Origin of the sequence: Roseibium sp. HPY-6 (assembly GCF_040530035.1) — a bacterium.
In the GTDB taxonomy this organism is placed as follows: Bacteria; Pseudomonadota; Alphaproteobacteria; order Rhizobiales; family Stappiaceae; genus Roseibium.
Genome location: NZ_JBEWCD010000003.1, coordinates 831,359 through 889,029, shown reverse-complemented (window position 1 = coordinate 889,029; position 57,671 = coordinate 831,359). Strand labels below are relative to the sequence as shown.

The 57,671-nt window shown below is 58.2% G+C and carries 52 protein-coding genes (2 of these 52 running past the window's edge); 13 read left to right on the top strand and 39 right to left on the bottom strand.

The annotated features are described in order from the left end of the window. Positions 1-753 carry the 3' portion of a substrate-binding periplasmic protein gene (locus ABVF61_RS30145; RefSeq protein ID WP_353997302.1) on the top strand. Its footprint begins 165 nt before the window's first position, so only the last 753 of its 918 coding nucleotides appear in the window; its start codon lies beyond the left edge, outside the window; its stop codon occupies positions 751-753. 24 nt (positions 754-777) lie between these two features. On the opposite strand, the gene ABVF61_RS30140 is transcribed toward ABVF61_RS30145, so the two are convergent. Further along, complete coding sequence (locus tag ABVF61_RS30140) at positions 778-1,704, bottom strand: FAD:protein FMN transferase (protein ID WP_353997301.1); 927 nt, start codon at positions 1,702-1,704, stop codon at positions 778-780. Next, entirely contained in the window at positions 1,701-3,794 is a 2,094-nt protein-coding gene (locus ABVF61_RS30135) for a 4Fe-4S binding protein (RefSeq protein ID WP_353997300.1), read from the bottom strand. The genes ABVF61_RS30140 and ABVF61_RS30135 overlap by 4 nt, the downstream gene beginning before the upstream one ends. Before the next feature lie 172 nt (positions 3,795-3,966). Between ABVF61_RS30135 and ABVF61_RS30130 the strand changes: the two genes are divergently transcribed. Further along, a complete protein-coding gene (locus tag ABVF61_RS30130) occupies positions 3,967-4,368 on the top strand; it encodes a c-type cytochrome (RefSeq protein ID WP_353997299.1) in 402 nt (133 codons plus the stop codon). Positions 4,369-4,407: 39 nt separating this feature from the next. Here the strand turns inward: ABVF61_RS30130 and doeB are convergent, their stop codons facing one another. From doeB to ABVF61_RS30095, 7 genes are all read right to left on the bottom strand, one after another. Beyond that, positions 4,408-5,397, bottom strand: a complete 990-nt coding sequence (gene doeB / locus ABVF61_RS30125; RefSeq protein WP_502950030.1) for a N(2)-acetyl-L-2,4-diaminobutanoate deacetylase DoeB — start codon at positions 5,395-5,397, stop codon at positions 4,408-4,410. Positions 5,398-5,399: 2 nt separating this feature from the next. Next, positions 5,400-6,587: an ectoine hydrolase DoeA gene (doeA, locus tag ABVF61_RS30120; protein WP_353997298.1), complete on the bottom strand. Its 1,188-nt coding sequence runs from the start codon at positions 6,585-6,587 to the stop codon at positions 5,400-5,402. Positions 6,588-6,606: 19 nt separating this feature from the next. Further along, on the bottom strand, positions 6,607-7,599 hold the full coding sequence (locus ABVF61_RS30115) for a cyclodeaminase (protein ID WP_353997297.1): 993 nt from the start codon (positions 7,597-7,599) through the stop codon (positions 6,607-6,609). A gap of 3 nt (positions 7,600-7,602) precedes the next feature. Continuing rightward, positions 7,603-8,610, bottom strand: a complete 1,008-nt coding sequence (gene eutB, locus ABVF61_RS30110; protein WP_353997296.1) for a hydroxyectoine utilization dehydratase EutB — start codon at positions 8,608-8,610, stop codon at positions 7,603-7,605. Between the two features lie 120 nt (positions 8,611-8,730). After that, positions 8,731-10,044: a TRAP transporter large permease gene (locus tag ABVF61_RS30105; RefSeq protein WP_353997295.1), complete on the bottom strand. Its 1,314-nt coding sequence runs from the start codon at positions 10,042-10,044 to the stop codon at positions 8,731-8,733. Continuing rightward, positions 10,037-10,534 (bottom strand): TRAP transporter small permease, encoded by a 498-nt coding sequence (locus ABVF61_RS30100; protein ID WP_353997294.1) that lies wholly within the window; start codon positions 10,532-10,534, stop codon positions 10,037-10,039. Before ABVF61_RS30100 ends, ABVF61_RS30105 begins: the two co-directional genes overlap by 8 nt. Positions 10,535-10,588: 54 nt before the next feature. Continuing rightward, on the bottom strand, positions 10,589-11,605 hold the full coding sequence (locus ABVF61_RS30095; RefSeq protein ID WP_353997293.1) for a TRAP transporter substrate-binding protein: 1,017 nt from the start codon (positions 11,603-11,605) through the stop codon (positions 10,589-10,591). A 400-nt stretch (positions 11,606-12,005) separates the two neighbouring features. Between ABVF61_RS30095 and ABVF61_RS30090 the strand changes: the two genes are divergently transcribed. Then, on the top strand, positions 12,006-12,434 hold the full coding sequence (locus ABVF61_RS30090) for an acyl-CoA thioesterase (RefSeq protein ID WP_353997292.1): 429 nt from the start codon (positions 12,006-12,008) through the stop codon (positions 12,432-12,434). Between the two features lie 9 nt (positions 12,435-12,443). On the opposite strand, the gene ABVF61_RS30085 is transcribed toward ABVF61_RS30090, so the two are convergent. From ABVF61_RS30085 to ABVF61_RS30050, 8 genes are read right to left on the bottom strand one after another with little or no spacing between them, the layout of a single operon-like run. Then, positions 12,444-13,169, bottom strand: a complete 726-nt coding sequence (locus ABVF61_RS30085) for an SDR family NAD(P)-dependent oxidoreductase (RefSeq protein WP_353997291.1) — start codon at positions 13,167-13,169, stop codon at positions 12,444-12,446. Then, positions 13,166-13,939, bottom strand: a complete 774-nt coding sequence (locus tag ABVF61_RS30080) for a cyclase family protein (RefSeq protein WP_353997290.1) — start codon at positions 13,937-13,939, stop codon at positions 13,166-13,168. Before ABVF61_RS30080 ends, ABVF61_RS30085 begins: the two co-directional genes overlap by 4 nt. Continuing rightward, on the bottom strand, positions 13,936-15,192 hold the full coding sequence (locus ABVF61_RS30075) for an SDR family NAD(P)-dependent oxidoreductase (RefSeq protein ID WP_353997289.1): 1,257 nt from the start codon (positions 15,190-15,192) through the stop codon (positions 13,936-13,938). The genes ABVF61_RS30080 and ABVF61_RS30075 overlap by 4 nt, the downstream gene beginning before the upstream one ends. After that, positions 15,192-16,364, bottom strand: a complete 1,173-nt coding sequence (locus tag ABVF61_RS30070; protein WP_353997288.1) for a thiolase family protein — start codon at positions 16,362-16,364, stop codon at positions 15,192-15,194. Before ABVF61_RS30070 ends, ABVF61_RS30075 begins: the two co-directional genes overlap by 1 nt. Next, the gene (locus ABVF61_RS30065; RefSeq protein WP_353997287.1) at positions 16,364-17,977 is read right to left on the bottom strand and encodes an AMP-binding protein; all 1,614 of its coding nucleotides are present in this window, start codon (positions 17,975-17,977) and stop codon (positions 16,364-16,366) included. Before ABVF61_RS30065 ends, ABVF61_RS30070 begins: the two co-directional genes overlap by 1 nt. After that, on the bottom strand, positions 17,974-18,447 hold the full coding sequence (locus ABVF61_RS30060) for an aromatic-ring-hydroxylating dioxygenase subunit beta (protein WP_353997286.1): 474 nt from the start codon (positions 18,445-18,447) through the stop codon (positions 17,974-17,976). The genes ABVF61_RS30065 and ABVF61_RS30060 overlap by 4 nt, the downstream gene beginning before the upstream one ends. Further along, a complete protein-coding gene (locus ABVF61_RS30055; RefSeq protein ID WP_353997285.1) occupies positions 18,447-19,757 on the bottom strand; it encodes an aromatic ring-hydroxylating dioxygenase subunit alpha in 1,311 nt (436 codons plus the stop codon). Before ABVF61_RS30055 ends, ABVF61_RS30060 begins: the two co-directional genes overlap by 1 nt. A 43-nt stretch (positions 19,758-19,800) precedes the next feature. Continuing rightward, the gene (locus ABVF61_RS30050; RefSeq protein ID WP_353997284.1) at positions 19,801-20,733 is read right to left on the bottom strand and encodes a PDR/VanB family oxidoreductase; all 933 of its coding nucleotides are present in this window, start codon (positions 20,731-20,733) and stop codon (positions 19,801-19,803) included. Positions 20,734-20,975: 242 nt separating this feature from the next. On the opposite strand from ABVF61_RS30050, the gene ABVF61_RS30045 reads away from it, so the two are divergent. After that, positions 20,976-21,530 carry a MarR family winged helix-turn-helix transcriptional regulator gene (locus tag ABVF61_RS30045; protein ID WP_353997283.1) on the top strand — a complete coding sequence of 185 codons (555 nt, stop codon included), beginning with the start codon at positions 20,976-20,978 and terminating at the stop codon, positions 21,528-21,530. A gap of 48 nt (positions 21,531-21,578) precedes the next feature. Here the strand turns inward: ABVF61_RS30045 and ABVF61_RS30040 are convergent, their stop codons facing one another. The 4 genes from ABVF61_RS30040 to ABVF61_RS30025 all read right to left on the bottom strand — a co-directional run bounded on the left by ABVF61_RS30040 (position 21,579) and on the right by ABVF61_RS30025 (position 24,511). After that, on the bottom strand, positions 21,579-22,382 hold the full coding sequence (locus ABVF61_RS30040; RefSeq protein ID WP_353997282.1) for a hypothetical protein: 804 nt from the start codon (positions 22,380-22,382) through the stop codon (positions 21,579-21,581). Positions 22,383-22,561: 179 nt separating this feature from the next. Further along, a complete protein-coding gene (locus ABVF61_RS30035) occupies positions 22,562-23,044 on the bottom strand; it encodes a DUF3592 domain-containing protein (protein ID WP_353997281.1) in 483 nt (160 codons plus the stop codon). Positions 23,045-23,264: 220 nt separating this feature from the next. Then, positions 23,265-24,005: a VOC family protein gene (locus tag ABVF61_RS30030; RefSeq protein ID WP_353997280.1), complete on the bottom strand. Its 741-nt coding sequence runs from the start codon at positions 24,003-24,005 to the stop codon at positions 23,265-23,267. Between the two features lie 41 nt (positions 24,006-24,046). Further along, positions 24,047-24,511, bottom strand: coding sequence for a nuclear transport factor 2 family protein (locus tag ABVF61_RS30025; RefSeq protein WP_353997279.1), 465 nt, complete (start codon positions 24,509-24,511; stop codon positions 24,047-24,049). Positions 24,512-24,660: 149 nt separating this feature from the next. Between ABVF61_RS30025 and ABVF61_RS30020 the strand changes: the two genes are divergently transcribed. Continuing rightward, positions 24,661-25,602 (top strand): LysR family transcriptional regulator, encoded by a 942-nt coding sequence (locus ABVF61_RS30020; protein ID WP_353997278.1) that lies wholly within the window; start codon positions 24,661-24,663, stop codon positions 25,600-25,602. 18 nt (positions 25,603-25,620) lie between these two features. On the opposite strand, the gene ABVF61_RS30015 is transcribed toward ABVF61_RS30020, so the two are convergent. Together ABVF61_RS30015 and ABVF61_RS30010 are read right to left on the bottom strand one after the other, a co-directional pair. Then, positions 25,621-26,235: a GNAT family N-acetyltransferase gene (locus ABVF61_RS30015; RefSeq protein WP_353997277.1), complete on the bottom strand. Its 615-nt coding sequence runs from the start codon at positions 26,233-26,235 to the stop codon at positions 25,621-25,623. A 211-nt stretch (positions 26,236-26,446) separates the two neighbouring features. After that, complete coding sequence (locus ABVF61_RS30010) at positions 26,447-27,145, bottom strand: exonuclease/endonuclease/phosphatase family protein (protein WP_353997276.1); 699 nt, start codon at positions 27,143-27,145, stop codon at positions 26,447-26,449. A gap of 708 nt (positions 27,146-27,853) precedes the next feature. On the opposite strand from ABVF61_RS30010, the gene ABVF61_RS30005 reads away from it, so the two are divergent. Continuing rightward, a complete protein-coding gene (locus ABVF61_RS30005) occupies positions 27,854-29,848 on the top strand; it encodes a HAMP domain-containing methyl-accepting chemotaxis protein (protein WP_353997275.1) in 1,995 nt (664 codons plus the stop codon). Between the two features lie 58 nt (positions 29,849-29,906). Here ABVF61_RS30005 and ABVF61_RS30000 read toward each other — a convergent pair whose 3' ends face one another. The 7 genes from ABVF61_RS30000 to ABVF61_RS29970 form a co-directional block, all read right to left on the bottom strand. Next, complete coding sequence (locus tag ABVF61_RS30000) at positions 29,907-30,857, bottom strand: branched-chain amino acid ABC transporter permease (RefSeq protein WP_353997274.1); 951 nt, start codon at positions 30,855-30,857, stop codon at positions 29,907-29,909. Next, entirely contained in the window at positions 30,857-31,747 is an 891-nt protein-coding gene (locus ABVF61_RS29995) for a branched-chain amino acid ABC transporter permease (RefSeq protein ID WP_353997273.1), read from the bottom strand. Before ABVF61_RS29995 ends, ABVF61_RS30000 begins: the two co-directional genes overlap by 1 nt. Then, a complete protein-coding gene (locus ABVF61_RS29990; RefSeq protein WP_353997272.1) occupies positions 31,744-32,463 on the bottom strand; it encodes an ABC transporter ATP-binding protein in 720 nt (239 codons plus the stop codon). The genes ABVF61_RS29995 and ABVF61_RS29990 overlap by 4 nt, the downstream gene beginning before the upstream one ends. After that, the gene (locus ABVF61_RS29985) at positions 32,460-33,233 is read right to left on the bottom strand and encodes an ABC transporter ATP-binding protein (RefSeq protein WP_353997271.1); all 774 of its coding nucleotides are present in this window, start codon (positions 33,231-33,233) and stop codon (positions 32,460-32,462) included. Before ABVF61_RS29985 ends, ABVF61_RS29990 begins: the two co-directional genes overlap by 4 nt. An 11-nt stretch (positions 33,234-33,244) precedes the next feature. Further along, a complete protein-coding gene (locus ABVF61_RS29980; protein ID WP_353997270.1) occupies positions 33,245-34,444 on the bottom strand; it encodes an ABC transporter substrate-binding protein in 1,200 nt (399 codons plus the stop codon). A gap of 310 nt (positions 34,445-34,754) precedes the next feature. Further along, positions 34,755-35,849, bottom strand: coding sequence for a cupin domain-containing protein (locus ABVF61_RS29975; protein WP_353997269.1), 1,095 nt, complete (start codon positions 35,847-35,849; stop codon positions 34,755-34,757). Positions 35,850-35,888: 39 nt separating this feature from the next. Next, entirely contained in the window at positions 35,889-36,575 is a 687-nt protein-coding gene (locus ABVF61_RS29970) for a GntR family transcriptional regulator (protein ID WP_353997268.1), read from the bottom strand. Between the two features lie 209 nt (positions 36,576-36,784). Here ABVF61_RS29970 and ABVF61_RS29965 point away from each other — a divergent pair, with 209 nt between their 5' ends. After that, complete coding sequence (locus ABVF61_RS29965) at positions 36,785-37,921, top strand: aminotransferase class V-fold PLP-dependent enzyme (protein WP_353997267.1); 1,137 nt, start codon at positions 36,785-36,787, stop codon at positions 37,919-37,921. Positions 37,922-37,924: 3 nt separating this feature from the next. Here the strand turns inward: ABVF61_RS29965 and ABVF61_RS29960 are convergent, their stop codons facing one another. Genes ABVF61_RS29960 through ABVF61_RS29940 form a run of 5 tightly spaced genes read right to left on the bottom strand, consistent with a single transcriptional unit; the run spans position 37,925 to position 44,506 of the window. Beyond that, positions 37,925-39,478, bottom strand: coding sequence for an indolepyruvate oxidoreductase subunit beta family protein (locus ABVF61_RS29960; protein ID WP_353997266.1), 1,554 nt, complete (start codon positions 39,476-39,478; stop codon positions 37,925-37,927). Beyond that, positions 39,478-41,628, bottom strand: a complete 2,151-nt coding sequence (locus ABVF61_RS29955) for a thiamine pyrophosphate-dependent enzyme (RefSeq protein WP_353997265.1) — start codon at positions 41,626-41,628, stop codon at positions 39,478-39,480. Before ABVF61_RS29955 ends, ABVF61_RS29960 begins: the two co-directional genes overlap by 1 nt. 29 nt (positions 41,629-41,657) lie before the next feature. Beyond that, the gene (locus tag ABVF61_RS29950; protein ID WP_299483709.1) at positions 41,658-42,152 is read right to left on the bottom strand and encodes a MarR family winged helix-turn-helix transcriptional regulator; all 495 of its coding nucleotides are present in this window, start codon (positions 42,150-42,152) and stop codon (positions 41,658-41,660) included. Beyond that, positions 42,149-43,705, bottom strand: coding sequence for a phytoene desaturase family protein (locus ABVF61_RS29945; RefSeq protein ID WP_353997264.1), 1,557 nt, complete (start codon positions 43,703-43,705; stop codon positions 42,149-42,151). The genes ABVF61_RS29950 and ABVF61_RS29945 overlap by 4 nt, the downstream gene beginning before the upstream one ends. A gap of 9 nt (positions 43,706-43,714) precedes the next feature. Then, a complete protein-coding gene (locus ABVF61_RS29940) occupies positions 43,715-44,506 on the bottom strand; it encodes a cyclase family protein (RefSeq protein ID WP_353997263.1) in 792 nt (263 codons plus the stop codon). Positions 44,507-44,618: 112 nt separating this feature from the next. Between ABVF61_RS29940 and ABVF61_RS29935 the strand changes: the two genes are divergently transcribed. The 6 genes from ABVF61_RS29935 to ABVF61_RS29910 all read left to right on the top strand — a co-directional run bounded on the left by ABVF61_RS29935 (position 44,619) and on the right by ABVF61_RS29910 (position 51,394). Next, complete coding sequence (locus ABVF61_RS29935; protein ID WP_353997262.1) at positions 44,619-46,187, top strand: phytoene desaturase family protein; 1,569 nt, start codon at positions 44,619-44,621, stop codon at positions 46,185-46,187. 49 nt (positions 46,188-46,236) lie between these two features. Beyond that, positions 46,237-47,763 carry an ABC transporter substrate-binding protein gene (locus tag ABVF61_RS29930; RefSeq protein ID WP_353997261.1) on the top strand — a complete coding sequence of 509 codons (1,527 nt, stop codon included), beginning with the start codon at positions 46,237-46,239 and terminating at the stop codon, positions 47,761-47,763. Positions 47,764-47,864: 101 nt separating this feature from the next. Next, positions 47,865-48,875, top strand: coding sequence for an ABC transporter permease (locus tag ABVF61_RS29925; RefSeq protein WP_353997260.1), 1,011 nt, complete (start codon positions 47,865-47,867; stop codon positions 48,873-48,875). Next, entirely contained in the window at positions 48,868-49,719 is an 852-nt protein-coding gene (locus ABVF61_RS29920) for an ABC transporter permease (RefSeq protein WP_353997259.1), read from the top strand. The genes ABVF61_RS29925 and ABVF61_RS29920 overlap by 8 nt, the downstream gene beginning before the upstream one ends. After that, complete coding sequence (locus ABVF61_RS29915) at positions 49,716-50,582, top strand: ABC transporter ATP-binding protein (RefSeq protein ID WP_353997258.1); 867 nt, start codon at positions 49,716-49,718, stop codon at positions 50,580-50,582. The genes ABVF61_RS29920 and ABVF61_RS29915 overlap by 4 nt, the downstream gene beginning before the upstream one ends. A gap of 8 nt (positions 50,583-50,590) precedes the next feature. Then, positions 50,591-51,394: an ATP-binding cassette domain-containing protein gene (locus ABVF61_RS29910; RefSeq protein WP_353997257.1), complete on the top strand. Its 804-nt coding sequence runs from the start codon at positions 50,591-50,593 to the stop codon at positions 51,392-51,394. Here ABVF61_RS29910 and ABVF61_RS29905 read toward each other — a convergent pair. The 4 genes from ABVF61_RS29905 to ABVF61_RS29890 form a co-directional block, all read right to left on the bottom strand. Further along, positions 51,391-53,772 carry a HEAT repeat domain-containing protein gene (locus ABVF61_RS29905; RefSeq protein ID WP_353997256.1) on the bottom strand — a complete coding sequence of 794 codons (2,382 nt, stop codon included), beginning with the start codon at positions 53,770-53,772 and terminating at the stop codon, positions 51,391-51,393. The two genes, ABVF61_RS29910 and ABVF61_RS29905, sit on opposite strands and share 4 nt — an antisense overlap. A gap of 91 nt (positions 53,773-53,863) precedes the next feature. Then, on the bottom strand, positions 53,864-56,539 hold the full coding sequence (locus tag ABVF61_RS29900; RefSeq protein WP_353997255.1) for an arsenate reductase (azurin) large subunit: 2,676 nt from the start codon (positions 56,537-56,539) through the stop codon (positions 53,864-53,866). An 11-nt stretch (positions 56,540-56,550) separates the two neighbouring features. Next, complete coding sequence (locus ABVF61_RS29895; RefSeq protein WP_353997254.1) at positions 56,551-57,147, bottom strand: arsenate reductase (azurin) small subunit; 597 nt, start codon at positions 57,145-57,147, stop codon at positions 56,551-56,553. A gap of 11 nt (positions 57,148-57,158) precedes the next feature. Then, a protein-coding gene (locus ABVF61_RS29890; RefSeq protein ID WP_353997253.1) for a cytochrome-c peroxidase crosses the window boundary here: on the bottom strand, positions 57,159-57,671 show its 3' end. The gene runs 630 nt beyond the window's last position; only the last 513 of its 1,143 coding nucleotides appear in the window; its start codon lies off the right edge, out of view; its stop codon occupies positions 57,159-57,161.

Here is a 57,671-nt window from a genome sequence, read left to right as displayed (position 1 = left end):
ATTCAGGAACGCGGGACCATCAAGATCGCCGTTTACGAGGACTTTGCGCCCTTTTCCTATGAAGAAAAAGGTGTCCTGAAGGGTGTCGATATCGAGATCGGAAAACTGATTGCCGCAGATCTTGGGGTCGATGCGCAGTTTATCGTGACTGCGGCAGATGAGAATGTCGACGGCGACCTGCGCAACAACGTCTGGCGTGGCAAGCTCATCGGCGGGCAGATTTCCAACGTAATGCTGCATGTTCCCTACGACCGGGAACTCGGCTGCCGGAACGAGATGGTCGTGCTCAACGGGCAGTATTACAACGAGCAGCTTGCCATCGCCTATCGCAAGGACGCCTATCCCGAGGATCCGCCGGTTCCGGCCTATTTCCGTTTCGACACGGTGGGTGTTGAAAACGATACGATTTCCGATTTCTACCTTTCAGGCTTTGCCCGCGGCCAGCTGGTCGGAAACATGCGCCGCTACCCGACGGCAAGTGATGCCATGTCGGCTTTGGCGGGCGGCGAGGTCATGGCCGTCATGGCGCCCCTGTCGCAGCTCGAACACGATCTTACCGACGAGATCGGGGTGCATACACCACCCTTTCCCGGATTGGCCAAATCGTCTTGGACCCTGGGAGTGGCGGTTCGGCACAACTGGCGCCCCCTTTCCTATGCCGTGGACGACGCCATCCGATATGCGATCGAAGACGGGCGCATGGCCAAGATCTTTGAAGACCACGGCCTGACCTACACAAAGCCGGAGTGGTGACGCCTGAAACCAGGCGGGCCTCACTCAAATCCGGAGAAGTTTACCATCTGCGTCTTCAAGCCAGACGGCTTCGGCAAAGCCGTCTGATACCGCTTTCTCCGCAAGATCGGTCGAGGTGGTCAATGCGAGCGCCGTAGACAGCCCGTCTGCTTCGGCCGCCGTTCGGCCCAACACAGTCACGGACTGCCAGTGCGGCTCAACCCGGCTGAGATCAGGGCGCAGGATATGGCCGCTGCCGTTTTCAAAACGGGTTCCGAAAGGCGCCGATGTTGCCAGTGCCGCATCCTCAAGTTCGATTTCTTGAAGGAGACCGCCCCCGGTGCCGGCAATTCCAATGCGTGCCGGTCTTCTGCCTGCGCGGAATTCGCCGACATGCACCAGATAGGGATTAAGTCCATGCGCAGTCAGAACCTCGCTGACGCGGTCGGTTGCAAACCCTTGCGCAATGCCGTTCAGCGTCATCGCCATGCCGGGAACCGAAAAACTCAGGTGCGATGGCTGCAGGTCGACCTTCGACCAGCCAATCCGGTCCGCGAGCAAGTTCAAGTCCGTCTCAGACAATCCGTGCCGGGCCCGGGCCTGTGCCACCATGAGCGGCTGAACCGTCGGGTCGAACAAGCCGCCGGTCTGACGGTGCACCCTGTCGGTAACTCCGATCAACCTTGCAAATTCGGGCGGCATGACGAGGCTTCCGCCCTCGTTCAGGCGGTTCAGCGCGGACGTTGGCTGATAGAGCGAAAACAGTCGCTCCACTCTGGCGAGCGTGTCCTGCGCAGCGCGGAGCGCATGTTGCGCCTGCCCCTCGTCCGTACCGAACAAGCGGATCTCAGCTTCGGCTCCAAGGGCGCGTCCACGCCACGAAGCCTGGTTTGCCGACACCGGTCGGACGCTTGAGGCCGACAGGGCGCATCCGGCCATGACGGTCAGGAAACGGCGACGGCTTATGGTCAAAGCTGCCTCCCTCTTTTCGCCAGAACGAGAGGCACGCATTGTGTGTCGTCGTCATGGATGGTGACACAGTCGAGGCACTGAAAGCACTCGTCATAGCGGATCCCGCCGGCGGGCTTGATCGCATTGTAGTTGCACTTCACCCGGCAAAGCTGGCATGGACTGCCGCAGACGTCTCGTCTCGGGATCCAGTTGCGCAGCCTCAGGAAACCGCCGATCGCCATCACCGCGCCGAGCGGGCAGACATAGCGGCAGAACCCCTTGAATACCACCATGCTGAGAAGAAGCAGACCGACGCAATAGGCAACGAAATACCATTCGCGCACGAAAAACGTGGTCACGGCCGTCTTGAACGGCTCAACCTCGATGGCAGCGTCCAGATAGGCTGGCGCCACAAAGATGAGCGCTATCAGGCTTGCCAGGACCACGTATTTCAGTTTCACCAGCCACCGGTCGATGCGATCGGGAATACGGATCTGCGGCAGACGCAGGAGCCGTCCGGCGTGGTGCATGAATTCTTGCATCGCACCGAAAGGACACATCCAGCCGCAGAAAAAGCCACGTCCCCAGAGGATGAATGTCAGGACAACAACGCCCCAGATCAGAAGCGAAAACGGGTCATATAAAAGGAATGCAAGGCTTTGGCCTTCAAACAGACCCCGGACAACACCGAGTACCGTTGCGATCGAAAGCTGGCCCTGCCCCCACCAGCCGACAAAACCGATCACGCCGGCCAGCACCGCAAGCCTGAAACCCGTGTAGTAGCGGAAACCGGCAAGCCGTGACTGGCCCAGCAGCAACAGCGGCACCAGCATGGCAAGCCCTCCCGCCAGAACAACCAGATCCCCCGACCTTGCATCCATGGCCTGCCGCCAGACCGGAACCGGCTTCGGCGGCTCATCCCTTATGAAAAAGCGTTCATCCGTCTTGTGCGCCAACGCGAAGTCAACCGTGCCGATCTCCGGCCTGAAAGACCCGTGCTCGCGGACGGCGCGCACAGACAGGGACCATTCGCTGGTCGGGTCGAAGCCGAGCCTGCGATCGGTGCGCAGGATCATGGCATATTCGCCGGGTATGCCCTCGCGAAGTTCGATATCAAGATCGGCATCGCGCAGCGATATCGGCAAACCGTCCTGGCTCGCCGTGATCAGATCGGGGCTGGTGTTACGCACGAAATCTTCCGTCACCAGTCCGTGGCGCCCGGCGTCGATCACTAGGATCGGCTCATCTTCGGGGGAGAGTTCGCGGAAATTGCGCAGCTGGCGCAAGCTGTCCGGTTCGAGGATGGCTTCAGCGACCGACGGTGGGCCCAGATCGACGACCCAAAGGTCCAGATAAACCGCATCCGGCTCGTCTTTGGCGATCGGATCGTCGTCCGCCCAGATCGTTTCCGCAAAGGCGTCATCGACTTCACGGTTGGTGACAACGCGCCGGCCCGCGATTCCCTCCTCGACAAGCTGTTCCCAGGTCAATGCCTCGGCGTATTCGAGATTGGGCTCCGCTGCCGCACGGCCGCCAATGCCCTCGATCTTTTCGCGCGCGACCTTGAGCGCAGCGGCAAGCAGCGTTTCGTGAGCAATGCGGACACTTGCCGTCGCCTTGGTAACGCCGTCGAGATAAACGAGCGATGACCCGCTTCCCTGGTCTCCATAAGGCACACCGATCACCAATGAGTCGGTTATGGAGTAGCCCTTGTATTGGGCAATGAAGTCCTGAAACGGAGCCTCGCCGAGCCCCGAAACGAAAATCGGCTCATTGTGCGATACGATATCGACATCGATCAGCCGGCCCTCAAGCGTCAGAATGACAAACAGATTGATCGGCGCACCCGAAAATCCGGGGAGTGGTGCCAGAGGCTGGGTTTCAAAGGCATAGCCCGCAACACGGCCATCTAGATTGATCAGTTCATAGATGCCGCCGTCGAGCAGTTCGCCCAATTGGTAGGGAGGCTGGATGTATTGCGAAGCGCCTTCGCGATCCAGTTCCAGTGCACTTCCGGAAGACACGGCAAACGCAACCGCGACGACTGCACAGACAACAAGCCTGGCAAGCGCGCGAACAAAGTTCCCCGTCCCTTGCTTTATCTCCTCCATGAGTGCAGTTTTTCCGCAGCGGAAATCGGACGCAACTGTCCTTTAGATCAAGACGCTCTCCAATCCGGCACACATGCCCTGTACCAAAGGCCTAGATTTCCGTTGACCCAGGTCAACGTTGTCCACGTGCCGATGGCGTTGACTCCGCTTCGTTCAGGAGAGGAGAGAGCCCATGACGTTCCGAAAAATCGCTTTGGCAACAGCAGCGCTTGCCCTGATGCCATCCGTTCAAGCATCCGAGGTTTTCGAGCAGGCCAAGATTACCGCCGGCGAGATGCTGTACAAGGTGGAATGCCGCCGCTGTCATGCAGCTGATTCCAGCGATCCCAGTTACGGTCCACCTCTTGAAAACGTGATCGGCCGCGGCGCCGGAGCCTTTCCGGATTACGACTATTCAGAAGCGCTGGCCACCTCCGGAATTGTCTGGACACCGGCGGCATTGCGCGCCTGGATGGAGGACAACACCGGCTTTCTGCCCGGCACGAAGATGCGCCACGTCGGGATCGAGGACAGGACCGTGCAGGATTTTATCCTGACCTACCTGGCAAGTCTTTCTGCAGCCGAAAAGCAGTAGGGCATCAAACGGTTCTTGGGTGTCTGGTCGCGGCCGTGACTACACGACGACAGCCACCACCGCGAGGCAATCTCCCGACTTGATGAGACCGGGAAAATGGCGCGCCATCAGAAGTCCTGCACGTTTCGTCCGGTATTCTTCAGGTGCCAGCCCGGTTCTTTCCGTCGACCAGATCCTGGCGACAAGATCGCCAGCTGCCACTTCGTCACCGAGATCCACGACCGGTTCGACCATGCCTTGGCTTTCACAGAACACGAAACAATCGCCGTCCGGCATGTCAAGCGAGATCGACGGTCCTAGTTCGATCGTGCCTGACAGAATGCCTGCATGGCGGAGAACATTGCGAACACCTTTCTTGGCAATCGCGATTGACTGCGCGGTCGCCGTGCCACCGCCACCGAGTTCTGTGGTGACGAAAACCTTGCCCTTTTCCTCGACCGCAGTGTCATACATGCCAACATTGTCGATTTCGAGCATAATCGCGGTGTAAGGCGCGTTGAACGCCCGTGCCGCAGCAATGCAGGCCTCCTGCTGAGCTTTGTCGTCAAGGACATGTGCAGAAGCGAAGGGGACGAAATCCAGCGTTTTTCCGCCGGAATGAAAGTCAAGAACGATATCTGCCTGCGGGATCAGGACACTGTCAAAATAGTGCGCGATCTTCTGCGTGACGCTCCCGTCCGGCCGACCGGGAAACGAACGGTTCATGTTTCCCTTGTCGATTGGCGACGTTCGCGTCCCGGCACGAAAGGCAGGGTAATTCAGCGCCGGCACGATGATGACCCGCCCAGTGACATCATCTGGAGAGAGGTTCAGCGCGAGATCCTGGAGGACGACGGGACCTTCGTATTCGTCGCCGTGATTACCTCCGGTCAAAAGGGCCGTGGGCCCTTCGCCGTTCCGGATCACCGTGATCGGGATCATCACCGATCCCCAGGCAGAATCGTCGCGACTGTAAGGCAGGCGCAAAAATCCATGATGGATGCCGTCTTGATCCAGCGGAATGGTCGGAACGATCGGATTGCCGGGCATGGTCATTCCTTCACGAACAGCTTGCGGGGAACGTTGGCCAGGCATTCGGGCGCACCATCCCGAATGACAATGCTTTCGGTGATTTCAAAACCCCAGTCCTCCATCCAGAGACCGGTCATGAAATGAAACGTCATGTTTTCCTGCAGGACGGTTCGGTCACCGCTGCGCAGCGACATCGTGCGTTCGCCCCAATCAGGCGGATAGGAAATGCCGATCGGATAACCGGTCCGGTTGTCCTTGGTGATACCGTATTTCTTCAAGACGGTGAAAAACGCGTGGGCTATGTCCTCGCACAGATTACCTGCGCGGGCCGCTTCAAGCCCTGCCTCCATGCCTTCCAGAACGGCCTTTTCAGCGTCGAGGAAGGTCTGCGTCGGCTTTCCGAGAAAGAGTGTCCTGGAGAGCGGGCAGTGATATCGCCGATAGGCCCCAGCCACTTCGAAAAACGTGCCTTCTCCGGATTTCATCGGCCTACCGTCCCAGGTCAGGTGAGGCGCTGCCGCGTCGCTTCCGGATGGCAGCAGCGGGACAATGGCGGGATAATCCCCGCCTGCCTCCAGGGCGTCGTCATATCTCAATCCGGCGTCGTAGATATCCGCGACGAGGTCACACTTGCGAAGACCGGGCTCCGTCTTTTCCAGAATGCGCGCGTGGATTTTTTCAACCAGCTTTCCGGCTGTGCGCATGTAAGCAAGTTCCTGCCCCGATTTCACAGCCCTCTGCCAGTTCACAAGCGCGGTGATGTCCCGGAATACCGCATTCGGCAGATGCTTTTGCAGTGAGGCAAAACTCTTGGCGGTAAACCAGTAATTGTCCATCTCAACGCCGATCCGCGCAGACGGCAATCCCCAGTCAGCGATCCAGACCGACAGAAAATCCATCGGATGGCACTCCGTCGATTGAACGTAGTTGTCCGGGTAGCCGATGATGTTGTCGGGATGCATGAAACAGGTTCGGAGCGCGCCCTGCGCATCCTGCCCACGTCCGAACCAGATCGGGTCTCCGTCCAGTCCCAACAGGACTGCCTGGTGCACGTAGAACGACCAGCCGTCATACCCGGTCAGCCAGGCCATATTTGAGGGATCTGAAACGATGATCAGGTCCACCCCGGCCTTTTCCATCGCCTTTCGGGTCTTGCCGATCCTTGTCCGGTATTCGTCCCTGGTGAAATGCAACGTCGGTTCGATCATGAATGGATTCCAATAAACGTCAGGACTCAATTTGTGTTCCGGCGCCCGAGGCTTCTGCGCGCTGACGTGCAAAGGTCGCGATGGCCGTATCCTGTATGCCCGTTCCCGTCAGGTCGCAGATCGTGATCTGCTTTGCATCGCCGCGGCCTTTTGCCTTGCCCGCGACGATGTCACCGAGTTCATCAAACCGGCGATTGTTGTCTATGATCCCGGCAGCGATGGCGTGATGCAGTTCTCCGAGAATTGCCGTTTGCGATTGCCGGTCGGGAACATAGAGATCGGCCGCCGCGAGACAGGCAGGCTCCAGTTCCAGCTTGTGCTCCTGATCCGACCCCATCGCCGTAACGTGATGTCCGGGGCGCAGCCAGTCCGCGTTGATCAGCGGCTCCGCACTTGGTGTCGTGGTGACAATGACATCGGCTTCACGGACCGCCTGCTCTAGCTGTGATGCGCTACTCGCCTGAATGCCAAGGACGTCGGCCATCTCATCGGCAGCCGACTGCGCTTTCGAGATGTCCCTTGCCCAGAAGGAGACTTTCTCGATGGACCGCACAAGGCACAGGGCCTGAAGCTGAAGTTTTGCCTGTGCGCCCGCGCCGACAATACAAGCCGTTCTGGCGGTTTCGGGCGCCAGGTGCTTTGCAGCCACCGCGCCGGCAGCCGCGGTTCGGATGTCCGTCAGATAGCCATTGTCCAGGAGCAGCGCTTCAACGAAACCAGTGCGCGCTGAGAACAGGACCATCAGTCCCGATGCGCTCGGAAGACCCTGTTTCGGGTTGTCGAAGAACCCGGACGCCATCTTGATCGCATAGCTGTCAATTCCTGGCACATAGGCGGTCTTGACGTCGACTTCGCCGTGAAACGCAGGGATCAGCATGGAAAGGATCGGCGGCATCTCGACACCTCCAGCTGCCAGAAGCGAGAAAGCGCGCTCGACGCAGTCGACGGCCTCGATATCCAGCTTGACGATTTCTCGCAGGTCGACCTCGGTGAGTATCCTGATCTCGGGCAATCCTTAGCCCTCCCCTTCGTGCATCAGATCCAAAGTTTCCCTGCAGATGATGCGCCTGTGCATGTTCATGTCGATATTGCAGCCGGTCAGCAGAACGACGACAGGGCCCGACAGGATTGCCTTCTTCGACAGAATTGCGGCAACGCCAACCGCGCCAGACCCCTCAACTACCTGCCGTTCCTCCCAGTAGGCATGCCGCATGCCGTCGGCGATTTCCGTTTCGCTCAGAAGTACGGTCTGATCGACGAGGCTTCGTGTGATGCTGAACGTGAATTTATTATCGAGACCGATGCCCCCGCCAAGCGAGTCTGCCAGCGTCGGCTGCTCCGGCACCTGAACAGGGTGCCCTGCGTCCAGTGAGGCGGCCATCGCCGCACCGCACTCCATGGAGACACCGATGATCCTCGCGTCCGGTTTGGCAGCCTTTATGCCGGCGGCGACCCCGGATATGAGCCCGCCACCGGAAAGCGGCACAAGTATGGTTCCGACTTCCGGAACATCTTCCAGGATTTCGAGGCCCACAGTTCCCTGTCCGGCAATGATATCCGCATGATCAAACGGGGGGATCAGTGTCATCCCTCCTTCAGCGACCAATCTGTCGACTTCAAGCTGGGCTTCATCCTGAGAGGACCCGACGATCCGCACTTCCGCTCCCTGCGCCCTTATGCCATCGATCTTGTTCTGCGGCACAAGGCAGGACATGCAAATAATGCATTTGATCCCCGCCTCCCGCGCCGCGTAGGCAAGTCCTCGCCCATGGTTGCCGGTCGAGACGCCAACGACCCCATTTGCCCTGGACGTTTCATCAAGAGCCAGAACCGCGTTGGTCGCACCGCGCAGCTTGAAGCTGCCGGTCGTCTGCAGTTGCTCCAGCTTCAAATGGACCGGAACCCCGCTCGCCTCGCTCAAGGCCTGCGACTGTACCAACGGCGTTCTAAGCACCTTGCCTGCAATCCGACGCCGGGCGCGCGCGATGTCATCAGGACTGAAATGGAGGGCATGTTTGTTCATGCCCTCATTCAAGCCTTTTCATCGTAAAGATCAATCAAATAGAAAGCGTGAACCCGGCGGATCGATAGTCGGAACGTCCGCCCGGGAGGCATGCGTTTCAGGCTCTACGCTCTTTCCCGACTACATCTGGTTCGGCAAAAACAGAACCAGCGCAGGCAAGAGCAACAGCATAAGCAGCCTGATGATGTCGACCGCCCAGAACGGCGTGACACCCTTGAAAATGGTGGCTGTCGGCACATCCCCGACGACTGCCCGCAAGACAAAGACATTCAGTCCGACGGGCGGGGTGATCAGGCTGATTTCGGTCACGACAACGACGATGATGCCGAACCAGATCGGATCGTAGCCGAGCCCCGTTACGATCGGGAAGAAGATCGGCACGGTCAGAAGCAACATGGAAAGGCTTTCGAACACGCAGCCGAGCACGATGTAGATCAGCAAAATGATGCACATGACCACCCACGGGGCCAGGTCGTAGGCCGTCACCAGGTCGCTGAGCGCGGCCGGAAGACCGGCGACATTGACAAAGTTCGAAAAGATCCAGGCACCGATCAGAACGGCAAAGAGACCTGCCGACGTCATGGCGGTTTCGCGAAGCGCTTCCAATGTCGCCGACATCGACAGGCGACGGCGCGCGATTGCGATCAGGAATGCCCCCATCGCGCCCATGCCGGCTGCTTCCGTCGGCGAGAAGCTCAGGTTCAGCGGCGGCACGTCAAACAGACCATAGAGCCCACCGATCACGAGGAAGAACAGAAGCAGGACCGCCCAGACGTCCTTTAACGCGGCCAGCTTTTGCGACGTCGTCGCGCGCGGGCCGGCGGGACCTGCGTCCGGATCACGCCAAACCGTGAACTTGACGGCCACGAGATAAAGAAGAATTCCGATGACGCCCGGAATGACGCCGGCCACGAAGAGTTTGCCGATCGATGTTTCAGTCAGCAGGCCGTAAATCACAAGAATGACGGAGGGCGGTATCAGGATGCCGAGTGTTCCGCCAGCAGCAATCGATGCGGTTGACAGCTTGTCGCTGTAATTGAAGCGACGCATCTCCGGCATGGCGACTTTCGACATGGTCGCGGCTGTTGCGAGCGAAGATCCCGAAATCGCTGCAAAGCCTCCGCAGGCAACGATTGTCGCCATGGCCAATCCGCCCCTGAGGTGTCCGAGAAAGGCATTGGACGCGGCATAGAGTTCCCGGCTGATACCCGCCTTGTTGACGAAGAGACCCATCAGGATGAAGAGCGGCACGACCGAAAGGCCGTAATCCTGAGACGTGTCGATGATCAGGCGCGCCGCCATCGAAATCGACGCCCTGTAGCTGGTTTCGAGCATGAAGCCGATCATGCCGACAAAGCCCATCGCAAAGGCGATGGGAATGCGCAGCATGACAAGAACAAGGACCGCTGCGAACCCGAGGAGACCTTCAAGCATCCGGCGCGCTCATCAGTTTCGGAGTGAAGAGATAGCCGAGGCCCCGGACAATCAGAACGACGGACGTGATAGCGGTGACGGCGGCTATGAACCAGCCCACGTAATGCAAGGGCAAACGAAGGTATTCCATCAGATCGCCGTAGGATCTGCTGCGCTCGGCAAGCACAAAGACACGTAAGGCAGGCCAGATCAGGATTATGCCGCAAAAGAGGTTGGTGAAGGCATCGCGCCAGCGCGCCAGGTGGTTTCGCTTGAAGAACCCGTCGAGCAGGTCGACGCTGATATGGCCGCCCTGAGCCGAGACAACGGGCAGAACGGAGAACACCATGATCGCCATCAAAAGCCGTGTCATATCAGCCGCCACTTCGATCGGTGCATTAAACACCGAGCGCAGGATGACGTCGCAGAAAGTCATCACCATGAGTACAAAAAGGGCAAACGAGGCGAGCATTGCCGGCAGGCGCCCCGCCAGCTTCAACAGGTTCGACACGACAGATCCTTTTGAAGTCGGCGGTCCGAAGTCACTCCGGACCGCCGGGTGCCGTCAGTTTCCGGCCATCTCTTTCTTGACCATCTCGTAGGCCGCCTGGGCGTCGAGTCCGGCTTCCTGGAGCTCGCCCAGAACCTTGTCGGTTACGTCCTTCGAGATTTTTTCGAACGCGGCGACGTCATCCTCGCTTGCCGAAATGATCTTCGTTCCTTCGGCACTTTTCGTTGCCTCATAGGCGATCTTGTCGGACTTGTCCCAGGCAGCGCCGGCCATGCGGCTGGCGGGTTCGCCAAAGACATTTTCGTCGAGGGCCTTTTGGACATTTTCCGGAAGACCGTCAAAGGTCTCCTGGCTCATGATGATCGCGAAAGATCCGCGATAGAGGCCGCCCGGCATGTCATAGAGGTTTTTGGCGACTTCATTGAGCTTGAAACCGACGCGCTCGCCGACATTCATGGCGACCGCATCTGCAGCGCCGGAATCGAGCGTTTCGTAAACTTTCGGCGCCGGGACGTTAATTCCGATCAGCCCAAGAGCCGCGCCAACGTCACCGGCGACACCACCGCCGATGCGGGTTTTCAAACCGTTCATGTCGGCCAGAGTTGCCACATCCTTGTTGGAGTGGATCTGCCCCGGACCGTGCGTGTTCAAGGAGATCACCTTGACGCCGCGGTGCTCGTCCAGCTTGTTCAGATGCTCTTCATGGACACGCCAATAAGCAACCGAGGCGGCTTCCGCGCTGCCCTCGTAGCCGGGCAATTCGATCAGTTTCGTGGCGACGAAGCGGCCTGGCTGGTAGCCATGGAAAATGATTGCCATGTCGGCTGCGCCATCAAGCACCAGATCCATCTGAGCCGGTGGCGGCGCCAGACCGAAGACAAGTTCGCCGGTCACTTCGCCGTCCGTCGCCTCTTCCATCATGTCAATGAGGCCGGCGAAAATTTCCGTATTGATACCGTGGGTCGGCGGCAACCAGCTCGATACCTTGAGCACTGTTTCTGCCGAGAGTGCCGAGACACTAAGGCAAAGCGAAACGGCGGTTGCACCTGCTATCCTGAAAAGCGACTTCATGTTCCTCTCCCTTGAACAACGGGTCTTTTGCGCGGGCTCCTCCACTTCGCCCGAGACATCCCTGGAATAGTTTCACCCTGGGTGAAGGTTTGTCAAGAAATATGAAACTGCATATATTTTTTACAATCCGGAAGATAGTTCCGGCCCGCACTTGCAACCTCAAATTTATCTCGCAAAACGCACCCTGAACGCAAGAAACCCAAGGCTTGCCTGCTCATTCATGGGTTTTTCCACGCAAGAACAAGCGCTCCTGGCAAGCTGTTTGAGCCATCTATTCTCTGCGTCGTATTATTGACCGACCGGCCGATAAATGCAAACACAAACTTCACTGAAGCCGAATTCTTGTGCATCCGAAACGGATTTCATTGTATATCTGGGCGACATTCGAGGGAGGATGGAATTGGAAATACCCTTCAGAACCAAACGCATGCTCAACTTTGGCGACTGCGACATCTCCGGGACGGCTTATTTCCCGTCCTATCTGAATATCCTCAACGGTGTGAATGAAGAATTCTGGCTGCACCTGGGATATCCCTGGCACAAGATCATCTGGGAAGAGCGGTGGGGCACACCGACCGTTCACATCTCGAGCGACTTTTCGAGCCCGTCTTTCTTCGGCGAGGAGCTTGAGTTCGAGGTGACGGTCCAGCGGGTCGGGCGGTCTTCCGTAACCATCCACCACGAGATCAGCTGCAAGGGCGAGAAACGCTGGTCCAGCACACAGGTGCTGGCCGCCAGCAATCTGGACGAGCATACGTCGATCCCGTGGCCGGAAGACGTCAAGGCGGCGCTGCTGGCCTGTATTCCGAGTTCGGATGCCGAAGCGTGATCTGTCCGGTTAGATGGTCAGTGTACCGACGCTGGCCCCACCGCAGACATAGAGCGTCTGTCCAGTAACGAAGCTGTTTTCCGGATTGCAGAAAAAGAGGAAGGCGTTGGTCACGTCCTGCACCGTTCCGATCCGCCCGACCGGAATACGCTTGGCAAGCGCCTCCTGTTGCGGGCTGTCTTTCTCGACAATGCCCCAGAAATTGTCGGTCAGGATCGGTCCGGGCGCGACAACATTGACGGTGATCCCGTGCGGCGCAAGCTCAAGCGCCCAGGTGCGTGCCATCCCGATCATTCCGGCCTTGCTTGCGCTGTAAGCCGTGCGCGTCGGAGCGCCAAGCGCTGCACGGGATGCATTGAACATCACGCGGCCGAACCGGCGGTCCTTCATGCCGGGCAAGACAGCCTGCAAGAGCGTCAGGGCCGAGCCGAGATGAAGTTGCGCAAGTCCCGTTATGTCCTCAGGCTTTGCCTCTTCCACAAGGTTCGGCCAGATCAGGCCGGCATTGTGAATGAGGTGAGACACGTCGAATTCAGACTGAATGGCCTTGGCCGCGTCCGAAACGGCTGCCGGATCGAGCAAATCCGCTTCAACCGAGTGCAGATTGGGATGCACCTTGTCGGGAGCCGAGCGCGCCACAGAGACAACCGTATAGCCTTGACCGAGAAGTTTTTCGGCAAGATCCGCGCCGATGCCCTTGTTGCCGCCGGTCACGACTGCCGTGAATTCACTCATTTGCTCACCATCGCCAGAACGCGGAGCGGGCTGCCGGTTCCGTTCTTGATTTTCAGGGGAGCTGCCATCAGGACCGCTCCGGTCGCAGGCAACTGATCCAGGTTGTTGAGACATTGCAGGCCGTATTTGCCGGCCCCGTGCAAGAAGTAGTGGGCCGGGTAAGGCGGCGCGTAATGGGCTCCCTGACCCGCATCAGTGCCAATCGTTTCCGTTCCGAAGCCCCGAATGTCGCGTTCCTCGATCAGGAAGCGGATGCCCTCCGGCGTCGGGCCTGGCGAATGCGGACCGTCATCGCGCATGTTCAGATAATCAGCGCCGCGGCGCTTGGACCAGTCGGTTCTCATGAGCACCCAGCTGTCCGCCGGAATGCGGCCGTGGTCGGCTTCAAAGGCTGCGATCACGTCGGGTGTCAGCTCAAAATCCTCGTTCGCGCGCACCGCATTGGAACAATCGATCACCACTGCCGGGCCAACAAAGGCTTCGGGCGGAATTTCATCAACAGAGCCACGCGCCACATCCTTCCCGGAAATCCAGTGCGAGGGCGCATCGAAATGCGTACCAGTGTGTTCCGACATGGAGATATTGTGCCATTTCCAGGCCGGCCCCCGGTGGTCATAAGCACTGACTTCCTCCATCCGGAAGCGCGCGCACTGGCCGAACTCCGGCGGCAAGACGATGACCGGGAAATCCGGGTCGAGTGTGTGCGTGAGATCGATAATCTCGACCGCGCCGGAAGACAGGCCGGAAACCAGAGCGTCGAGGACGGTCATGCGCCTTCGCCTCCTTGAGTGAGTTCGCGTTCGAGGACCTTCGGATCGCGCCGCCAGCGATCCCGAATTTCCTTGGCGACATCCCCGCACCAGACGTCTTCCAGCCCCTGCTGCAGTCCTGACACCACCGACCGTGCCATTGCGACAGCGGACACTTTGGGCGGTGGCAAAGCCTGGTGCCATTCGTCATCGGTCGGTCCGGTGAAGACGTTCATGACGCGCAGGCCCGATCCTCTGAATTCCCCGCGCAAAGACTGGCTGAGCGAGTAGGCCGCCGCATTGGAAGCGGTAAAGCAGCCAAACTCCGGTGCGTTGGAAAGGGCATGCACGGACAGGATATTGACCCAGGCCACCGCGGAATTGATGCCGTCACCGGTGCGCGCACACATTCCAGGCCCGAAGGCCTGTGCCATGCGCATGAGACCGAGGTAATTGGTCTCCATCTCCTCTCGTGCAAAGGCCGTGTCACCGCGCTCCAGAACACCGCCGGGACGGACAAAGCGCGCTGTGTTGATCAGAATATCCGTCTTTCCGCCGATCTCGCCGGCAAGTTTTTGAACCGATGCCACATCGGTTACATCCAGCGGAAGTATTTCCACATTCTCAAGATCCGCCAGAGCATGCCGATTGTCATGAGGGCGCCAGCTTTCCGATTCTCCGACGAAGACCGTTGCAGCTCCGGCATCAAGAAGGGCGTTGACCAGCGCGGGCGTGTTGGGATTGCGCAAGTCCGTCACAAGGATACGGCGGTGCTTGGGGTCAGCGGACAACGCACGCAGCTGCGGGTCGTCTTCCATGTGATCCGTCCTTTCTTCGGGCATGGCCAGCAGTACACCTTGCCCGGCCGCATCGAGGCGATTGAGAAGGGTGACCTTGCCGCCGCTCTGGCAATCGCCATGCACATGGCAGAGAACGACTGGCCCGGCGTCCAGTTGAACCGAGCCCATGCGCCATGGCGTCCGGTCGCGGAAATAGAGTTTCGTCGACGTTCGAACCGTTGTTTCGGCCAAGAGGGTGCCCGAAGGCGACTGGTCCTGCCACACGAGTTCCGGCGAGAGGCACGCCCGGCAAACATCGCGCGCCGGGTATTGAACAGCGAAACACTCCTGGCACACCTGCAACGCAAAGCGGCCTTCCGCGGCCGCAGCGCTCAGACCCAGTGCTGCGCGCGATCGTGTTTCGGGTGGTCGCGTCGGTGATTGTGACCGTTTCTGAGGGTTCTTTTTGGGTGGAGGCTGGAGCGGCTTTGTCATTATGCGCTTCCGGATTTCAGGATCGCAGCGCTGCTGCAGACGCCGCGGTCATAGTTGATCATGCCGAAGCCGGATACCATCGCAACACGGGCGTTGGTCACCTGTGTGTCTCCTGCTGTCCCGGTCACCTGACGGAGCGCTTCTACGAGCCCCAGAAAGCCACCCGCAGCGCCAGCCTGGCCAGCGGACAATTGGCCACCGGACGTGTTGTGGGGGAAATCCCCATCGACAGTCAGATCCTTCCGCCTGACAAAGTCCGGGCCCTCGCCCTTTTCACAAAAGCCAAGGTCTTCCATCTGCATCATGGAAATCACGGGATAGTCGTCATAGGTCTGCAGCAGATCGATATCTTCCGGCGAGCAGTCCGACATGGCGTAGAGTTCGTCCTTGTCGAGTGTCCATCCGCCACGCAGCTGGATCGGGTCATCCGCATGGGCGTTGTGACGCTCTATCGTGCCGCCGATCGTGGCGAAGGGCAGATCCCGCTTCATCGCTTCCTCGACGGACATGACCAGAAAGGCTTCAGAGCCCGCGCAGGGCATCACACAGTCAAAGAGGGCTATCGGGTCAGCAATCGGCCGCGCCGCCAGATAATCTTCCAGCGTCAGCGGTTTTTTCATCACCGCATGCGGATATTTCAGAGCATTCTTTCTTTGCGCCACGCAGATCCGGCCGAAATCCTCTCGGGTTGCACCGTATTCGCGCATGTAGCGATCCGTGAGCAGCGCGAAATTGGCATTGGGTCCACCATAGCCATAGGGGTAAGAGGCATCCTGGGCGAAACGGGAAAAACTCGACAGCATGTTGCGGAAGCTGTCGATGTGGTTCGTGTCCCCGGCGACACAGGCGACAATGTCGGCATCGCCCGCCTGAACAGCGCGTGCGGCCCGACGCAATGCCACGACACCGCTGGCCCCGCCCATCGGGATATGATCAAGCCATCTGGGGACGAGACCGAGATGCTGGGTCAGACCAACGGCCGTGTCCGGAAACAGGGTGAAACTTGCAACGGAGAAGCCGTCCAGATCAGATGGCTTCAAGCCGGCGGCCTGAAGCGAGCCGCGCAGTGCCTTTGCGATCCACCAGTGAGCGGTTTCGATGGAATAGCGCTGATACGGCGCCGAAAACGGCGCGGTAACCGCAACCCCATCATAACCCGCGCGTCGTCCCATCAACCGGCCTGCCGTTTCTTCAAATGCCCTGTTGCAACAGTATCCGGATCATGCAGAAGCCGCCCAGCCATTTCTTTCAGGGCGGCGCGCTGGATCTTCTGGGTCGCCGTCAGAGGCAGCTTATCGACGAATGCGATAAAGCCCGGCGCCTTGTAATAGGCCATCTGGTCCAGGCACCAACGCGTGATCGCCTCCGCCTTGGCAGGCGTGGCGTCTTTCACGCTCAAGCAGGCAAACACTTCATCGCCGCGAACGGGGTCCGGAACCGGTGCGACCCCAGCCGCCTTGATTTCCGGGTGCCGCATGAGGATGGACTCCACCTCGACCGCTGCGATGTTCTCGCCTGAACGTCTGATGACGTTCTTCTTGCGATCGACAAAGAACATGTTGCCGTCCGGCGTACGCCTGACGATGTCGCCTGTGTGGAACCATCCCCCCTCCCAGGCTTCCGCTGTTGCGGCCGCGTCCTTGTAGTATTCGGAAAAAAAGCCGTAGCGCGGTTCGCTTCCAGCACGGCGCACCAGCAATTCCCCCCGTTCTGATGGTGTCCCTTCGTCGTCGATGATCAGGCATTCGACCTCCGCTTTCGGTTTGCCGATGCTGGCCTGGGCGACGAGGCGATCCTTTGTTGATGCCGCGATCACCGCACCGGCTCCGGTTTCGGTCATGGCCCAGGCTTCGACCAGCGGAAAGCCGAACCTTTCTTCGAACGCGACCTGCAGCTTCGGGTCGACGCCCGCACCAAAACCGAAGCGGACGGAATGTGCGCGGTCGGCAGGAGACGGTTCAAAGCTCATCAGCATGGACGGCATCACGCCGAGATAATGCAGGCATGTCGCCTTGGAGGCTGCGACATCCGACCACCATCCACGCGGGTGAAAGCGGTCCAGAACGGTCAGGCACCCGCCGACGGTGACCATGGCCATGAAGGAATAGGCCATCGCGTTCATGTGGAACACCGGCAGCGGCGTGATCATGCGCTCGCCCGCGTCAGTCAGGTTCGCCAACCCGCCGACATTTGCATACCAATGTCCTGCAAGCAGGAAATAGGTATTCGGCAGAATGCAGCCCTTCGGTTTGCCCGTGGTTCCGGACGTATAAAGAATGGCCGCTTCACGGGCTTCACCCTCCAGGGGCCGCGCGACGACCGCATCCCTGCGTGGTCCCGGCAATCTGTCACCGGGTACGATAACCGGCACATCCATGCCGGCTGATTTGCTTGCCGTTTCAAGCTCCGGATGGCGGCTTGCGATCGCGACGATCAAGGCGGGTTCGGAGTGTCCGATCAGATATTCCAGCTCTGCGGACCGCAGGTCCGGATTGATCGGCACGACGGATCCGCCGATGCTGTTTACAGCGAGCCAGTACAGGAAGAAAGCAGGCCTGTTTTCAAGAAGCAGGGCAACGCGCATGCCCGCAGAATAACCTGCAGCCTTCAACTCCCTTGCGATCAGATCCACCTGTTCCAGCGCATCTGCATAAGTCACCTCGTCCGGCGCGAGATCGTAGATTTCTGCCGTCCCTGGCAACACGTTCAGGACAGGCCGGTCGGGATACTTACGGGCCGTCACGGAGAAGATCTCATAGACCGTTGAAGGCGCAGACGCGTTCATGGCAGCAACTGGATATTGCCGAAAGCGGCATCGCTGTTGAGAATGTCGACGCGTTTGTTGGCGATCCGCAGAGCGCCATCGACAACGGCGAGTTCATGGACCGCGGTCAACGCCAGCAAGAACTGTTCATCAAGCCGGGTTTCCACATAGTGCATGGACGTGTTGGTGACGATCCTGTCTTCGGTCATCTCGTCGACAAAAGGACGCTGAATGACATGATGGCAACGGCTTTTGGGCTTCTGGCTGAAGGTCCTGGCGCCATTCAGGCGCTCGACACGCAGGCGCAGCATGAACATGTCCTCATAAAGCAAGGACGTCACCAGATGCGGGTCCGTCTGCTTGTAATCGAGCGGCATCCAGTAGTGCCCGTCTTCCAGCCAGAGCGACAGCCACTCGTCATAGCGGCCCTCGTCGAGCATGCGCGCCTCGTTGTAGATGAAGTCGATGACCTGGTCTTTCGAAAATGCCATCACGCCCCCTCCATAGAGACAGTCATGAATTTCACCCAGGCGTCGAACTGATTGCGCATCTGACGTTCTGTCGTCCCGTTCTCGACAGTTTCCTGTGAGAAATCCTCCGCTTCGGTCCTGAGGCGCTGGACGTTGACCCATTCCATGCCATTCGACATCAGCCCTTCCTGGGCCCGCTCGTACATTTCAAGGTCGTCATGACCCACGATGGAGGTCGGAGCATTGATCATCCGGTTGTACATGGCCGTGCGTGCGAGAAGCTGGTCCGGCGCGCCGACGAGCCGGTAGATGTAGCTTTCCACCAATGTCTTGTCGGGTCCGAGCGGTATGAAATTGCGCAACTGCTGGATCGGACCCTTAATCATGATGTTCGGGAAATACACCGTGTTGTGCCGGTTCTCGTCAAGGATCGACTTGGCACGCTCTTCGCCATAGGCCTCTGACAAGGCATCGAAATATCCCGGGATGGCGGAATAATCCGAATGGATCGAGTGGTGGACGCCCGTGTGCCCGTGACCGTTCGGCCACGTGCGTATCCCCATCTTCTCGAAAAACTCGTAAGGCGACATGAACGGAGCGATGATCTCCATCGCAGGCGGGCGCGGTTCCGGATTGCCCATCTCCTCCCAGATGTTCACAGCCGTCCCAGCGGAACTTTCATGCGCAACCATCGGGTGACAGGTGTCCGTCTGGTTCTCAACCAGCATTTTCCAGTTGCACTTGTGCATGTAGCGCAGCGGCGGCCCGGCGATTTCGAGCCGCCCTTCCGGCGACCGGTCGACCATGTTGTCGATGGAACTCAGGCTGTCGCCGAAATAATCCTCAAATCCTATTCCCTCTGGCGCGAGGCGGGCAAAGACAAAGCCTCGATAGTTGCGGACAGCACCGACGGGGGTCATGCCCTTGGCGCTCTCGCTTTCCGAAAACCCGGTATCCTCGTAGCCCTTCTTCAAGGGGATCGCGAGCAGGCAGCCATTGGTCTTGAAGGACCAGGCGTGATAGGGGCAACGGAAGAATTTTCCGGTGTTTCCCTCTCTGTCGATCGCTATCTTCGTGCCCTTGTGCGGGCACCGATTGAAGAGGACGTAAATCTCACCGTCGGAGTGACGAACCTGGATGACCGGCTGATCGCCGATCTGGGTCGTGAAATAGTCCCCCTTGTTCGGTGTCTGGCTTTCATGACCAACGAACACCCAAGTGTTCGCAAAGAGATGCTTCATCTCCAACCGGTAGATTTCCGGGCTCGTGTAAACGTCCCGGTGCACCTGCGGTCCGGTGAACATCGCGGTGATTTCGCTGGCTGTCCGCATGCTGGCTCCTCCTCCGGTCTGGGACCCTCAACGTTTGTGGCGATTACAGATCAAGTACCAGACGGGCTGATTTTGCTCGGCTGACACAGATCTGCATGACCTTGCCGGATGCTTTTTCAGCATCGGACAGGACGACATCGCGGTGATCGGGCTCACCACTGACCACATCAGTTTGGCAGATGCCGCAATCGCCGCGCTGGCAATCGTACATGACGTCCAGGCCGGCTGCTTCGAGCGCTTCGATGATCGTCTGGTCCGGTGCCACAGACACAACCTGGCCGGTGCCGTGGACCTCGACTTCAAATGATGACTCTTCGGCCGATTTCTCAGGTGAATTGAAAAGCTCGACATGCACCGCATCATCCGCAATGCCGGCCTGCGAAGCTGCTGCTCGCGCCGCATCGATCATGCCTCTGGGCCCGCACACATAAAGATGCGTGCCCGTTTCCTGCTCGTTCAACAGCTTCGAAAGGTCAAGTGGGGACCGGTCGTCAAAATACAGCGTGACAGCGCTCCCGAACGCAGTCTTCAGGGCTTCCGCGAACCCCATCCGCTCCTCAGTCCGGGCGCAATAATGAAGCTTGAACGACCTGCCGGTGGACTGCAATTGCGTTGCCATAGATATCAGGGGCGTGATGCCAATGCCGCCCGCCAAAAGCAGAGTGTGGGGCGCGTTTTCAACAAGCCGGAAATCATTCTTGGGACCGGACGCAGAAACTTCATCGCCAAGGGAAAGCGCGTGCATCGCCTTTGATCCGCCCGTGCCGTCGTCTTCCCGCTGAACTGCGATCGTGTAAAGTTGCGACGCATCAGGCCAGTCGATCAGAGAATAGCTACGGGTGCCTGGCGCACCGAGATCGAAATCGATATGCGCGCCCGGCTCGTACCCCGGCAGCCTTCCGCCCGCCTGTTCGCGAAACCTGAAAACACGGATCGCTTCCGTTTCCGGTTCGACACTTTCAAGAACAAGTTTCACCGGCGTCCCTCCTCTCCATAAAATATGAAATTTCATATAAATTGAGTCAAGCCTCTTTTTTTCCGAAATATTCCGGGCTAAACGAAAAACGGTTTCGCAGGTATTTCAACGCGTCAGACCAAACCCTCATTCTGAGCCGGACCGGCAAGGCCCGTATCGAAGGTTGGGCCGCAGGTGCTGACTTTTTGACCTATCCTTCGATACGCTGCCAGCGCAGCTCCTCCGGATGAGGGATGTGGTCGATGCCTGATAAGCGAGACCACGATCCGATGAAGCATTTCAGGATTGCGGGTTGGCACAAGAGCCTTGAACATAATCGCTCACGTCGGGGACACTCATTGGCACAGGCACCGGGAAAATTCGTTTCTTCATATTTGCTTTATCTGCTGGCGGCCTCCAGCGAAGCAGCCAGCCACCAGTTTCATGCGCGCGTGCGTGAACTCGGCCTGCGTGTTCCCGAATGGCGCGTGCTTGCCTGTCTGTTCGATCAGGATGGCCTTATGATCACGCAGCTGGCGCGATTTTCCCTTATGGAACAGTCCCGCATGACCCGCATCGTTGATCAGATGGAAAAGCGGGGATTGGTTGCGCGTAGAAGCGATCAGGGGGATGGCAGGCGCGTACGGGTCTATCTGACCAGCGAAGGTCAGGCTCTGAGCGAACGTCTCGTCGAAGAGGCCCAGGACCACGAAGACAAATTGCTTTCCGCCCTCAGCCCCGCCGACGCGGAGAGAATCAAACCTTCATTGGTCCGCTTGCTGGGTGCGCTCGAGTCCACGCTGATTTCGAATGAATGAACCGAAAAGAGATCCGCGACTGCTTGCGCGGATCTCCAGGTGGTGAGATCAGAAGAGATACCGGCTTTCCAGGAGCAGACCGTATCGCTGATAGTTCTGTTCAAAAACGACTTTCTCGCCGGTGAAGACATAGCGGCGGTCGAAGTTCGACTGAAGCCACCAGTACCGTCCACCAACGCCGATCTGCCAGTTGCTCGTCAGATCGAAATTGAGCATCGCATCAGCCTCGACACCATAAGTCCAGTTGCTTTCCCATGTTTCGACACGGTTGTGGCTCCATGGTACGGCCGCTACGTCGAAGGACCAGCTGAAACGATCGCTGACATCGCCTTCGGCTGTGAGGCCGACACGGAGCGCATGCCATTGGCGCCTCTGCTCGATAACGGTATTCCTGTCCACGGCATCGATACTGTCATTCAGATAGTGATACCCGACGAAACCCTTCATCTTGATCTGGCCGTTGGCAAATTCGGCAAAGCGCCAGCCTCCGTCAACGACCACATATCCGAGCGCCGTTTCTTCCAGGTCTCCGCTCGGATTGGTGTAGAAGTCACCCTCTCCGCCCGAGTTTCGGCCCAGACCTGCATAGCCGCGCACGAACACATTCGTTGTCAGGTCTTCCAGCTCGCCAACAATCTCTGCAGTATGTGAGGACACGCCATCAACATTGTTCCAGTTGAAGTCGCCTGTATCCATCTCCGAGTTGTTCTGGCTGTACCAGTACCTTAAGCCGATACTGCCCCGCAGCGTAGATGCCTGATATTGCGATGTTGCGGGCGCGTTGTAGCCCGCCGCTTGCGACGCTCCCGACAATAGACACGCAAATAGAATAAGAGAAACTCTTCCGATCATAGCCCCCTGCACCGGTAAGTGTTCATGCGCGGGATTCGCGCTAAAGATGCAGGCATTTTTTTCAACTTATGGTTAATGGAGTGTGAAAATTCCGGGCGGTGGCGCTGCTTTTTCACGTGCTGTTGCACCACCTGCGGCGCGCATGGCTGCATCGCTGCGCAATGCGTTCGGGACGTCTGTCAAACAAACACGTGGAGCAACATGGGTGTTACTCCAAAGGCGATTACAATGCTGATACCCAACCAGCCCGGCACCACCAGATAAGACTTTTGTGGCTTGTTTTTGTTGTAGAAAACTCTGGCGGTGTTTGGTGTAGGCCTTTCGATGCCTTTGCGCTGGTACTCCAAAAGGAACCTGACATTGTGCGACGCGGTCATGTAAAACGGGCTGACGCGATGGCCTTCATACTGTTTTCCGTCGACCTCATAGGTATAGGTCGCCCTCGAGAAGTATTGCCGGTCACCAGCAATTGCATCCGAATGCCAGGCCGACACTTCATCGCTTTGGAGCTGACCGATGACGCTCGGCCAATTCCGCAATCTGAAGCAGTAGATAAGTGAGTATGTTGCCGCCAGAAGAAAATATAGGGCTACGAGCAGAAACAGGCTTTCCGGATCTCCTGCTGCCAGATCGTCGAAATACTTTTCCAGTGACCCGCTCAAACCAAAACACTCTCTTCTCGAACCGAGCTTAAGCTCAGATACAGAAACGCAATCGGAAGGGATTTTGAATTTCCGCCCGTTCTTCAGGCGATCATTTCCGGCAAGTCCTAAGAAATCCTGTCTGCACGCGGGAAAAGCTTAAGCACCCCGTGGTTCTGACCCATATCCGCTCCCGGTACGGATGTCGGAATTCGTCCGGCGTTACCTAGCCGTCGAAGTCCTATCCCCGGATGCGGAGACGCTCGAGATGAACGTTGTTGCTGATACCACCGATGGTCAGCCCGGCATACCCGGCTGCCAGATGCGCGGGATGCGTCTCGGACCTAAGTGCATCCACATGCTGGATTTCCAAAACCGTGTAGGGCCGCTGGTAAACCCAGGTACGGTTCTCGACTGCCCTGATATCCGCGTTCGGTGGCACCTCATCCGTGAAAGCATAAAAGTAAAGAGTGAACCCAAACGGTTCGACCGTCTGGATCGAGAGCGGTGTCATTCCCCAGCCAAGCAAGTCAGGCTCAATGGCGGAAATGTCTGCAGTACGAAGTGTCACGAGACTTAGATGTGCGCCACCGCCAAGGCGGGACCTGTCAACAGTGATTTCCGGCTGTTCCCCCTGGAACCAGTGATCGATCAGCTCAATCGTGAAGCCTTCCGGATCGACCGCTTTTGCCAGATATCCAACATCACGAAACTGCCTCGACTCGGAGCAAGGCACGCCGCGCGCCCTCAACTGGGAAACGGCAAGATCGATATTCGGAACCGACAGCGCGATCTTCCAATAAAGATCCGTATCCTTTGGCTCGTAAGGCTTAGCGGCTTTGCCAAAGCGAATACCTGTTTCCAGACCACCGTATCCGACACGCCCGTCTCCCTGATCAGACATACCCAGGACATCGCAGTAAAAACGCCTTTGCGCGTCCGGGTCGACGACGACCAATGTAAGTGTGTCAATTCCAGCCATGGTGTTGTCCTGATCAGAAGGAGACGGAAGCGAGCGATCCGTTACTGGGCGATCTCGAAATGGTCTTCGCGAAGGCGCGCTGTGCCATCGGGCTGAAGCACCCAAAGCTCGTTAGTGATAATCCCCTGAGCGTTGTTCATCTGCCAGTTGGCAGAAATGCTCACAGACTTGAGCGACCTGTCCACGACCTTTGCGACCGTATTATAGTAGACCACGTCATCGAAACCCTTGGCGATGATGTCTTCCCAAAACGCTTCAATGGCTTCGCGTCCCTTGAAGGTACCAAAAGGCTTGGCAACCATGACAGCGTTTTCCTCATAGAGAGCAGCAGCAGCAGCCGCATCGCCCGCATTGAATGCATCACGCCAGGCACGGCTGGCTTCCGCGACAGCCGTGCTCAGTTGGAATTCGGAAGCCGCACGGGTCTCAGCGTTCCCGGCGAAGGTCTGTCCGGTGAGGGCGGTTCCAATGGCAAGCGCGATGCTCAGTGTACGTATCGGTTTCATGCGTTTTCTCCAAATGCGGGAGTGGTCGGTTTGCTTGTCGTATGAGAGTTCGAGATCAGCGAGCTGACAGCAGGAAAATGAGATATTGCGATTGTTTTAAAAACAGAGCATTTAAGAACATAGTTTTCACTTTTTCTGAACGATGTCTAATGCTGTCCCCGTTGCCTTTAAGCTTTGTCACAATCGTTGAAACAGGTTCGATCACGCGTGCCGCGGAGAGACTTTCAATAGCCAAATCGGCTGTCAGTCAGAATTTGAAGCGGTTGGAAGAAGAACTCGGTGTGCAACTGGCGCGCAGGACGACCCGGCGCCTGACGCTCACACCCGCAGGCGAGCGCTATTACGATCGCTGCAGGGATATTCTCGCGCTTTCCAAACAGGCGGCGATGGAGATGGAGACGTTTGGTGCCGACCCATCGGGTCCGATGACGATTACCGCGCCCCATGCGCTGGTTGCACCGCTTGTCGCGCCCGCAATGGCAAGTCTGACACGGCAATACCCGGACTTGCGGCCAACGCTGATCGCCGACGACAAGCGCCTCGACCTTGTCGCGGACCAAATAGATCTGTCTGTCAGCGTCGGGAAACTGGGCGACAGCACGTTGCGTGCGCGCCGTATCGGCGAATTGCGAGACGTTTTGTGTGCTGCGCCGTCGCTCTTGGCCAATGCGCCCTTGCGCTGCAATCCAGCTTTTACCGGATGGCTCCAGTCGTTGCCTTACATTGCGCATAAGCGGGAGCCGGTCGTCATCGAACACAAAATACCTGCCCACGCTTCGTCGAAAGAGGTCCGACTGAGCTTTGACCCGGTGCTTCGGGGCAACACGATCGAGGCGATTGCCGCTCTTACACGAGAAGGGCTGGGCATATCGCTTCTTCCCGATATCAGTGTCAGCGACGATCTGGCCTTGGGAAGACTTGTCTGCCTGTGCGATGAAATACTTCCAGATCCAACGCCGGTTTATGCAGTTCATCCATATGATACGATTGCGCCGAAATCCGTGGCTGCCGCGATAGAGGCACTGAGGTCGGCGTTCGCGACGGTAAAGCGTGAAATCATCGACGGGCCCGGCCGGACCGGACCCGAGTAAATTCATCTATACTCTGTCCTAGTGGTTCAATTCCTTGATCAGCAAAAGGACATCGCCGGTGTAATAGGGCTGGCAGGGGTGCAGTCTTACGTGCGCTTTTTTGTGCTGCTTGTAACCAAGACGCTGATAGAGGCGTACCGCTCCAGTGTTCTGGGCATAGACCTGGATAGTCATTGCGGGCGCGCCTTTCTCCCGTGCCAGGTGTTCTGCCGATGCCAGCAAGGCGCTGCCAAGCCCTTGTCCTCGATAACCTGGAAACGTTGCAAGGGCGTTGATGTACCAGGTCCCGACCGAGTGCTTTTCCAGCTCCACGAAGGGAGCAATTGGCGCGGGGAGTGCTTCGGGATCGTCTTCCGGGGCTGCGTCGATGAGGTAGCTCAGGACCATGCCGGTGACGAGATCGCGATCTTCGGTAACCAAGGCGTTTGTGTAGGAGAACCCTCCGGTTAGTCTTCTTGCCCGTTCAGCACCGACATCCAGCGGCGTCTGGCCGCTTTCGGCGGACCGGTTCCAAAGCCAGTTCGGAATGCCCTCGCCGGCAATGTCGATCAGTTTGGCAAGCGCAACAGAGTCATCTGATGTGGCCTGGCGGGCAATGATGTTATGCGCCAAAAGAGAGTTTGCAGTAGTCAAGGTCCATATTTCCATATCAATAGAGCAAAAGTTGAGGCGCGGACAATTCATGACGCCCCGCGCACAGGTGCATGTAAGGCAGTGCAGGCTGACAGCCTGTGATCCGCGCCACAGCATCCGCCAAGAAGGCTTTTTTTAGGGATGAGGGTTCAACTCAGCGCCGGAAATCATCCGATTTGCCTGACGCGACCACGGCCAGATCCAACCGGCATCAAAACTCGATTGTAATCGGCACATGATCGCTCAGTCCGTTGCCTATCCAGTCGTCAAACGTTCCGACCGAGAAGTCTATGGTCTTCTCCAGCCAGGTATCGGGCGCAAAGACGAAATCTATGTGGTAGGTGGGGCCGTCAATGCGCCTGTCGCGCCAGTAGTGCGTCGGCGTCGTTTCTTCGCCCTGCTTTTCACCCGTTACCGTGTGGTAAGCGCTGGCGAGACCAAGGCCGGCAAGTATTTCAACCTTGGACATGTGGTTGATACGCCAGCCCGGCTTGTCCCAGATCTTGTTGCTGTTCCAGTCGCCGCCGATCACGGTCGGGCCGGAGTTTATGAAGTCGCGGTATTTGGTCAGAGCCCTTCGAAGCGGTCCGCTCTGATGCTTGCGGGTGACGCCGGCGCTGGCGTTTTGGGCCCAAACGGCGATCAGATTGAACGTGCGTGGGCCGCTGACTCTCAGCGGCAGGATGTAACGAAGTGTCGGAAAGAACGGCTCAGCCTGCGTGACTTTGTAATCGTTGAAAGCAAAAACACCCAGGCCCTTGTTTGGGTTTGTTCCCATCCAGAGTGTCGAGCAGTCAGCCAGAGCGATTTCACCGCGCTTTGCCAATATGTCAGGATGGGCACATTCCGATATCACGGCAATGTCCGGCAGCTCTGACAGCAAGGCATCCGCCTTGCGGTGTAGCGCCATATTGCAATTCCAGAAGACCAGGCGCACGTCACCAACTGCCAGTCCGCAATTTCACCTCTGCCGAAACGATACGCACGAGCGGCATGTCCGGCAGGTAGAGTGCTGCGCCTCGCATCAACAACCTCCTCCGGCATGAGCTGGGCCGACCCACTCTTCCACGCTGATGCGTTCAATGCAATTTGCTGCGTCGTTCACGCCACTCCGGTTCCCAAGACGGTGCTTTGAACTGAGAGCCGGAGCCCCTCCGCGCCGGATTTGCCTTTGTTTTTGAAGATCGGAACGGTTTTTTCTGCACAAATTTTTGGCTACCACAATTGCAAGTTAGCGCAGCACTCAAAACCATGCGAATGCGATTACATATGTAAATTCGAAATTATAAGTATTTACCCTTATCAGATCGAGTAGTGAAGTTTTTTTGAGCTTCATCTTGGTTTTTCTCACTAATTCTAATGTAAATCCTCCTCGAAATTCAGATTTATAGATACGTAATTCTACTCATATTTCTGATTTTTGAATTCTCAATCAGATTATCAATTTCATTAATATCACAATTTTTTCAGTTTTACTAACTGTTTACATGACGTGATGATTTTACAGTCATCACAACTTTTGGCTTTATGCTAAAAATACTTATTATTTTGTTTTACTCTACGTAAATTCTTTGCCGCTTATCTCTCATTTGAAGAATGCATCTGAAGGATTCGAACCATGACTGTGCAGCAAAGAATCTTGACGGGCTTCGGCTCGATCGCATTGTTTATCGCAGCGGTCGGCGTCTGGGCCTACATCAGTCTGAGTGTCGTTGTCGAAGACATTACGGCCATGGAAGACATGAGCGGTGACGCATTGCTTGCCTCGGAGCTCAATGCCGACATGGCAAAGGTTCTGGTCAATACGAACAAGTACATTCAGACACGATCAGACGAAACGCTCGCGATGACCAATGATTTCCTCCACCAGATGGGCGACGGGATCGCCCTTGCGGAAGAAGAAATTAACAATCCTGCGCGCGTGGAACTCATCCAGAAAATCAAATCGGGGCTGAGCGACTTCAAATCCGGTCTTACGCAAGTTATCGCACTTTACGGGGAACGGGACGAACTCGTCCTGAACAAACTCGACGTGATCGGCCCTCAGGCCAGAAAAAATCTTTCGAATATCAACGAAACGGCCACGCGAGATGGTGACTTCGAAACGGCAAACCTCGCAGCCAGGACATCTCAGGACTTCCTGCTTGTGCGCCTTTACGTGCTTAAATACTTGTCCTCCAACAATGAAAAGGATTTCGATCGCGCAAAAGCAGAGATGGGGCCCATCGAAAAGGCACTTTCGGACCTGAACAAGAGCATTGAGAACCCGGAACGCAAGGCAATCCTCGCCGAAACAATCCCAATGATTGAAGACTACAAGAATGCGGCGCAACGCGTGCATGACATCATTGTAGAGCGGAACGTGATCCGGGCCGACATTCTGGACAAAACCGGATTCGACGTGAACGGATGGGCAGCGCAGGTCAAGGAAAGTGCCGTCGCAGACAACAAGGCGCTTGGCGAGAATACGGTCAACGAAGCATTCGTGGCCGAATGGCAGATCGCAGGCGCGTCCGGATTTGCGTTCCTGCTGGCCGTTTGCCTCGCCTTTGTCATCTCCCGGGGCATTACAAGCCCGCTGGCGCGACTTGTTGAGGACGCCCGCCGTCTGGCCGATGGAGACACATCCGTTGAATTTGCCGAAGCCCAACGTTCAGACGAAATCGGCGCCGTTGCCAAGTCTGTCGCCGGTTTTCGTGATGCCGTGGTTCAGCGTCAGGAACTTAGCGCAAGGCAGGAAGAAGAGCAGGCAGATCGTCAACGGCGAAATGATCGGATTGCCGAACTGCTCAGCACTTTCAGCGGCCAGATCGGCGAAATGCTGGATGCCGTGAAAACGGCAACCCAATCAACGCAGGCCACTGCATCGGAGATGACCCAGACGGCGCAGGACACCAGCGGGCAGGCTAGCGAGGTTGCCGCCGCTGCTGAAGAAGCAACTACCAACGTTCAAACGGTCGCAAGCGCCACCGAAGAGCTGTCCGCTTCCCTGCAGGAGGTTAGCCAACAGGTGGCCCATTCGTCCGGGATTGCCGACAAGGCATCGTCCGAAGCCCAGAAAACGAACTCACAGATAGGCAGTCTTGCAAGCGTCGCCGAAGACATTGGCGAAGTGGTCAGCCTCATTCAAAACATTGCCGAACAGACAAATCTCCTCGCTCTCAATGCGACCATCGAGGCTGCACGCGCCGGGGAAGCAGGCAAGGGATTTGCCGTGGTTGCCGCCGAAGTCAAGGACCTTGCGAGCCAGACCGGAAAGGCAACAGAAGAAATTTCACAAAAGATTTCGGCCATCCAGACCGAAACCCGCGACGCGGTTGGAGGCATCCAGGCGATTGGCGAGATCATCGAGGAAATGAATTCTGTCGCTTCGTCGATTTCCGCGGCTGTCGACCAGCAGACATCGGCAACCGGAGAAATAGCCTCCAACGTGGATCAGGCATCACGGGGAACGAATGTTGTGAGCGAGCAGATCGCCAAGGTTTCTGCAGCCGCCAGCGAAACCGACACTGCCGCGCACAGCGTGCTTGAGGCATCGGCGACCCTGGCCCGGCAGGCCGACGACATGCGCGAAACCATTGAAACGTTCCTGACGGAAGTTCGTGCCGCATAGACACAAGTTCCGGTCAGGCACATCCTCGAAAGAGCGCAATCCTGCGCTCTTTCTCGCATCAATCCTTCCGGAACTTCACCGGCGGCGATTTCTCTGGAAGAAGCCCCGCCCTGAAGCGTTGCAGAACCACCTGGAGCAGGAGGCCGACAAGCAGCATTCGGATGAAGGAGCTGCGGGTCGCCCATTCCGGCGGCAGGCGATTGGTGAAAATTTCCGTCACGGACCAGATCGTCCAGATGCTCAGCGCACCCAGGATTGCGCCCCTGTTGTTGCCGGAACCACCTGCCATCAGCATGACCCAGACAAGGAACGTCGTCAGCAGCGGGTCGGTTGCCGTAGGCGACAGGAAGCGGAAGTAGTGGGCTGACAACCCGCCTGCGATGCCCATGACCGCGCAGCCGATGACGAAGGTCTGGACGCGGAACTTCTCGACATTCTTGCCCGCAGCAGCGGCCGAGTTCTCGTTGTCACGGATAGCGCGCAAACTGCGGCCCCAGGGACTGTCATAGAGGCGGGACGTCGCAATATAAACCAGCAATACGATCAGCCAGACGAAGCCAAGAAAGGCGACATCCGACATGCGTCCCGTTGTGAAATCTGCAAAGGGCCGCGGGATCCTTGAGATCCCGAGGCTGCCATTGGTCAGCCAGCTCTCATTGACGAAAACAAGCCGTAGGATCTCGGCGATACCGATGGACGCCATGGCGAGATAGTCGCTTTTCAGCCGCACGCAGATCCGCGCGACCGCCCAGCCGGTCAGACCCGCAACGATCGCTGCACCCAGCAGACCGATCGGAACGGGCATGGAGAAGCCGCCAAGGTGCCTGCCCGAGGATGCGGTTGCCAGGATCGCGGATGTATAGGCGCCGACGCCGTAAAAGCCAGCGATGCCGGCATTGAACAGGCCGCCCATGCCCCACTGGACATTGAGCGCCAGGCAAAGCAACGCGTAGATGCCGCCCAGGATCAGAAGGCTGACGACGTAGAAGAAAAGACCGGTCAGCTCCATTACAGCAGTCTCCCCTTGAAGAGGCCCTGCGGGCGGAAAATCAGAAGCGCGATCATGATCACAAAGGCGACGGCCGTCTTGTAAGACGGTGAAATCAGCGCGTCATCGCCAATCCAGTGATAGGACGACAATTCTTCCGCCATGCCGATGATGAAGCCACCTGCCATCGCGCCCATCGGTTTACCGATCCCGCCAAGAACTGCCGCTGCGAACATGGGCAACAGCAGGTTCCAGCCAAGATTGGGATGGGCGGACGTGTTGAGCGCCGCGAACGCCCCTGCAATAGCGGCAAGCGCCGCACCGATGATCCATGTCCAGCGCACGACTTTCGCCGTATCGAGCCCCGAGACTTCGGCGAGTTCGGGATCATCGGCAACAGCACGCATGGAGCGGCCGGTTTTCGTGGCGGTCAGGAAGAAGTGCAGCAGCACGGCGATGAACGCCGTTGTCACGATCGCCTGCAGGTGAAGCACCGAAACGCGAAACGTGTCGAACAGAACCAGCGGCTGGCGAACGCCGGTAACGAGGACCTGGTTCTCCGAGCCCCAGATAAGCTGGATCAGCGAGCGGAAGACCAGCGCAATGCCGAAGGATGAAATGACGGTGTAGATCGTTGGCAGGTCCCTGAGAGGTTTGTAAAAAAACCGGTCGACAAAGAGCGCTGCGAAAATCGTCAGGGCCATGCCGAAAGGGATCAGCAAGAGCGGGTTCACGGGCATGAATGCGGCAGCAGCAAGAATTCCATAGGCTCCGAGTGTCATCAGATCGCCGTGGGCGAAATGGGCAAAGCGCAGGATGCCGAAGATCATCGAGATGCCGACGGCGCCCAAGGCATAAATGCTGCCGATTGTAAGCGCCGGAAAAAGATAGAAATTGACGAACTCCGTCATCCGGCGGCCCCTCCCAGAAAGAGGCGGCGCACGTCTTCGTCGGCAAGCAGCTCCTGTCCGGTCCCGCTGACGTGGTTGCGGCCGTTGACCAGAATGTGACCGTGATCGGCAATTTGAAGCGCCTGGCGCGCATTCTGTTCGACCATCAGGATCGTGATTCCGGTCTTGCGGATATCGAGGAGCAAATCGAAAATCCGTTCCAGATAGGCGGGAGACAATCCGGCCGTCGGTTCGTCCAGAAGAACAAGCTTCGGATCGCTCATCAACGCGCGGCCCATGGCGACCATCTGCCTTTGGCCACCGGACAATTCGCCAGCGGGCTGCCCAAGCTTGCCGTTCAGGTCGGGAAAAAGCGCCAGCACTTTATCCAGGGTCGCCTTCTTGTCGTCCGGTGGTGCAGCGTAGGTGCCGACATCAAGATTTTCAGCCACCGTCATGGAAGGGAAGACATTCTTGCTTTGCGGCACCGCGGAAACACCGAGCGGCACAAGCGCAGACGTCTTGCAGCCGGTCAGCTCCCGTTCGCCAAGCCTGATGGAACCGGCAGCGACATGCGTGAGGGCGAAAATCGACTTCAAAAGCGTCGACTTGCCCGCGCCATTGGGTCCTAAGATCACCGCTATTTCCGCCGGTTCAACGCTGAGCGAAATCTCCTCGATGATCGGAGGGCCGCCATATCCTGCCGTCAGCCCCTCAACGGCAAGCTGTTCGGTCATAGACGGGCCTCATATTTTCCGCCGCCGAAGTAGGCTTCAATCACGCGTTCATCCTGCCTGACGTCTTCAACTGTTCCCTCCGTCAGCAAAGCCCCTTGCGCCATCACAAGAACGTGGTCGCACAGCCTGGAGACATAGTCGAGATCATGTTCAATGAGACAGAAAGTCAGGCCGCGTTCGCGGTTCAGCATCAGGATCTTATCGGCCAGTTTTCCAAGCAGTGTCCTGTTGATCCCCGCGCCGATCTCATCAAGCAGGATGATCTTCGGATCCCGCATCAGCGCGCGGCCGAGTTCAACCAGCTTCTTTTGACCACCTGAGAGGTTGCCGGCCTTTTCGTCGATCACATGCTCGAGTTCGAGCAGACGGACGGTTTCACGTGCGGTCTCGTAGATCCGCCGCTCTTCCGCCGAATAGCTGCCGCGCCGGAATACGACATTGAGAACGTTTTCGCCGTCCGGCGCGTCAGCCGACGCCATCAGGTTTTCAAGGACGGAGAGCCTGGAGAATTCGTGCGGGATCTGAAAGGTTCGCGCGAGGCCCGCCTCTGCCCGCTGATAAGGCTTCAGGCCGGTGATATCCCGCCCGTCAAACAGCACGCGCCCCGAGGTTGGCCGGACCGCTCCGGCAATGACATTGAAAGCCGTTGTCTTGCCCGCACCATTGGGTCCGATCAGACCGGTGATGCGGCCTGCGCCGATCTCGAAGCTTGCATGGTCAACCGCCCGCAAACCGCCGAAATCGACGCAGATCTTTTCAAGTTGAATCACGCTCTGAAAGCTTATTCGACAATCGCGATCTGCTTGTAGCCGTCGCCATCGACAACGAATTTGCCGATGAAGCCGCCGACATCGCCGTTCTCGTCAAACTCGGCGGTGCCGCTGGCCCCGTCATAGTCGATGTCCTTGCCTTCCTTGATGAGGGCAACAGCCTTTTCCCATTCGCCCGGTCCGACCTTCTCGCCAGGCGCCATCGCAACGTCACGAAGCGCCTGTGCCATCGCGGCCCGGTCTGTGGACCCGGCCTTTTCGATTGCCAGCAGCGCCAGGAATGTTGCGTCATAGGTCTGGTCCACAAAAGCCTTGTCGGCGCCTTCGCCATATTCGGCGTTGAAGGCGTCATGCAGCGTTTTCTGGGCCGGGTTTTCAGCTGGCGATGTCGGGGAGGAGAAGAACGACGTTTTCAGTGCATCCGCGCCAACGTTCTGGATCAGCAGTTCGTCCCGCAAGCCGTCGGTACCAACGAACTTGTCGAACAGGCCACCTTCAATCGACTGCCTGACGATCTTGCCGCCGCTGTCGCCCGCATAGGCGATCACGACAAGAGCTTCTGCGTCGCCCTTTGCAAGACTTGCCAGCTCGGACCGATAGGAGTCCTTCTTTTCCTCGTGCTTGTTCTCTGCAACGATCTCGCCACCGGCCTTCTTGTAAGCGTCCATGAAGGTCTGGCCGATACCAACGCCGTAGTCATTGTTCACGTAAGTCACCGCGACCTTTTTGAGGCCTTCATCCAGAACCATCTTGGCGAGGATTTCGCCCTGGTAGTTGTCGGAAGGAACGATACGGAAGACGAGACCGTCGTCCTGCAGATCCGTCATCGCGGGCGACGTTGCGGTCGGCGAAATCTGAGCAACGCCTGCCGGGATAATGGCCGCTTCTGCCGCCGCAATCGTCGTGCCGGACATCAGCGATCCCATGACAATCGGCACGTTCTCGATATTGACCAGCTTCTGAGCGGCATCGACCGCACCTTGCGCTGTGCCCGTGGTGTCGCCGTAGACCGCAACCACTTCGCCGCCAAGCAATCCGCCCTGGTCATTGACGTGTTTGACGGCCAGGTTCGCGGCGTTCTGCAGCGGTGGAATGAAGTTGGCAATCGGACCCGTGATGTCCATCAGGATCCCGATCTTGGTCTCCGCATAGGCCAGCGAGCTGGTGCCCAGCATCAGAGCGGCTGCGGCAAGTGTCGTCAATTTTTTCATCTTTATTCCCCTCAGTCTGTTGATTTGGTTCAACTTTACATTCCGTTTTTTCTTGATCCGTCTTTTTTTTCAAATACCTGACTAGGAAATCCGCAACGATCCAGACACCTATAAATACCATTGCAACAAACGCTTTGTCTAAATAATCAGATTCAAATCCAAAAATAAAAAATAAAAAATATATGCAGCAAAGAAACAAATAGATATATATTTGCGTTTTGGTTATTTTAGAGTCTTTGTTTTTCACTTCAATTTCCGAAAGCAAATTTTAAAACAACTTGTGATTTCCACCTTTCGACGAAAAACTATTTCACCCCCATGACCGGCTTACAACCTCGGTTTCAAACCGGCCCGGCAGGCTGACTTCTAGCAGCTGCAGGTCGGTCGTTGCGCCCGCGTATCGCGTCGCCATTTTTGGCGGGATCACGAAGGCGTCTCCGGCAGACAGGCGGTAAGGGTCTTTGTTTTCGCCCTCGAGTGTCATTTCGCCTGCCAGCACAAAGTTGAAAAGAATATCGCAGTCGTGCCGCGTCCACGGTGACATATCTCCGGTTGGACGCGCTACCATAACAGATGCCACCCCATTGGTATTGTCGCAGATTGTCGTGTCACGCGCCTCAAAGCCCGGAATGCGAAACGGCTCAAAGGCAGCGTCTTTTGCAAGGTTATGGACGAATTTCTGGCCTTGCCATTCCCTGTCCGGCCGCTCGACCGGGGTCGGCAGCTCCATCTCATGATCGATCTCGGTGATGTGCTCGGCGGGAACGCCGATCTCGATCACCTCAATGCCATCCGCGGCATGCATCACGCGATGCCGGATTTCCGGCGGCTGGATAAAACAGTCGCCTGCTGCCAGACGGCGCATGCCGCCCTGATCCTCATAAAGGACATCCACCCACCCCCGCACACAGAAGATCAGCTGGAACCCGACCTTGTGGAAATGCACCATGTCAGGCACCGGACCATCAGGAACGCGGATGTGAGACGCGATCATCGCGCCGCCAAGCCGTGTCGGGACAAGATCGCGGTATTCCATTCCCGCGCGTCCAATCACCCAGGGCGCTTGATCGGCGAGCCTGCGTACGACAAAGGCATGCTGTGTTTCCGGCAGGACAAGCGGTGGGTTCAGTTCATCAATTTCGACCCGAGTGCCGCCCGGTGAAACGAGGAGGCGTTCGCCGGCGGCGAATTCATCCGGACCGTCGGTGAGAATGCGCAGCGTTCCAGGTGCGTCCGGGGCATCCTTTTCGACGCGCACCCTCAGCCCATGGCCGGAAAACACAGCGATTTCCGGATTGTCGGCCGGATAGATCATGTCCAGCCGCATCTTCAGCGTTTTGGTGAAAAAGGGCAGATCTCCGCCGAGATTGTTGGTTGGAAGCCGTACTTCTGCTTTCGTTTCCATCATCCGCTGCCCGTCAGTCCTCGTTGTGCGCCCATCAAATCAACCGACCTTCCGAGCGCTTTTTTCCGCCTGCAGGTTTTCATGCGCGGCGAGATAGGCGGCTTCACCGTCAAAAACAAATCGAAGAATGCGGTCAGAGGCCGCGACTGCGTCCCGGCTGCGAAACGCTTCAAAAAGACGGGTGTTACCCTCAACAATAACCGGATGATTGGCGGGATCGGCGAAAGTCATCATCCGGACTGCCTGCACTTGTGTCATGTAACGCTGCAAGGTCTTACGCAGCGATGAGTTCGAAACGGCACTGATCCAGCCATTGCGGAAAATCTCGCAAGCCCTGAACAGCTTCTCCTGATCTTTGTCCGCCATCGCAGAACGGGCACTTTTGAGAACCTTGTCCAGATCGGCCAGTTCCTCTTCGGAAAGATCCTGCGCCGCCAGCGCCGCAGCTCTCGGTTCGAGCAAGCGCCGCAGATCAAAAATCTCGAGTATTTCCCGGTGATCGATTCTCGGAAGCACAAATCCTTTGGTCGTCTGCTCCAGATATCCTTCATGGGCAAGGCGCATGAGCGCGTCGCGTGCGGGCATGCGCGAGACACCGAATTCCGCCGCGACGGCGGTGTCCACCAGCCGTTCCTGCGGAGCAATGTCCCCTTTCTGGATGCGGCCCATGAGAACATCATGGATCTGCATGCTCGTGCTTGGTGAGGGCGCTGGAGCGGATGTCAAACCTGCGATTCCTCCCTCCCTAGTCACCTGACACAGCAAAAATCGTATACAGAAACTCAGCAATCACCCGCATGAATTCAATTCGATGAGCATGCAACGAGCCAAAACCAGTTCCTTTAAGCTTGAACTAATTCAAAAACTGTATACGAATATTTCCCAATTGGTCAACACTTGCGAAGACGCAATCAGCCAGAGCCTTGGAGGGGTGCATGACGGAGCGACGGGAGGGTTATTTTCTATACCACTCCATCGGCCAATATCCCGGCAAGGAGGCGGATCTGAGCGATGCCATGGCCGAACTTGCGGCCGTATGGAGCGCGCCCGACGATCAGCAATGGACCTACATGCTTGGGAAACGTGCTGAGTTCATCGATCTGTGGCGCGGCCTCATCGGCGCTTCACCGGGATCCACCACAACCTGCGAAAGCGTGACGCAGGGCGTGCACATGCTTTTGACAGCACTTCCGGGCGAGCAACTGCGGGGACGGAAAGTTCTGGTCGCTTCGGACTGTTTCCCGTCGAACCACTTCCTTCTGTCTCGGCTGCAGGAGCGCCTTGGCTTCGACCTTCAGACTGTCTACCCGCGGCAGGGTGCGGCCTGGGTTTCAGATGAAGACATGATTGTCGAATGGGACCGCGATGTGGCTTTGGCGCTCATCACCTGGGTCAGTTCGACAACCTCGCGCAAGGCCGATCTGGACGCCCTCGTGAGCCATGGACGCGACATGGGCAGCATCATCGGCGTGGACATTACACAGGCCTCCGGTCTCCTGCCCTTTTCCGTGAGCGATCCCGAGGTCGACTTCGTGGTCTCCACCAGTCTCAAATGGATGTGCGGTACACCCGGGGCCGGCATCCTTTATGTCCGTCCGGAGCAGATTAACGCTTGCCGTCCCGAAGTGTGCGGCTGGTTCAGTCAGGACAATCCCTTCAACTGGGACATTTCAGCATTTGAGTATGCGCCGGATATCCGCCGCTTCGACAATGGCACGCCCGGCATCATGCCGGCAGCCGCAACGGTGCCCGCCCTGAAGTGGCATGCCGCCTCGGATCAGCGTGCGCTATTGCACCACAATCGCTTGCTCAGCGATCTGTTGATCGAAGGAGCGGACGATCTGGACCTGGATCTCGTTTCACCCCGCAATGCGGACGCCCGGGGTGGCAGTGTCATGATCGACATGGCGTCCGGCGAACGCGCCGCAAAGACGCTCGCCGATCTGAATGCGGCCGGATTTTCGGCGGATATCCGTAGTGCAACACTGCGTCTTTCGCCAGGTGTCCAAACCACAGAAGAAGCGACCCGCGAGCTCTTGTCGGTGCTCAGCACATCGCTCAACGGCAGCTGACGATCAGCCGGTAAAGCTTTCGACCGTCTTCAGAGCACCATCAAGTTCGGTGCCCTTTTCATCCTTTAATGCTGCTTCCCTCAGGCGGGCAACCCATTGTGGGCCGTCCTCACGGTCTTCCACCATACGGGCACCAGCGAGAACCTTGTCGAATTTCGAAAGGCCGCGCGCGTGCGTGTCGGAATATCCCTTGATCAGGCGTCTGCAGCGCAGGATTTCAACGGCCATTCCATAGCGATCCGGCAGATAACCGGCCACCATCTGGAGCCAGTCATTCAGGTGATCCTGCTCCATCTTGTGGCGCAACGTTTTCAGCCGCCAGCTTCTCAGACCGCCCAGAAAGTAAAGCATAGCGAAACCGCGCAGGCTGTCGGTTCTGAGGCGGCGGCCTCGATTGAACCAGCGGTCGATGCGCTTCATCCAGGCCGGATCGTTTTCCATTTTCCGGCCCAGTTTTTCAGGGAGCAGGCCAACGATCTCTTCTGCCCGGGGATGCAGGTAGTCCGTCAGATGCATGACGTTGTCATTGCCGACACCCATCTCGGCCTCGATGCGGTCGAACCGCTGCGGGCGAGTCTTTAGATCCGCGACGCGGATGACATCGTCATAGGCCATGGCGTTGGCGATATACTTCGCCGCGTCGCGCGACAGTTCGTACTCCTTCTCTGCTGTGTCAGCCTTTACCAGCGCGTCCAACCGGTCCAGATACTCCGTTCCGTAAGCGCAGTCCTGGAAGTCGACGACCTTCGTCAAACCAGCCGTCGCCATAAGACGAACCGGTTCCGGCAAGGCCGCGACACGCGCTTCCAGACGTGCCCATTCGGACTGAATGTCCGCCGGTCCTTTTGGCGCAACGACTTCCTGCTGGAGGGGCTTTTCTTCCACCGGTTTGGCAGGTTCGCCGTTTTGCGCGAGATCATATCCGGCAGCAAAGGCGCGCAGGCTGGCCTCCACGCCCTTGCCGCCTGTCCGGATCGCCTCTTCGAAGGCTTCCCGCTTGAACGGAAGCGCTTCAGAACCGGCCAGTGCACCGAAGAGCGAGGCAGATATCACCGAGCCGACCTTGACCGCTGCCTGGTCCATATCGGCAAGAATGAGTTTTTGCGAGGCGACTTCTGCGGCGGCCCGCACCTCGTCGGAAGACGCCATGCCGTCGCCCGGAACCGTTTTTTCCGAAACCGCGAGCATCCTGTGCGTTGACGCGATCAAGGTGGTTCGGTCGGGCGTTACGAAGCCGCGAATGATCGCGCGCCCGGCTTCCATCATTTCTGCCGCAATGGCAATGTCGACATCACCTGCCGCAGGCGCCAGTGAGAAGACCGGAGCTGCAACGTCACCCGGCGCCATCTCGATGTAATAGATGGTCGCGCCAGTGCGCTGCGCGACACCGGCAACGCTTGTCGCCTGACAATGGTAGCCCTGAGACCGGGCGAGGGACTCGATCCAGTTGGTCAGAACCCCGCCGCCCTGACCGCCAACCGCCATGACCGCAAGTTTGATGATGCCTTCCAAGGCCGGATCAGTCGGCTGGGCATCAAGAGGCAAGGCAAGCGACATCAAAGTGCCTCCCCGGAAAAGGTAAGGCGTTTGCCTGCGCGGCGGTTCTGAAGCCAGGAAATGACCTTTTTGCGCAGTCCCGTCAGCCAGGTTTCGAACCCCGTCGGATTGTGAACGACCTTGGCTTCGTAGAAGGACGGGCAAAGGATCGCCGCGTCAGCCACCTCACCGCAATTGCCGCACCCGACACAGGACTGGTCGATATGCGCAACAGGATCATCCCGGAGCGGATCGTCCAGCTTCTTGAGCGACAGAGACGGGCAACCGGACAAGCGGATACAGGCATGATCCCCCGTGCAGACATCCTGGTCGACGCCGAAGCGCGGCGTTTCAACCCGCTTTCCATCCGCAATCGCCTTGTTGCGAATGGGTTTTTCCCGCCTCTGCCGGTTGAGCATGCACTCTGACGAGGCAACGATGACCTTCGGACCCTTGTAGTCCGTTGTCAGAGCCTCGCGGATCGCCGCGCGCATTTGGGTAACATCGTAAGTCCGGTCGATTTGCCGGATCCATTCCACGCCAACACCTTCAAGAGCCTTAGAGATCGGGTGGTTGGTCGACTTCGTGCTGTTCTGCGCCCGGCTGGACAGAACGTCCTGACCACCGGTCGCCGCCGAATAGTAGTTGTCGACGATTATCGCGACGCTGTCCGACTTGTTGAACACCATGTTGCCGATCGATGAACTGAGGCCGTTGTGCCAGAAGCCGCCGTCACCGAGGATCGAGATCGCACGGTGTTCGCCGCCACCATCGAAAGCGGCGTTGGAAGCCGGCCCGAGACCATAACCCATGGTGGACCCGCCGATTTCAAAAGGCGGCAGGCAGGCAAACAGGTGACACCCGATATCACCAGTGATCTGACGGGGTCCGAGTTCCTGTTCCGCCAGCTTCAGTGACGCAAAAATCGGCCTTTCCGGGCATCCCGTACAGAAGCCCGGCGGTCGGATCGGCACCGACTTGGTGAGATCCGGCAATTCCGTTTTCGGCGTGTTCGGCGCAAGCACCTTTCCAGGCAACAGATCCGGCGCATATTGCCTGACGAAGGCCTCCAACCCGTCGAACATGATCTGGCCGGTATATTCGCCCGCCTTCGGGAAAATACCTTTGCCCTCAAGCCGCGTGGTCGCCCCTTCCTTGTAGAGCATGGCGCCGATCTGCTGCTCGATGAATTCCGGCTGCCCCTCTTCGACCAGAAGCACGGCCTCCTTGCCCTTGCAGAAGTCCACGACATCAGACTTGACGATCGGGTATGTCACATTGAGCACATAAAGCGGAACGGACGTGTTGCCGCTGATATCCGCAAGACCCAGCCGCTGAAGCGCCCGGATGACGCTGTTATACATGCCGCCGAGACACATGATCCCGATTTTGCCGCTCTCGGGTCCGAACCGCTCATTCAGCTTGTTGTCGAGAATGAATTTCTCGGCTGCAGGCCAACGGTTGTCGATCTTGTCGTGTTCGTGCGCATAGGACATCGGCGGCAGGACAACACGTTTGAAATCCCGTTGAGGATTGGCGAGAGCATCCTGAACCGATAAGGGCGGCGGCACGTTGTCCGAGGTTTCAAAGCTGCCGGTCACATGGCACGAACGAATGCGCACCATCAGCATGACTGGCGTGTTACTCGCTTCGGAAAGCGCGAAGCTGTCGCCGACCGCTTTGACGATGGAAGGCAGATTCGGACGCGGATCGAGTAGCCAAAACTGCGATTTCATTGCGAAACCGTAGGATCGCTCCTGCATGATGGAGGAGCCTTCGCCGTAGTCTTCGCCGACAATGACCAGCGCGCCGCCATTGACGCCGGAAGACGCCAGATTGGCGAGTGCGTCAGAGGCGACGTTGACCCCGACGGATCCCTTGAACGTCACCGCGCCGCGTATGGGATAGTGCACCGAGGCTGCGAGCATGGCGGCGGCGGCGGCTTCCGAGGCATTCGCCTCGAAGCGGACACCGAGCTCGCCCATGAGATCCTGGGCGTCTGCCAGAACGTCCATCAGATGGGAAATCGGCGCACCCTGGTAGCCGCCGACATATCCGACACCGTTTTCCAAAAGGGCCTTGGTCAGCGCGAGAATTCCCTCGCCCGTGAAAACGTCTCCAGACCCTTTGCGAAGATGCTCTACCTCAGCCTTGAACGACCTCTCGGCCATCGGCTCCTCCCTACGCAGTTCTCAAGGTGCTAAATCGGATGCTTGCGAATGTTTTTCAAAATGGTCTGCAGCGTTGCGACAAAGGTCCTCTGGTCGGCATCGCTGATCCCGCGGAACATTTCCTGATAGGCGGTTGCCAGATGGGGCCAAAGCAGTTCGTGCGTTTGGCGCCCCTTTGTCGTCATGTGAATCCGCACTGCGCGACTGTCCTCACTGTCGGTCACGCGCTCCACCAGTCCATCGCGTTCCAGTGCATCCAGGGCGCGGCTGAGCGTCGAAGTTTCAACAACCGCATAGACCGACAAATCGCGGATCAGGATCCCGTCGAGCACGGACAGAACCGCGAGCGCCCGCATTTTCGGCGTAGTCAGCCCCAGTTTGGCCATTTCGTCGCGCAAAGCGGCGTTATAGCGCCCCATGATGCGGTTCATCAGGTAGGGCGGAAAATTCTCCAGGCCGATTTCGCCGAGGCGCGGGACCCGAGCGTTCTGCTCCATAAGCTCCAGCCCGTCTTCGTTCTTCATGCGCCCATCCTTTTCGCCAGATTGTAGCCGGAGCCTCCCCCCAGGCCCGGACCCGGATGGGTCGATGCGCCGATCATGTGAAGGTTCGCGATTGTGGTGGCGCTGTTAACGGAATGGGTGAACGGGCGCCAGACGAAAAACTGGTCGATGCTGCAGGCACCGCCATAGGGATCCCCGCCGACGAGGTTGATGTTCATGTTGCCAAGATCCGCCGGCGAATAGGCCTTCCGGGCAAGCTTGATCTGATCGAAATTCCTGATGTGCTTTTGGAGAATTGCCTCAACCCTGTCGGCGAATGCTTCCCTCGTCGCCTCGGACCAGTCCGGTCCGGTTTCCAGCTTGCCGGCGGCGTCGCCCTTGACGACACGCGGTGCATCGGGAATTTGCAGCCACAATATGCCACTCCCCTCCGGCACGCGTGACGGATCCAGCCTGTGCGGCTGACCGACACATATTGTCGGCGTTTCGGGTAGAAGGCCGCGCTCTGCTTCGTTGGAAGATTTCGACACACCGTCAATGCCATCGGTGAGGTGAATGAGCGCGACATCTTCGAGACCGTCAGCGATCCATTCCGGCTGACCGCTCAGCGCATAGTGCAACTGAAAATTCCCACGGCCGTACCGGTACCGCTCGGCGTGGGCCGGTACAGCTTCGTCGCCGAGCAACCTTTGGTGAAGCTGGGTTGGCGTTACCGATGCAATGACGGATTGCGCCTTGATGCTTTCACCGTCTGCGGTATCTATGCCGACGGCCTTGCCGTCCTTCACGCGGATACGCGCAACATCGACGCCGGTGCGGATCTTGCCGCCCTTTTCCTCGATCAGTTTTCGAAACACTTCGGGCACCGCTCCGGATCCGCCTTTTGCAACCGGCGCGCCGGCCGCTTCAAGCGCGAATGCGATCACGCGGCCCATCTGTCCTGAATAGGTGCTTTCCGGTGTCAGGCCGGTGTGCAGCACCCAAGGCGCCCAAAGCGCCTGCACCGTCTCGCTGCCGTAGCCATGTTCCAACCAGGCGCGCGCGGGTTGCAAAGCTTCGCCGAACCATGTCTTCAGTCCGTTCAGCCCACGATTCCAGGCCTGCTTCGCCATAAGCCGTGCCATCTTGCCAGACCAGAGCGGGCTTCCCAAAAGCGCGAACAGAAACTCCGCATCGGCTTCTATTTCCGACACGTCCTTCTCATGCTGCTTCCCGTCCCCTGCTTCCAGACCGTCGAAAGCAGCGACATTTGCCGCGCGGTCCATCGTCAGGACGGCAGCCTGACCACCCGGCCGCAATACGGCGGTCGGTTTTGCCGTGTGGCAAAACTCCAGGCCATGACGCCCGAGATCATCGGCAAGTTCCCCATAGGCCGGTGAGGTCAGAAACAGAACGAATGTGGCTGCCATCACGTCGTGATGGAAGCCAGGCAAGGTTATCTCTTCGGTCCGCATGCACCCGCCCAGATGCTCCGAGCGTTCCAGCATCAGGACAGGCTCGCCCTTGCGCGACAGCAAAGCCGCCGCGACAAGCGCGTTGATACCTGATCCGATGATCACATGCGGTGCGGACACGGCTTGACCTCAGCCCCGCGGAACCAGCGCCAGTGCGCGGATCGGGCTGCCGGTGCCCCGCTCGATCTTCAAAGGCGCGGCAATGAGGATCGCGCCTTTCGCAGGCAGCTTGCTCAGGTTGGCAAGCGAGGCAAGTCCGAAGCAATTGTCCCGGTGCAACAGGTTGTGTGCAGGATAGGGTGGCTCCATGCCACCGGCCTGTCCCGCATCGGTGCCAATACACTGCGTGCCCCAGCCCACAATCTTCTTGGACAACAGATATTCGATCGCATCGGGTGTCGGTCCCGGGCTGTGCGGACCGGTTTCGTCAGTGTTCAGGAACAGGTCTTCGTCATGCGCGCGATTGTCCCAATCGGTACGCATCAGCACCCACTCGCCGGCGCCGATCTCGCCGTGCTCGGCTTCCCAGGCCTTGATCAGATCGGCCGTCAGCAGAAAGTCGGCGTTTTCCGCACTTTCTTTTGAACAGTCGATCACGTTGACCGGTGCAACGAGGCGCTGAACGTTCAGTGTGTCGGTAAAACCGTCCTCATAATCCTTGCCGGTGATCCAGTGGTGCGGAGCATCGAAATGCGTTCCGGAATGCTCTCCGAGGACCATCCAGTTCCAGGCGAAAAACGGCCCGTCGGAATCGTACTCACTGATCTTGTGAATTTCGACCTTCGGCGTGTTCTTGGCAAAATCAGGCGGCAGTTGGATGATCGGCGTGTTGGGTCCCAATACGCCCGTGCAATCCACCACTTCCACTTCACCGGACAGGATCTTCGACCCCAGTTCACCGAGTGCATTTCCTGCTGACATCTCACGCTCCCTCTTTGCCTCGTGGCCCGTCGGCTTGTTATCTCAATTGAATGCTAGACAGATTTAGTTGTATTTGCAATTATCTATTTCGAGGGGGACAAGGACTTGCGCGATGGATGAAACTCTGGACGGCGTGATCATCGGCAGCGGACACAACAGTCTGGCCTGCGCCGTTCATCTGGCTGCGCAGGGCTGGCAGGTTGGCGTTTTCGAGCGTGCAGCAGAGCCGGGTGGCGCGGTCAAGACCGGCGAATACACGCTTCCCGGGTTTCGTCACGACTGGGCGGCGATGAACCTCTCCCTGTTTGCGGGATCAGCCTTCTTCAAGCAATACGGCGATGAGCTGGGGCAGAACGGATTGAGTTTCGCGCCCGCATCCGATTGTTTTTCCTCCGTGTTTCCAGACGGAACCTGGCTAGGCGTCAGCAACGATCTTGAGACGACTGCCAAACGCATCGAAGTTGTCAATGCAGACGATGCCAAGGCCTGGCGCGATCTGACCAGTGCATTTCCAGCCATGGCAGACCCACTCGTCGGACTGCTTGGCTCTCCTGCAAAAAAACGTGCATTTGCATATATCCTCTACAAGGAGTGGCGAAAGTCGGGCGCGGGTGGCGTGCTCGATCTGACGCGCTTCCTGATGTCATCACCGCGCGCCTGGCTGAACGAGACCTTCGTTTCACCGAAAGTACGTGCGCTGCTCGGCGCCTGGGGCATGCATCTGGATTTTGCGCCCGATATCGCGGGCGGCGCGCTGTTTCCTTATCTGGAAGGTATGGCGAACCAGGCGTTCGGCATGGTGCTCGGACAAGGCGGAGCGGGTTCCGCGATCACGGCATTGACCGCTACCCTCGAAAAACGCGGCGGATCGGTGACCTGCAACGCGGAAGTGACCCGGATACTGGTCGAAAACGGCGATGCGAAAGGCATTGAGCTTGCCGACGGACGCAAGATCATGGCGCGCAATGCCGTCATCGCGAATGTCGCGCCAAAGGCTCTTTTAAAACTCGCCGGAGAGACCGGGGATGCCCGCTACGATACCGGGCTCAAGAAGTTCGCCCATGCACCGGGGACGATGATGATCCATCTGGCGGTCGATGACCTGCCAGATTGGCAGGCCGGCGAGGAGCTCAAGAAATTCGCCTATGTCCACCTTGCGCCCGATGTCGACCAGATGGCCCGGACCTATGCGCAGGCGCAGGCCGGCCTCCTGCCTGATGAGCCGGTGATCGTATGCGGTCAGCCGACGGTGGTCGACCCAAGCCGCGCGCCGGAAGGCAAACATGTGCTCTGGCTGCAGGTCAGGATGGCTCCAGGCGACATCAAAGGCGACGCAGCAGGCCAGATCGCCGCAAGGGACTGGGACGGAGCGGCAGAACCGTTTGCGGAGCGTGTTCTGGATATTCTGGAACGCTATGCGCCTGGAACACGCTCAAAAATCCTGGGCCGTCATATTGTGACGCCCGCGATGCTGGAGGCTGACAACCCGAACCTGGTTGGAGGAGACCAGATTTGCGGGAGCCACCACCTGAGCCAGCATTTCATGTTCAGACCTGTTCGCGGCTTTGCCGACGGAAGCACACCAGTGGGGAACCTGTTCCACACTGGTGCTGCCGTCTGGCCGGGAGCAGGCACGGGAGCCGGGCCCGGATATCTTCTCGCGCAAAAGCTCGCCGGTTAGCGACAACGAAAACACGTCCGGCACATTGGTAAAAACGGGGAACAGGACAATGAAGGTTTCAAGACGCACGCTTTTAAAAAGTGCGGCCGCCAGCGGGGTGCTGACTGCCGTGGGAACACCCGCGTTTGCAAGCGACATCGACGAGCTTGTCATCGCCTATAACGTCAACCTGCCGAGCTGGGATCCGACGGTCGGTCCGTCCGCGGTGAACCCAACCATTCAGGGCATCTACCAGTCGGTGTTTGACATGTTCATCCACCAGAACCCCGACCTGAGCTTTGGCCCGGGCATCGTGACGGAGTGGGGCTGGAACGATGACAAGACGCAAATCTGGATGGACATCAGGGAAGGCGTCACCTGGCACAATGGCGATCCGCTGACGCCGGAAGATATCGTCTGGTCTCTGGAGAGGGCCGGCAATCCGGACACCGGCAACCCGATCCAGTTCATCTGGGGCAAGATCGGCAATTTCCAGATCGACGGCAATCGGGTTACCGCAGACGTCAAGGAATACGAACCCACAATCTTCAAGTGGATGAGTTTCCTGACAGGGTATGTGCTGCCGAAGAAATACTATGAGGAAGTCGGCGCGGAAGGGTTTGAGGCAAACCCGATCGGAACCGGTCCCTACATGGTCGACAACTTTGAGCGCAACGCGTTTGTGCGCCTGAAAGCCAACGAGAACTACTGGGGCGGAGCGCCGGAGTTCAAAACCGTCACGATCAAGTTCGTTACCGATGCTTCCAGCCGCACGTTCGAAGTGAGCTCGGGCAACGCGCACGTCACTCTGGAAATGCCGTATGAAGAGTTCGACCGGCTGAAAGAACAGGACGGCATCGTCGGCACCGCAGCCCCGATCTCCGACATCGGCATGATTTTCTTGAATGATGTCGAGCCGATGAACGACCCGAATGTGCGCATGGCGCTTGCCCATGCAATCGACAAGGAAACGATCATCGAGCGGCTGCTGTCCGGTTACGGCGTTGCCATCGATACGCTGCAAACGCCTGACTACACGGCTTACGATCCCTCGGTCACCGTTCCTTACGATCCGGAAAGGGCCAAGGAGCTTCTGGCCGCGTCCGGTTACGGGCCCGACAATCCGGTCACGTTCAAGATCCAGACGACACGCGGGTTCAAGCCCAAGGATTACGAGATAATCCAGGTGATCGTCGGTCTGTGGCGCAAAGTCGGTATCGAGGCTGAAATCGAAGTCTACGAGATCGCCAAGCACTTCGAGTTGCGGGCCGCCGACCAGCTGGCTCCGGCTGCCTTCTACAACTGGGGCAATGCCATCGGCGATCCGACGACCTCCACCGGCTTCGCCATGTTCGGCCCCTCCCCGCACTCCGTCTGGGATGGCGAGGATCTCATGCAGAAGATCCTGCCGCTTTGGGGTGAGGCAGACGAAGACAAGCGCATCGCAGGCTGGAAGGAAGTCGACAAATTCATTGCCGACAACGCCCTGGTGCTGCCATTGATCCAGTATGTGCAACCCATCCTGCACAGCGATCAGGTCAAGGTCACGCCACATGCATCGGGCGCATTGCTGCCGCATCTGATGACTCGTTCCTAAGCCGGAAACACCGGCTCGCCTTCGCCGCAGTACCCAGCTTGCTTGCTCCTTAGGGTGCTGCGGCGGCTCTTTGTCCGAGTTGAAGGGTAAATTTTCGTCACATGCCATTCGTGCGTGCACTGCTGACGCGCTTTGCGACAACACTGGTCACTCTTTTAGGGGCGGCCATTATCGTTTTTGTCGTGATCCGTATCGTTCCGGGCAATCCGATCGCCATGATGCTGCCGCCCGGCGCGACGGAGGCGGATATCGATCGCCTGAAAACGCTTTACGGCCTCGACAAGAGCATCCCGGAACAATTCTGGATCTGGCTTGTCAACGTGCTGCAAGGGGATTTCGGAACGTCCATCACCTCCCGCCAACCCGTGTTCGACCTAGTGACCGGACGGTTGCCAGCAACACTGGAACTCTCGCTGATGGCGCTCCTGATCGCGATCGCACTCGGAGGGGCAGCCGCGCTCACGGCCACCTTGTACCGGGGAACCAAAGTCGAGGGCGGTATCGACGTTGCCGGCGGCGTCGCGCTGTCACTGCCGGATTTCCTCTGGGGGCTAGCACTGATCCTGGTCCTGGGTGTCGTCTGGCCGATCTTCCATATTTCAGGCCGGGTATCGCCTTCCCTCGGTTTCGACTTTCAGTCCAACTTCTATTTGCTTGAAGCTTTGGTCCGCCTTCGTTTCGACGTCGTCATCGATCTGCTCGGACACATGTTGCTGCCTGCGCTCGCGCTCGCGATCCCGCTTGCGGCAATCATTCTGCAGCTCTTAAAGCAATCGCTGAAAGAGTGCATGCACGATGACTATATCACGCTTGCGCGCACCAAGGGGTATTCGGAAACATCGATCATCACACGTGACGCCCTGCCGAACGCGATCCTGCCGACGCTGACGCTTATCGGCGTTCAATTCACGTTTCTGATCGGCGGCACGGTCATTATCGAACGCCTGTTTTCCTATGAGGGGCTGGGGAACATGGCCATCGATGCGGTGATCAACCGCGACCTGCCGCTGATCCAGGGCATCGTACTGGTGTTCGCGCTGCTCTTTACACTCGTCAATCTGCTGGTGGACATGACATACGCTGCGCTTAACCCGAGGCTGCGCCATGCCTGACGCGCGAGGACAAATCCGCCGGTTGCCCGGCCTGCGTCTGTGGCTGAGTGGGGGCTGGCTTCTCCTGCTGGTGCTTGCGGCGATCTTTGCGCCGATGATCAGCCCGCACGACCCGCTAGAACAGGATCTGTTCGCGGCGCGGCTGCCACCCTTTTGGGAACAGGGGGCGGATCCCGCCTATCTTCTGGGGACGGACTCACTTGGACGCGATCTGCTCAGCCGGATGCTTTACGGGGCCCGGCTCGCACTGACAGTCGCGCTCGTTGCCGGGACGCTGACCTGTCTCGTTGGCGCGACGCTCGGGCTGATTGCCGGTTACTACCGCGGATGGGCTGATCTTGTGATCTCTCGACTGGTCGATATCTGGATGGCGTTTCCGCCAGTCCTCTTTGCGATCCTCCTTATTGCGGTTTTGGGCACCGGTCTCACGTCTATCATCATCGCGATCGTCGTGATCGACTGGACGCGCTTCTCCCGGGTCGTGCGCGCCGAAGCCATGAGCCAGGGCGCGATGGACTATGTGGCCTCGGCGCAGGTCGCCGGGCGCACCCGTCTCGGGATTGCGCTTGCCGAAATTCTCCCCAATGTGCTGCCCACGATCGTCGCCCTGCTGACGTTGGAAATGGGCATTGCGGTGATCGTCGAGGCTATCCTGAGTTTCGTGAATCTTTCCATTTCGACCGACCAACCGACCTGGGGCGGCATGATCGCAGAGGGGCGTACATCGATCTACCAGGCGTGGTGGGTGCTTGTGTTCCCTCTCTTTGCGCTTTTCCTGACAGTGCTCAGCTTTTCCCAACTCGGTGAGGGCCTGAAAGACTATTTCGATCCGGTGCTGCGATGAGTTACCTCGCTATCCAAGACCTGACGGTCCGGCTGAAAAACGGCGTGCCCCTGCTGCGCAAGGTCTCGCTTGAGGTAGAGGCCGGCGAGGTGCGCGCACTTGTCGGGGAGAGCGGCGCCGGCAAGAGCATGATCGGCAAAGCCGTGCTTGGTATCCTGCCGCGCGCCGCCCGGCTCACCGGAGGCAAAATCCTGCTTGACGGCGAGGACCTTCTAACCTTACCGCCGAAAGCACGACGGGAACGGATCGGCGCAAAGGCCGCCCTGATTCCTCAGGATCCGCTCACGGCACTCAATCCGTCCCGCAAGATCGGCCCGCAGATCATAGACCGGCTTGTCGACATTCTGGGCTGGAAACGGCCGGAGGCCGAAGCGCGTGCGCTGGAACTGCTTGATGAGGTGCACATTCAGGACCCCGGCCGCGTCATGAAATCCTATCCGCACGAATTATCCGGCGGCATGCGTCAGCGCATCCTGATCGCCTCCGCCTTTGCGGCCGAACCCAAGCTCATCATAGCGGATGAGCCGACAACGGCGCTTGACGTGACGGTGCAAAAACAGATCCTCAAACTGATCCGGGAGATGCAGGAGCGTCACCAAACGGCACTGCTTTTCGTAACCCACGATCTCGGCGTCGTATCCAAGGTCAGCCAGTCGCTGACGGTCCTTTATGCCGGCAAGGTGATCGAGGACACGAGCGTGCGTGCCTTTTTCGAAGCGCCTGCGCACGCCTACTCTCGCGCGCTCTTGGCAGCGACACCCAAATACACCGATCCGGACGGCTCGCTGATGCCGGTCCCTGAATCAATCATCGCCGAGGTGGAACGGGAAGTGGCCGCCTTCGATGCGCAGTTGAACGGGTGAATGCCGCCGTGAGTGATCAGATTTACAAAGTGCAGGATCTGAAGGTCTCTTTTCCGGACCTTTCCAAAAAACCGCTGTTCGGCGCGGCCCCTCGCACGCAAGTGCTGAAAGGGCTGACATTCGATGTCGCAAGGGGTGATGTTCTGGGCATAGTCGGAGGTTCGGGCTCGGGCAAATCGACGCTTGGCCGCGCGATGATCCGCCTGCTTGAACCGGACAGCGGATCGATCCGTTTTGAAGAAACCGAAATTGCGCATCTGAGCGAAGACGACCTCCGGCCCTTGCGCAAACGTTTTCAGATGATCTTCCAGGACCCGATGTCCTCGCTCAATCCGCGCCGGCAGGTCGGCGGCATCATTGCAGGTCCTTTGCGCCTTCAGGGTTTCGACACCATCAAGGCTAGGGTCGGCGAAGCGCTCGAGATGGTCGGCTTGCCGAAGAGTTTCGAGACACGCTACCCGCACGAACTTTCCGGCGGCCAGCGGCAGCGCGTCGGCATTGCGCGCGCCATCGCTCTAAAACCGGATTTCATCCTGGCCGACGAGATCGTTTCAGGGCTTGATGTTTCCTCGCAAGCCCAGGTTCTCAATCTTCTGGAACAGTTGGTGCGCGAGCTTGGGCTCACGCTTGCCTTTGTCAGCCACGATCTGTCGGTGATCCGGCGCCTGTGCTCGCGCATTCTGGTGCTTCACCAGGGCGAGATTGTCGAAAACGCGCCGACTGCGGAGCTTTTCGACGATCCTCAGGCGGACTATACGCGGACGCTTCTTGATGCAATCCCGCTACCTGATCCGGATCAGGTCTGGGCTTAGTTTTTCGTTTGCGAACGACCGAGCGCGGCAAGGACCTGCAAAGCGATCTGACGGTTCACACCGCCCTCTGAACAAGCCTGATCGAGCTTTTCAAGAACCCGTTCCGTGAAAAAGCTTGGCCCTGTCCGGCCCAACAGCAGCGCCAACTCAGCCCAGAGTGCCCCGCTTTCGTCAAACGTGGCATCAACAAGACCGTCGATCATGCCCGGATCACCCTTGCGGCAAACGAACCCGAGCGCCGCGCGCCGTGTTTCCCGGTTTACCGATCGAAGGAAAGCCGGGATCCGCTCGGGGACGACGTTCCTTTTTTCAAATGAACAAAGTGCAGCAACGCGAACCGTGTTGTCTTCGTCCTCAAGCGCGTTTTCAAGGACAGGATGCGCGTGATCCGCCGGCGCGCATGACAGAAGATCAAGATACGCCGCCCGGGCAGGAGGGTGGTTTTCTGGCGGCATCTCGGACATCCGGGCCCACTCTGATAGCTCCAGCAAAACGCCTTTGCTGTGCCGATGCGACAGGGACGTCAGCGCCGCGGTCCGCAATTCATCATCGCGGGCTTCGAGAGCCTCAAGCAGGACGGAGGTAAACGCCGTGTGCGTCAGCTCACCAATGAGCCTGACCGCAATCCTGCGGATATCGATGGCGGTGTTCGGAGCAACGTCAGGCCGCACGCGCTTCTTTTTAAGTGTCGACTGCGCCAGCTCGAGAAACTTGAGGTCTTCATCCGACAGGTCGATCTTTTCTTCCTGAAACTGGGCCTGTTCCTCATCACCCTGAAGGATGGCGGCGAGTGTGCTTTGCGGAAAGGCGACAATCTCGGCAGTCTCTTCCTGCTCGATACCGTTCTCTACCGGTTCCGGCAGATCGTCGGTTTCTTCGGGCGTTCCTTCAAGCTCATCGGTGGCTTCAGGCTTCCGGTAGTCACTCAGCCTGACCGGCTCTTCGGTTTCTTCCTGCGGGACGATGTTACCTTCGCGGTCCAGCACAATGCGGTTTTTGCTTCCGCCGTCATCGTCGCGGGCGCGCGCGCCGAACTGCTTTTCCTCTTCGTTTTCATTGTCCTGGTCTTTGTTCTGTTCGCTGTCTTCAGGCGCCAGGTCTCCGCGTGCGGCCAGGAGCAGCATGGCGGCCGCATTGTCGGCGACTGATCCGTCGCCTTCGGAAAGATCAGCAAGCGACGCAAGCGCCGACAATCGAACTGACTGGCTCTTGGAGGTTATCCCGTCCGTGAGCGGTTCCAGCACTTCCGGCCGTGCAAAATTCGCGAGTGTCGATAAAACCGCACGCTGGATTTCGGGTTTGGAGTTGTGTTTTTGAATGTCGAGAAGCAGGTCAAGTGCGTCTTCATGTTCGCTTCGACCCAACACGGTCACGAGCGCACAGACGATTTCAACCGTCTCGCTTCTCACTGCCGACCGCAGGTGGGAAACCAGCTTCGCTGTCCGGCTGGCGTTCAACCGTTCCCCGTCAAGACGTGTGACGGCCGCAAGTCGAACCGACTTGTCCTCGTCGGCAAGAGCGAGACCGATCAGGTCATCGGTCCCGATCGTCGGAGACTTTGCCGCTGCGAAAGCCCTTATCTTCGCGGACGCGTCATCAATCATCTGCTGATCGTTCGGGTCCGCTCCACGTTCCAACAGTGTCTCAAGGGCTGCGAGCCTGACGTCCTCCTGTGCGTCCCGCGCCAGGGCTTCCAGTGCCTTCACGGCCATGGCGTCTTCGGACCCTCCCAGGGCCCGGGCGGCGCGTTCCCGCTGCCTTACATCCGGGCTTTGACCCGCATCTATGAGGGCCAGCAAACCCGGACGACCGAGCCCGGCGAACGCCTCCAGAACCTCACGCCAGACGTCCTGACCGAATTCATCATTTGCCGCTGACAGAAGCTCCTCGACCGCCTCTTCGATACCAAGCCTGCCTATGGTTCTGATGACTTCCTTCTGGACATCCAGCCAATCGTCCCAGTCGGCGACATCGTCTTCCCAGGCGACAGTATCTTCACACCTGTCCAGAACCAGCTTGCGCAACAATGGCTCTGCAAGATCACGGTCTTCCAGGCAAAGTCCTTGCAACGCCTCGACTTTCGCCTCGCTAACAGGGTCGTTCTCAAGGCTCCACAGGAAGTCCTTGCCGAGGTTCTTTTCTTCCAGCTTTACCAAGGCCTGCAAGGCATCGACGCGAACATCGGGATCGTCATTGCGCAATGCCTCCCGGAGCGCTTCGCGCGCTGATGCAAATGACCAAGCGCCAATCGCTTTGATGGCCAGGCATTGCTCGGCGGGACTTCCCGATCCTGCAATTTTCAGCAAGTTGTCCTGGATGTCCTGGTCCAGCGTGATCGTGTCGATAGCGTCTGGAACTGCTGAATAGTCTAGGGTCATGTCTGAAGAACCTGTTCCGTTTTCTTGCCGCAAAATTTAAGGCGGGAACATTGGTCCCCGCCTTGATCTTGATCAGTCTTTCCGTTCGCCCTTACGCAATATCGCGGCGGGCAAAGGACATGGAACGGTAACTGGTCTTATAGGGGGACGTGCCGATCTTGCGGATCCGGCCAACACCCATTTTGTAGTTGTAGTTACCGCTGATCCAGTCGACCACGCGTCCGGACAGAGCGTTCGCGGGCTGCGCCGTATGCAGGAAGTCCATATAGAGGAGCCCCTTCTTCACGGCGGGTGTCACGATGGCAACTGCCGTTATCGCGGCTTCTGTCAGCTCGATATGCCCGTGCTCCATCAGCTTGGTGAACTGGAAGTCGTCGCCTTCCACGCCGATGATCGTATCCTTTTGAACCGGGATCCGGTCGGAATAGAGCATGACGTAGTCACCGTTCTCTATGCCTCTGGCGGCAGCGTCGTCAGGATGGATCTCAACCCAGTTCTCCGGCCAGCGCTGAACGATGTAAGGACGGCGGCGGTCATCATAACCGGACTGCCAGCGTTCGTTGATGCGGCCTGAGGTGACCCACAACTCGTCGTCTTTCGGCTTCAACCATGCCCAGTAGTCGGAGAACAGGCTCCATGGAGACTTCTGGATGTTGCATTTGCCGGTCTGCGAGTTGAAGTGCGTCAACTTCTTGCCGAGGCGGTTGGCGCCGGACGGCCCGTCTGCGGGCAATTCACGTTGCGTGTCATGCAGACGCTTGGTGCCGACCAGCGTTCCGTCGTCCTGCAGAAGGACCGGACCCTGGATGCCGTTGGTACCGAATTCGGCGAACTTCTCGTGCAACGTCTTGCCTTCGCGCTGTGCGACGACCTTGACGTTGAAGAAGTCCTTGCGGCTTCCTCTTGAGAAGCGAGCCCCTTCCTCAAGCACCTCGTTGGAGTTTTTCCAATCGAAGCCCTTGTAGCCCATGGCTGTTGCCAGCTTGGCAATGATCCACCAGTCCGGTTTTGCTTCTCCCGGTGCATCGTAGAACTTCGGATAGAGCCGGAGGCGGCGCTCTCCGTTGGCGCGGGTGAAGGTATCCTCGCCCCAGCCTGCAGCCGGGAAGACTATGTCGGCATAACGGGCACCGATCGGATCGACCAGGTAGATGTCCTGGTTGACAACCACCATACCGCCGCTGTCGACGCGCCGTTTCAGCGTATCGATGATTTCCTGCTTGTCGAACGAGCTGATCTGATGCGGATTTTCCACGGTCAGCTCGTTGAACTTGGCCGCGAGCGACTGCGATCCGCACATGGACTGGATCCAGGTGTTGCCGATCACGTGAGCGAAGCGGGTGTGACCGGACATCAGATAGCGGTCGGTGTCCATCGCACGGCGACGGCGGCCCGGCAGCTTCTCAGGCGATTTGTTGCGCGGATATTTGCCACCACGCAGACCACCCCTCTGGTGACCACCGGCGCGGCCGATAACCTGACCCGGACGTCCACCGGCACCGACGATGATGCCGAGTGCGGATATCGCCTGGGTATTGCCCGTGTTGTTCGACCAGTAGAAGCCCTTCTCGATCATGACCGATGTTTTCGGACGCGAGCCGTCTTCTTTCGGCTTGGCCATCCATTCAGCGGCAGTGTAGATCTTCTGGACGTCGATCTGAGCGATCTCGGCAGCCGTTTCGGGAGCAAACTCGTCCTGAGACAGGAGCCATTCCTTCCAGTCCTCGAAGCCGGCCGTCTGGAACTTGCCCCAGGTGGTCCGCCACTGCCAGGGCGTGTTACGCGTACCCTGACCGAAGCCTGAAGAGCTTTCCCACTTGTTGTTGACCCATTTCTGGATCCAGTCGCTGTCTTCCCAGCCGTTTTCAACAATGACCCGGGCAATCGCATTGACGACCAGAAGATCGGTACCGGGCTGGATGTCCAGCCACATGCCGCCGTTCTTTTCCGCATAGGCAATGCCGCCGGTCTTGCGCGGCACCATGAAGATCGCTTTCTGACCGTTCTGAATGCCAGGCATCATCCAATCCGTGAACAGGATGGTCTTGGTTTCATAAGGATCAGTGCCGCAAACGAGCAGCGTTTCGGCGTCGCGCCAGTCTTCATAAGACGGGCCGAAATTGTCGAAGCCCGCATCCCGGAAACCGGGCGTTGATGTCACGTCGGACGGCGTGTCATGGAAGGTGAAGTTGGCCGTGTTGACGCTGTTCAAGGCATATTTCGTGATGGCGTAGGTGTTTTCCATGTAGCCGTACGAGAATGTCTTGACGCAGTAGGCATTTTCGCCATGCACCTTGATCACGTGCTTGCCGACCTCCGCCGCGATTTCCATCGCGAAGTCCCATGTAACCGGCATCAGGACGCCGAACATGCGGATCATCGGAGATTTCAGACGGTCACGCGTCGGGGTCTGAGGATTATAGACCTTCTGCGCCAGAGCGCCGCCGCGAATGGAGGAGTTGCCGAGCAGATTGACGTGTTCGGTGTCCTTGTCGGGGATGATGATAACGTGATGCGGCTCGCCGTCATGCAGAACCACATTGTATTGGTTCGGCGCAACCCAAGGGCCGAGCGGATCGACCGGGAAGTCGACACCGAACGCGTTTTCGTCCGCCTTCTCGCCACCGACTTTGCCGCCCTTGACGGGCCAGCGGTAGATCTTGTAGCCGCAAGCGACAATGCAGTAGTCGCACGCGGTCGAGATCACATCCGCGTCGACCGGCGGCAGTGGGATATTCGTCTCAGGGATATAATAGGGTGTGGACATGATCGCTCTCCTCAGCCCTTGAGATTGTCGTAGCGGCCATAGATCAGGCCGAACATGCCAACGGCGTAGATGTCATCTCCGTCGACTTCCAAAAGCACTTGAGGAAGGCTCTGGTAAGCTTGTCCGGAGATGAAGATGCCGTGACGTGTCAGATCGAACGTGGTCAGGTGCAGCGGGCATGGCCCAAGCACCTTGTCCTCGGATTTGTAGGTGCCCTGAAGCGGGCCGCCCTGGTGGGTGCAGGTGTAGTTGAACGCAACTACGTCCTTATCCGGGCCGATGCCGCCCCCGGCCTCGCGGCCGAGCTTGACCAGCATCGATTCCGAGTAGGCACCCTCGTCGGGATAGGTGAAGTCGAGAGGTTCGTCCTCCTTGAGCTCGGAAAGCTTGCCGATCAGCTTGCGTTCATAGGTCGAAACGACTGCAGGAACCTGGGCTGATGCGGGGCCGGCCTTCAGAGCAACCATGACCGTAAAGGTCGTGATGCCCGAAGTCAGCAGGAACTGGCGCCGGTTCATCAGGCAGCGCTTACCCGTCTTGGCGACGTCCTTGGGGCCGTTGATGGCTTCGATCAGGGCCGGATCGATCGGGTTTTGATGTTTCGTCATAATCCGTCTCCTTAGTTCGAAGCCGCCGGAAGAACGTCATAGTCGGGGAGTTCTGGCTCCTCCATCACGATGCGTTCGCCGGAGAGGCTTTCCAGGAAGGCCACGAGATCGGCCTTTTCGGCATCATCCAGCCCCAGTGGCTTGATGAGTTCGCTCTTGGTCTCGGCGAACTGGTTCTCGCCGCCACCCTGGTTGTAGAACTCGACCACGTCTTCAAGGGTCTCGATCATGCCGTTGTGCATGTAAGGCGCTGTGTACATTGTGTAGCGCAGCGACGGCACGCGGAACTTGCCGAGGTGGTTCTTGTCCTTGGCACGGAAGTAAGCACCCGGATCGTCCTTGTAGGTCCGGTACATCTCTTCCGTGGAGCCTTTTGCGTAAAGCTCGTAGCGGAATGTGATCTGAGCGAGCTCGTCGTCTTCCCAGCCATCGTAGGCCGGGACGCCAAGATTGTAGTACTTCTGGTTGCTCAGCAGCGCGCCGCTGTGGCACTGCGAGCACCCTGCCTTGCCGGTGAAGAGATC

Coding starts and splice junctions, on each gene's coding strand:
- ABVF61_RS30135 (WP_353997300.1), bottom strand. CDS start 3,794: ATGGAGGAGATAAAGCAAGGGACGGGGAACTTTGTTCGCGCGCTTGCC.
- ABVF61_RS30130 (WP_353997299.1), top strand. CDS start 3,967: ATGACGTTCCGAAAAATCGCTTTGGCAACAGCAGCGCTTGCCCTGATG.
- doeB (WP_502950030.1), bottom strand. CDS start 5,397: ATGCCCGGCAATCCGATCGTTCCGACCATTCCGCTGGATCAAGACGGC.
- doeA (WP_353997298.1), bottom strand. CDS start 6,587: ATGATCGAACCGACGTTGCATTTCACCAGGGACGAATACCGGACAAGG.
- eutB (WP_353997296.1), bottom strand. CDS start 8,610: ATGAACAAACATGCCCTCCATTTCAGTCCTGATGACATCGCGCGCGCC.
- ABVF61_RS30105 (WP_353997295.1), bottom strand. CDS start 10,044: ATGCTTGAAGGTCTCCTCGGGTTCGCAGCGGTCCTTGTTCTTGTCATG.
- ABVF61_RS30095 (WP_353997293.1), bottom strand. CDS start 11,605: ATGAAGTCGCTTTTCAGGATAGCAGGTGCAACCGCCGTTTCGCTTTGC.
- ABVF61_RS30085 (WP_353997291.1), bottom strand. CDS start 13,169: ATGAGTGAATTCACGGCAGTCGTGACCGGCGGCAACAAGGGCATCGGC.
- ABVF61_RS30080 (WP_353997290.1), bottom strand. CDS start 13,939: ATGACCGTCCTCGACGCTCTGGTTTCCGGCCTGTCTTCCGGCGCGGTC.
- ABVF61_RS30075 (WP_353997289.1), bottom strand. CDS start 15,192: ATGACAAAGCCGCTCCAGCCTCCACCCAAAAAGAACCCTCAGAAACGG.
- ABVF61_RS30070 (WP_353997288.1), bottom strand. CDS start 16,364: ATGGGACGACGCGCGGGTTATGATGGGGTTGCGGTTACCGCGCCGTTT.
- ABVF61_RS30065 (WP_353997287.1), bottom strand. CDS start 17,977: ATGAACGCGTCTGCGCCTTCAACGGTCTATGAGATCTTCTCCGTGACG.
- ABVF61_RS30060 (WP_353997286.1), bottom strand. CDS start 18,447: ATGGCATTTTCGAAAGACCAGGTCATCGACTTCATCTACAACGAGGCG.
- ABVF61_RS30055 (WP_353997285.1), bottom strand. CDS start 19,757: ATGCGGACAGCCAGCGAAATCACCGCGATGTTCACCGGACCGCAGGTG.
- ABVF61_RS30045 (WP_353997283.1), top strand. CDS start 20,976: ATGCCTGATAAGCGAGACCACGATCCGATGAAGCATTTCAGGATTGCG.
- ABVF61_RS30040 (WP_353997282.1), bottom strand. CDS start 22,382: ATGATCGGAAGAGTTTCTCTTATTCTATTTGCGTGTCTATTGTCGGGA.
- ABVF61_RS30030 (WP_353997280.1), bottom strand. CDS start 24,005: ATGGCTGGAATTGACACACTTACATTGGTCGTCGTCGACCCGGACGCG.
- ABVF61_RS30025 (WP_353997279.1), bottom strand. CDS start 24,511: ATGAAACCGATACGTACACTGAGCATCGCGCTTGCCATTGGAACCGCC.
- ABVF61_RS30020 (WP_353997278.1), top strand. CDS start 24,661: ATGCTGTCCCCGTTGCCTTTAAGCTTTGTCACAATCGTTGAAACAGGT.
- ABVF61_RS30010 (WP_353997276.1), bottom strand. CDS start 27,145: ATGGCGCTACACCGCAAGGCGGATGCCTTGCTGTCAGAGCTGCCGGAC.
- ABVF61_RS30005 (WP_353997275.1), top strand. CDS start 27,854: ATGACTGTGCAGCAAAGAATCTTGACGGGCTTCGGCTCGATCGCATTG.
- ABVF61_RS30000 (WP_353997274.1), bottom strand. CDS start 30,857: ATGGAGCTGACCGGTCTTTTCTTCTACGTCGTCAGCCTTCTGATCCTG.
- ABVF61_RS29995 (WP_353997273.1), bottom strand. CDS start 31,747: ATGACGGAGTTCGTCAATTTCTATCTTTTTCCGGCGCTTACAATCGGC.
- ABVF61_RS29990 (WP_353997272.1), bottom strand. CDS start 32,463: ATGACCGAACAGCTTGCCGTTGAGGGGCTGACGGCAGGATATGGCGGC.
- ABVF61_RS29980 (WP_353997270.1), bottom strand. CDS start 34,444: ATGAAAAAATTGACGACACTTGCCGCAGCCGCTCTGATGCTGGGCACC.
- ABVF61_RS29975 (WP_353997269.1), bottom strand. CDS start 35,849: ATGGAAACGAAAGCAGAAGTACGGCTTCCAACCAACAATCTCGGCGGA.
- ABVF61_RS29965 (WP_353997267.1), top strand. CDS start 36,785: ATGACGGAGCGACGGGAGGGTTATTTTCTATACCACTCCATCGGCCAA.
- ABVF61_RS29960 (WP_353997266.1), bottom strand. CDS start 39,478: ATGTCGCTTGCCTTGCCTCTTGATGCCCAGCCGACTGATCCGGCCTTG.
- ABVF61_RS29955 (WP_353997265.1), bottom strand. CDS start 41,628: ATGGCCGAGAGGTCGTTCAAGGCTGAGGTAGAGCATCTTCGCAAAGGG.
- ABVF61_RS29950 (WP_299483709.1), bottom strand. CDS start 42,152: ATGAAGAACGAAGACGGGCTGGAGCTTATGGAGCAGAACGCTCGGGTC.
- ABVF61_RS29940 (WP_353997263.1), bottom strand. CDS start 44,506: ATGTCAGCAGGAAATGCACTCGGTGAACTGGGGTCGAAGATCCTGTCC.
- ABVF61_RS29935 (WP_353997262.1), top strand. CDS start 44,619: ATGGATGAAACTCTGGACGGCGTGATCATCGGCAGCGGACACAACAGT.
- ABVF61_RS29930 (WP_353997261.1), top strand. CDS start 46,237: ATGAAGGTTTCAAGACGCACGCTTTTAAAAAGTGCGGCCGCCAGCGGG.
- ABVF61_RS29925 (WP_353997260.1), top strand. CDS start 47,865: ATGCCATTCGTGCGTGCACTGCTGACGCGCTTTGCGACAACACTGGTC.
- ABVF61_RS29920 (WP_353997259.1), top strand. CDS start 48,868: ATGCCTGACGCGCGAGGACAAATCCGCCGGTTGCCCGGCCTGCGTCTG.
- ABVF61_RS29915 (WP_353997258.1), top strand. CDS start 49,716: ATGAGTTACCTCGCTATCCAAGACCTGACGGTCCGGCTGAAAAACGGC.
- ABVF61_RS29905 (WP_353997256.1), bottom strand. CDS start 53,772: ATGACCCTAGACTATTCAGCAGTTCCAGACGCTATCGACACGATCACG.
- ABVF61_RS29900 (WP_353997255.1), bottom strand. CDS start 56,539: ATGTCCACACCCTATTATATCCCTGAGACGAATATCCCACTGCCGCCG.
- ABVF61_RS29895 (WP_353997254.1), bottom strand. CDS start 57,147: ATGACGAAACATCAAAACCCGATCGATCCGGCCCTGATCGAAGCCATC.